A 56,137-nucleotide genomic window follows, 5' to 3' on the forward strand; every position below is an offset into this window, starting at 1 on the left:
GGCCAGCGGAGTCACCCGCAGGCCCCGCCCGGACCGCGCGGCGACCATGCGCGGAACGACGGCCACCCCCAGGCCGGCCCGCACGAACCCCAGCACGGCGTCCATCTCCCCGCCCTCCACCGCGAAGTCCGGCTCGAACCCGGCGGAGCGGCACGCGGCGACGGTCAGCTCCCGCAGGTCGTACCCGTGCCGGAACATCACGAGGCGCTCGCCCTCCAGATCGGCGATCTGCACCGTCCGCCGCCCGGCGCCCGGCGGGGACGCCTCCGGCGACGACACCACCACCAGGTCCTCCCGCAGCAGCTCCACCGTCGTCAGCGCCGGTGACGGCGCCGGCACCGGCAGCACGACGAGGGCGAGGTCGAGCGCCCCGCGGGCGAGATGCCGTACGAGGTCGTGCGAGCCGCCCTCCTCGATCAGCAGCTGGATCCCCGGATAGCGGTCGTGGAAGGCCCGCAGCACGTCCGGCAGCAGGCCCGTGCACAGGCTCGGCGTGGCCCCCAGCCGCACCCGCCCCCGCCGCAGCTGCACCAGCTCCTGCACCTCGTGGCGCGCCGTGTCCGCGTCGGCCAGGATCCGCCGGGCCAGCGGCAGCAGTGCCTCGCCCGCGTCGGTGAGGGTGATGTTGCCGCGCGCCCGCAGGAACAGGTCGGCCCCCAGCTCCCGCTCCAGGGCCTTGATCTGCTGCGACAGCGACGGCTGGGCGACATGGACGAGATCCGCGGCCCGGGTGAAGTGCCGGGTCTCGGCCACCGCCACGAAGTACTGGAGCTGCTGGAACTGCATGCTGCAAGCATAGGCCCGGACTATCGAATCAAGCCGGACCATGTCTTGGACTGATGAGCCCCCGCCCGCCTACGGTGCGTGACATGGCTCTGGCAACGCGGACGGACGGACGGCCGTCCATGGCGCGCACGATGTGGGACAGCACCGTCGGCAAGAAGACCGTGATGGCGGTCAGCGGGCTGATCATGCTGCTGTACCTGGTCGTCCACATGGTGGGCAACCTCAAGATCTTCTTCGGCCCCGACGAGATCAACCATTACGCCCACTGGCTGCGCACGGTCGGCGAGCCGTTCATGCACTACGAGTGGACCCTCTGGCTCGTCCGGATCGTCCTCGTCGTCGCGGTCGTCGCCCACGCCGTCTCCGCGTACCAGCTGAGCCGCCGCGACATCAAGGCGCGTCCCAGCAAGTACGTGCACAAGAAGCCGCGCGCCTCCTACGCGACGCGCACGATGCGCTGGGGCGGGATCATCCTCGCCCTGTTCATCGTCTGGCACATCCTCGACCTGACCACCGGCACCGTGCACCCCGGCGGCTACGAGCACCTGCACCCGTACCAGAACATCATCGACACCTTCTCCACCTGGTACGGCAACGTGATCTACATCGTCGCGGTGCTCGCCGTCGGCCTGCACGTCCGGCACGGCTTCTGGAGCGCCGCACAGACCCTCGGCGTCGGCAGCCGCACGCGCGACCGCGCGCTGAAGGCCACCGCCGACGTCCTCGCACTGCTCCTCACGGTCGGATTCCTCGCCGTGCCCGTGGGCGTCATGACCGGATTGGTGAGCTGAGATGAGTTACACCGAGTACGTGACCGGTGAGCCGGTCGCCGACACCAAGGCCCCCACCGGGCCGATCAACGAGCGCTGGGACAAGCGCCGCTTCGAGGCCAAGCTGGTCAACCCCGCCAACCGGCGCAAGCACACCGTGATCGTCGTCGGCACCGGCCTCGCCGGCGGCTCCGCCGGCGCCACGCTCGCCGAGCAGGGCTACCACGTCGTCCAGTTCTGCTACCAGGACTCCCCGCGCCGGGCCCACTCGATCGCCGCGCAGGGCGGCATCAACGCGGCGAAGAACTACCGCAACGACGGCGACTCCATCCACCGCCTGTTCTACGACACCGTCAAGGGCGGCGACTTCCGGGCCCGCGAGTCCAACGTGCACCGGCTCGCGCAGATCTCCGTCGAGATCATCGACCAGTGCGTGGCGCAGGGCGTGCCGTTCGCGCGGGAGTACGGCGGTCTGCTCGACACCCGCTCCTTCGGCGGCGTCCAGGTCTCGCGGACCTTCTACGCCCGCGGTCAGACGGGGCAGCAGCTGCTGCTCGGCGCCTACCAGGCGCTCAGCCGGCAGATCGCCGCCGGGAACGTCGAGATGCACCCCCGGACCGAGATGCTCGACCTGATCGTCGTCGACGGCCGGGCGCGCGGGATCGTGGCGCGGGACCTGATCACCGGGAAGATCGACACGTACTTCGCCGACGCGGTCGTGTTGGCCAGCGGCGGCTACGGAAACGTCTTCTACCTGTCGACCAACGCGATGAACTCCAACGCCACCGCCGTCTGGCGGGCGCACCGGCGTGGCGCGTACTTCGCCAACCCCTGTTTCACCCAGATCCACCCCACCTGCATCCCGCGTACCGGCGACCACCAGTCGAAGCTCACCCTCATGAGCGAGTCGCTGCGCAACGACGGCCGTATCTGGGTGCCGAAGGCCAAGGGCGACCAGCGGCCCGCGCACCAGATCCCCGAGGACGAGCGCGACTACTACCTGGAGCGGATCTACCCCTCCTTCGGCAACCTCGTCCCGCGCGACATCGCCTCGCGCGCCGCGAAGAACGTGTGCGACGAGGGGCGCGGTGTCGGACCCGGCGGGCAGGGCGTCTACCTGGACTTCGCGGACGCCATCAAGCGGATGGGCCGCAAGGCCGTCGAGGCCAAGTACGGCAACCTCTTCGACATGTACCAGCGGATCACCGACGAGGATCCGTACGAGGTGCCGATGCGGATCTACCCCGCCGTGCACTACACGATGGGCGGCCTGTGGGTCGACTACGACCTCCAGACGACCGTTCCGGGACTGTTCGCCATCGGCGAGGCCAACTTCTCCGACCACGGCGCGAACCGGCTCGGCGCCTCCGCGCTGATGCAGGGCCTGGCCGACGGCTACTTCGTGCTGCCGGCGACCATCAACGACTACCTGGCGCGCAACCCGCACCAGGACCCGGTCACCGACGAACACCCCGTGGTCCAGGAGGTGCTGGCCGAGACCCAGGACCGGATCAACCTGCTCCTCGCCGTCGACGGCGACCGCACGCCGGACTCCTTCCACCGCGAGGTCGGCGAGCTGATGTGGGAGTTCTGCGGCATGGCCCGCACGGACACCGGGCTGCGCAAGGCCCTGGAGCGCATTCCGCAGATCCGTGAGGAGTTCTGGCGGCGGATCAAGGTGCCGGGCACCGGCGAGGAGTTCAACCAGTCGCTGGAGAAGGCCAACCGGATCGTCGACTACCTGGAGCTCGCCGAGCTGATGTGCCTCGACGCGCTGCACCGCGCCGAGTCCTGCGGCGGCCACTTCCGAGAGGAGTCCCAGACCCCGGACGGGGAGGCCGCCCGCAGGGACGAGGAGTTCACCTACGCGGCCGCCTGGGAGTTCACCGACACCGGCGAGTCGCCTGTCCTGCACAAGGAAGACCTGGTCTTCGAGTACGTCCACCCCACCCAGCGGAGCTACGCATGAAGCTCACCCTGCGCGTCTGGCGCCAGCGGAACGCCGACGCCGACGGCGCCATGTCCACGTACGAGGTGGACGGCGTCTCGCCCGACATGTCCTTCCTGGAGATGCTCGACACGCTCAACGAGGACCTCATCCTCAAGGGCGAGGACCCGGTCGCCTTCGACCACGACTGCCGCGAGGGCATCTGCGGCGCCTGCTCGCTCGTCATCAACGGCGACGCGCACGGCCCGGAGCGCACCACCACCTGCCAGCTGCACATGCGGTCCTTCCGGGACGGCGACACGATCGACATCGAGCCGTGGCGGGCCGCCGCCTTCCCGGTGATCAAGGACCTGGTCGTGGACCGGACCGCGTTCGACCGGATCATCCAGGCCGGCGGCTACGTCACCGCCCCGACCGGCTCCGCGCCCGAGGCGCACGCCACACCCGTGCCGAAGCCGGACGCCGACTTCGCCTTCGAACACGCCGAGTGCATCGGCTGCGGCGCCTGCGTGGCCGCCTGCCCGAACGGCGCGGCGATGCTGTTCACCTCCGCCAAGGTCAATCACCTGAACGTGCTGCCGCAGGGCGCGCCGGAGCGCGAGACGCGCGTGCTGAACATGGTCGCGCAGATGGACGAGGAGGGCTTCGGCGGCTGCACCCTCACCGGCGAGTGTGCCACCGCCTGCCCCAAGGGCATCCCTCTGATGTCCATCACCGGCATGAACAAGGAGTGGCTGCGCGCCACCCGCAAGGCGGCCAGGAAGTAGTGCCGCACAGGTAGGAGAGACGTTCGCCGACAGGGTGCGGACGGGCGGGACCGGGAGTGGTGCTCATCCCCGGTCCCGTCTCGCTTTCCGGCCCACCCCTGGCATTCAGCATCCGCACATCCCCGCTCCGGGCGCAGGTAACGCACACGCCAACCGGCATCGGAAGAACTGTGGCGGCAGGCCGAACGACCCGGCCCGCCCACTGCCGTCGTCGAACCGGCCCGTGACCAGGAGTGTGCCATGACCGGCGTTTCCACCCTCGACCGTCCCCCGCAGCCAGCGGCACCCACCCGTTACACCGTCACCCTCGCCCGCGACGAGGACGACGTGCGGGCGGCGCAGAAGCTGCGGCACGACGTCTTCGCCGGCGAGATGGGCGCGATGCTGTCCTCCCCGCAGCCGGGCCTCGACATCGACTCCTTCGACGCGTACTGCGACCACCTGTTGGTCCGCGACACGCTCACCGGTGAGGTCGTCGGCACCTACCGGCTGCTGCCGCCCGAGCGCGCCTCGGTGGCGGGCCGGCTGTACTCCGAGGGGGAGTTCGACCTGACCCGCCTCGACCCGATCCGCCCGAACCTCGTCGAGGTCGGCCGCTCCTGCGTGCACCCGGACCACCGCGACGGCACCGTGATCGGCCTGATCTGGGCCGGGATAGCGCGCTACATGGTCGACCGCGGCCACGAGTGGCTGGCCGGCTGCTGCTCCATCCCGCTGGCCGACGGCGGCGCCGTCGCCGCCGCCACCTGGGACCGGGTCCAGGCCAAGAACCTCGCCCCCGAGGAGTACCGGGTACGGCCGCTGCTGCCGTGGTCCGCGGACGGCGTCGCCCGCCCCGCCGAGCGCACCGAGCTCCCGCCGCTGCTGCGCGGCTACGTGCGCCTCGGCGCCTGGGTGTGCGGCGAGCCCGCCCACGACGCCGACTTCGGCGTCGCCGACATGTACGTGCTGCTGTCGATGCGCCGGGTCAACCCGCGCTATCTGAAGCACTTCCTCTCGCTCGTCCCGGCCTGATGAGCGTCTGGCTGCCCAGCGCGCCCTGCACCCCCAGGGCGTGTGTGGAGCCCGCGGGGCGGGGGAGGGTCGCGCTGTGGGGCGTGCTGCGGTTCACCGCGGTGCTGGTGCTGCTGCTCGGCGGGATCACGCTGCTCCCGCTCGGCCGGCGCGTATCCGCCCCGTGGGTGCGCCGGTGGGCCCGGTCGATCGCGTGGGCGGCGGGCGTCCGGGTCCGCATCACGGGCTCCGCCGCGCCCACCGGTGGTCTGCTGCTGGTCGCCAACCACATCTCCTGGCTGGACATCCCGCTGCTCGCGTCGGTCCGCCCGGCCCGGATGATCGCCAAGACGGAGATACGGCAGTGGCCGGTCGCCGGCCCGCTGGCCGCGAGCGCCGGCGTCGTGTTCATCGAACGCGACCGTCTGCGCACCCTTCCGGCCACGGTCGCGCACATAGCCGAGCTGCTGCGGTCCGGGGCCGCGGTCGGCGTCTTCCCCGAGGGCAGCACCTGGTGCGGCCGGGCCCAGGGCACCTTCCGCCGGGCCGTCTTCCAGGCCGCGCTGGACGCCGGGGTGCCCGTCCAGCCGGTCCGCATCCACTACCGTCTCGCCGACGGTCACGCCAGCACGGCCCCGGCCTTCGTGGGCGAGGACTCCCTGCTGGCCTCGCTGTGGCGGGTGATGACGGCTCGCGGTCTGATCGCCGAGGTGGAGGTCCGGGAACCGATCCTCCCGGGCAGTCTTCCCGACCGCCGGGCACTGGCCCGCGCCGCCCAGCCCCGGGGCGACCCCGCAAGCGGGCTGGACGCACGCGGTCCTGGCGTCCTGACAGTCCGCACGAAGGCCCCCGGCGGCCGGAGCCCGTTCTTGCGGTCCGACGGCTGACGGCTCTGCTCTTGCCCGGCCGGGGTCTCGTGCCGTTCGTCCGGCTCCTGCGGCGCGGCGGCCGGCGGCTCTGCTTCTGCCCGGCCGCCGGCGGGTCGTCCTGGTCGGCGGGCCTTCTGCTGCCTCGCGGACCGACTTTTCCTCCCGTTCGATGGTCCGGGTCTGCTACTGGCCGCTGGGCAGGGCGCGGGCCAAGTAGGGTGCGGTCCGGCTGCGGTGCACCCCCGCCACCTCCCTCGGCGGTCCCGCCGCCACGACACGGCCGCCCGCCTCGCCGCCGCCGGGACCCAGGTCGATCACCCAGTCCGCGCCGGCGGCCACGGACATGTCGTGCTCGACGACGACCACGGTGTGCCCGGCGTCCACGAGACCGTGCAGCTGGCGCAGCAGGACCTTGACGTCGGCGGGGTGCAGCCCGGTCGTGGGCTCGTCGAGGAGGTAGAGGGTGTGGCCACGGCGGCCACGCTGCAACTCGCCCGCCAGCTTGATGCGCTGGGCCTCCCCGCCGGACAGCTCCGTCGCGGGCTGTCCGAGCCGCAGATAGCCGAGGCCCACGTCGAGCAGCGTGTCGAGACTGCGCGACACCACGGGGTTGTCCGCGAAGAACTCCGCGGCGGCCTCGACGGTCAGGTCCAGCACCTGTGCGATGTTCAGTCCCCGGTACGTCACCTGGAGGGTCTCGGGGTTGTACCGGGCCCCGCCGCAGTCCGGGCACGGCGTGTACGTGCTGGGCAGGAACAGCAGCTCGACGCTGACGAACCCCTCTCCCTGGCAGGTCTCGCAGCGTCCGCCCGCGACGTTAAAGGAGAACCGCCCGACGCCGTACCCCCCTTCGCGTGCCGCATCCGTCGCGGCGAAGGCCTTGCGGACGACGTCGAACAGGCCCGTGTACGTCGCCAGGTTGGAGCGCGGGGTGCGGCCGATCGGCCGCTGGTCGACCGAGACGAGGCGCCCCACGCCCGACGGCTCCCGCGTGATCTCGCCGATGAGCGTGGACTTCCCCGATCCCGACACCCCTGTCACCGCCGTGAACACCCCCAGCGGGAACTCCGCCGTCACCCCGTGCAGGTTGTGCCGCTTGACCGGCCCGACCTGCAACCACCCCCGGGGCGTACGCACTTCACGCACCGGCGCGGGGGAGTCGTCGAAGAGGAAACGGGCCGTCGCCGAGTCCGCCACCTCCGCGAGACCGGCGACCGGACCGCTGTACAGCACCTCGCCGCCGTGCTCCCCGGCGAGCGGGCCGACGTCCACGATCCAGTCGGCGTCCCGCACCACGTCGAGGTGGTGCTCCACCACGAACACCGAGTTCCCGGCCGACTTAAGCCGGCCCAGCACAGTGAGCAGGGCCTCCGTGTCCGCCGGGTGCAGCCCCGCCGACGGCTCGTCCAGGACGTACACCACGCCGAACAGCCCCGAGCGCAGCTGGGTCGCGAGGCGCAGTCGTTGCAGTTCGCCCGCCGAGAGGGTGGGGGTGGCGCGGTCGAGGCTGAGGTAACCGAGGCCGAGTTCGGCGACCGGGGCGATCCGGGCCTTGAGGTCGGCGGTGAGGAACCGGGCCGTCTCGCCGGTGGCGACGAGGGCGTCGGCCAGACGGGACAGCGGCATCGCGGCCAGCTCCGCGATCGTACGGCCCCCGAACGTCACCGCCAGCGCCTCGGGGCGCAGCCGGCTGCCGCCGCAGGCGGGGCACGGCGCGCCGGTCAGGAACCGCTCCGCCCTTGCCCGCAGCGCCGGGCTCCTGGAGTCGGAGAAGGTCTTCATGACGTAGCGCCGGGCGCTCATGTACGTGCCCTGGTACGGGCGCTGGATGCGGTCCGCGTCGCGCACCGGGTGGACGGTGACCACGGGCTGCTCGTCCGTGAACAGGACCCACTCCCGCTGCTCGGCGGGCAGTTCCCGCCACGGCCGGTCCACGTCGTACCCGAGGGCGTCGAGGATGTCGCGCAGGTTCTTGCCCTGCCAGGCGCCCGGCCACGCGGCGATCGCGCCCTCGCGGATCGACAGCGACGGGTCGGGGACCAGCAACTCCTCCGTCGTGCGGTGCACCTGGCCGAGCCCCTGGCACTGCGGGCACGCCCCGGCCGCCGTGTTGGGCGAGAAGGCGTCCGAGTCGAGCCGCTCGGCGCCCGGCGGGTGGTCACCGGCCCGGGAGAAGAGCATCCGCAGCGAGTTGGAGAGGTTCGTGACCGTGCCGACCGACGAGCGGGACGTCGGTGCCGAGCGGCGCTGCTCCAGGGAGACCGCCGGAGGCAGGCCGGTGATGTCACCGACCTTCGGCGCGCCGACCTGGTGGATCAGCCGGCGGGCGTACGGCGCGACCGACTCGAAGTAGCGCCGCTGGGCCTCCGCGTAGATCGTGCCGAACGCCAGTGACGACTTCCCGGAGCCGGACACGCCGGTGAACACGGTCACCATGTCGCGCGGGACGGCGACGTCGACGCCCTTGAGATTGTGCTCACGGGCGCCGCGCACCCGGACGTAGGGATCGTGGGGGTCGGACATGGGAACGCACTCCGGCCTTCGGCTCCGGCAAGGGACAAACTCCGCGATTCTATGCGACGCTGCCCGGTGACACCCAGTGACCGGCACGGGTGCGGCGCCTACGGCTCTGTGCGAGTTTGGAAAGCACGATGCCCGTCGACACCCGCGTGGAAGGTCCGTGACCATGACTAGTCCCGGTTTCGGTTTCGGACGCAGCCCCTTCGAGGAGTTCGACGAGCTGATGTCCCGGTTCTTCGGCGACGCGGCACCGGCCTCGTCCGCCCGGCGGATGCAGCGCGTCGACATCGGCAGCCTGCTGTCGGAACGGGCCCGTGAACTGGTTGCCCGGGCAAGGGACATCGCCGCCGTGGAGGGCAGCGAGGAACTCGACGCCCGGCACCTGCTCGCCGCGGCCACCGAGCACGACTCCACCCGGCGGCTGCTCACCGAGGCGGGCGCCGACCCCGACCGGCTGCGCGAGCGGCTCGGTGGCGCCACCGAGGGGGCCGAGAAGACCGAGCCCGGCACGCTCACCCCGGCCGCCAAGCGGGCGCTGCTCGACGCCTACCGGATATCCCGCGCCGAGGGCTCCTCGTACATCGGCCCCGAGCACCTGCTGCGCGCCCTCGCAGCCAACCCGGAGTCGACGGCCGGCGAGGCGCTCGCCGCCGGCGGCTGGGAGGGCGCCAGGCTGCCCAGCGAGGGACCGGGCGAGCGCAAGGGACCCAGCAACACGCCGACCATCGACGAGTACGGCCGTGACCTCACCGAGGACGCCCGCGCGGGCCGACTCGACCCCGTGATCGGCCGGGACGAGGAGGTCGAGCAGACCATCGAGGTGCTCTCCCGGCGCAGCAAGAACAACCCCGTCCTCATCGGCGACCCCGGCGTCGGCAAGACCGCCGTCGTCGAGGGCATCGCCCAGCGCATCGCCGCCGACGACGTCCCGAAGACGCTGGCCGGCAAGCGGCTGGTCTCGCTCGACCTGGCCGGGATGGTGGCCGGCACCAAGTACCGCGGCGAGTTCGAGGAGCGGCTCAAGAAGCTGCTCGAGGAGGTCGGCGAGCACGCCGACGAACTGGTGCTCTTCCTCGACGAGATGCACACCGTCGTCGGCGCAGGTGGCGGCGGCGAGGGCGCCCTGGACGCGGGCAACATGCTCAAGCCCGCCCTGGCCCGCGGCGAACTGCACCTCATCGGCGCCACCACGGTCGACGAGTACCGCAAGCACGTCGAGAAGGACGCCGCCCTGGAGCGCCGCTTCGCCCCGATCCTGGTCGGCGAGCCGTCGGTCGACGACACCGTGGAGATCCTGCGCGGCCTGCGCGACCGCTACGAGGCCCACCACCAGGTCCGGATCACCGACGAGGCGCTCGTCGCGGCCGCTGAGCTGTCCGACCGGTACATCACCTCCCGTTTCCTGCCCGACAAGGCGATCGACCTGATGGACCAGGCCGCCGCACGGGTCCGGCTGCGCGCCCGGACGCCGCTCGCGGACACCCGCGAGATCGAGGACCGGATCGCCGCCCTGAACCGGGAGAAGGACCAGGCCGTCGCCGACGAGGAGTACGAGCGGGCCAAGGAGCTGCGCGACCGGGTCAAGGAGGCCGAGGAGCGCCTCGGCGAGGCGGGCAAGGCCGAGGCGCAGACCCCCAAGGTCACCGCCGACGACATCGCCGAGGTCGTCTCCCGCACCACCGGTATTCCCGTCGCCGAACTCACCGAGGAGGAGCGGGAACGGCTGATGAAGCTGGAGGAGCACCTCCACGAGCGGGTCGTCGGCCAGGACGAGGCGATCACCGCGGTGGCGCGTGCCGTACGGCGGGCCCGGGCCGGCATGAGCGACCCGAACCGCCCCGTCGGCAGCTTCCTCTTCCTCGGCCCGACCGGCGTCGGCAAGACCGAACTGGCCCGTGCCCTCGCCGCCGCGCTGTTCGGCGACGAGCACCGGATGATCCGCCTCGACATGAGCGAGTTCCAGGAGCGGCACACCGTCTCCCGGCTGGTCGGCGCCCCGCCGGGATACGTCGGCCACGAGGAGGCGGGCCAGCTCACCGAGGCGGTGCGCAGGCAGCCGTACGCCGTGCTGCTGCTGGACGAGGTGGAGAAGGCGCACCCGGACGTGTTCAACACGCTGCTGCAGCTGCTGGACGACGGCCGGCTGACCGACGCCCAGGGCCGTACGGTGGACTTCAAGAACACGGTCGTGATCATGACGTCGAACATCGGCGCCGACCGGATCCTCGCCGCCGGTGTCGAGGACTACGCCACGGTGCGCGAGTCGGTGATGGACGTGCTCAACCGGCACTTCCGGCCCGAGTTCCTCAACCGCATCGACGAGATCATCGTCTTCCGCGGCCTGGACCGCACCCAGCTGCGCGAGATCGTGGAACTGCTGCTGGAGCACACCCGGCGCCGCCTGCACGCCCAGGACGTCACCCTGGAGGTCACCGAAGCCGCCGCGGACCTGCTGGCCGACCTCGGTCACCAGCCCGACTTCGGCGCCCGCCCGCTGCGCCGCACCATCCAGCGCGAGGTCGACGACCGCCTCGCCGACCTGCTGCTGTCCGGCGACCTGAAGCCGGGCGACCGGGCCCGGGTGGACGCCGTCGCCGGGGCGGTGGAGGTGCGGGCCGAGCAGCCGGCCGAACTATGAGCGGACGACCGCGGCCAGCCGCCGGTAGGAGTCCAGCAGCGCCTCGTGGTCGTACGTGCTGGTGGTGACGAGCACCTCGTCGGCGCCGGTCTCCTTCAGCACCGTCTCCAACTCGTGGGCGACCTGTTCCTCGGTGCCCGCGAGCTGGCCGGTGAGGCCGGAGTCGTAGAAACCGCGCTCCTTGTCCGTCATGGGCAGCCCCTCGACGCGCTCGGCGGGCGGCAGCGGCGGGAAGGTGCCGTGCGTGCGGGAGTACGCCATCGACCAGGCCTCGGGGATCAGCAGCCGCCGGGCGTCCTCGGGGGTCGCCGCCACGGCGACGGTGCCGGAGACGACGACGTAAGGCTTTCGCGCCCACTGCGACGGGCGGAAGTGCGTGCGGTAGTGGTCGATGCCGCGTCGCATCCTCTCCCGGTCGCGCAGGTCGCCGATGACCATCGGCAGGCCCGTGCGGGCCGCGATCGCGGCGCCCTCGCCGATCGCGAGCACGAAGGGCGGCACGCTCAGGCCCTCCGCGGGACGGGCGTGCACCCGCGTCGGGGAGGTGCCGCGGAACCAGCCGAGCAGTTCCTCCAACTGGGCCGCGAAGTCCTCGGCGTCGTCCTTGTCCCGGCCGAGCGCCCTGCGTACACCGTCGGTGAATCCCACCGAGCGTCCGAGCCCCATGTCGATCCGGCCCGGGAACAGGGACTCCAGCACGCCGAACTGCTCGGCGACGACCAGGGGCTGGTGGTTGGGCAGCATGACACCGCCGGTGCCCACCCGGATCGTCCGGGTCGCGCCGGCCACGGCGGCCGCCAGCACCGTCGGCGCGGATCCGGCGACGCCGGGCACGCCGTGGTGCTCCGACACCCAGAAGCGGTGGTAACCGAGTTCCTCCACTTCCCGCGCCAGCCGGACGGTGTCACGCAGCGCCTCCGGCGCCGTATGCCCCTCGCGGGTACGCGAGCGGTCCAGCACGGAGAAACGGGTCGAGGCGATCACGGAGGTCACACACCGTTCAACGTCCGACGGGGCCCGGCATTCCCGCCGCGGCGGCCGCGAAGGAGCCGGCAGGCGTACGGGCTCGCGCTCAATTCGTTGGCACGCGTGCACCGTGCCGCTCTACCGTAAGGCCACCACCTCGCACCTCCCGGTGCGCCGGCTACGGGTACTTCCTTCGAAAAGCAGCTCCGTCGCCGAACAGATCTCGGGAGGCGCGAGCGCCGGTGTGCCCGGTGCGCCGGTGACGCGTTCTTCGTGGTTCGACTCCATGCAGGCCCACCCGAGGGCCTGTCGCCCCTCGGGGGCGGCGCGTCGCCTCACTGGATCTCGGGCACCCCGGCCTCCTTCCGGCAGGCGGAGGACTTTCCGCCGGCGGATCGGCGAGGTCGGGCACGGGCCGCAGTCTGTCTAGGGTGGGGGTGTGACAGCTCGCGACCAACGCCCGATCGCCGTGTTCGACCTCGACAACACCCTCGCCGACACGGCCCACCGGCAGCGCTTCCTGGAGGGCAGGCCGCGGGACTGGGACGGCTTCTTCGCCGCCGCGCCAGCGGATCCGCCGCTCGCCGAGGGTGTCGCGATGGCGCGGGCGAGCGCTGAGGAGTGCGAGGTCGTGTATCTCACCGGGCGGCCCGAGCGGTGCCGGCAGGACACGCTCGACTGGCTCGCCGCCCAGGGACTGCCCGAGGGGCGGGTCCACATGCGGCGCGACGCCGACCGCAGGCCCGCCCGGCACACCAAGCTGGAGACGCTGCGCAGGCTCGCCCGGACCCGGGAGATCCGGATGCTCGTGGATGACGACGAACTGGTGTGCGAGGACGCGGAGCGGGCCGGGTTCGCCGTCGTACGGGCGCGCTGGGCGACCCCGTCCGCCGAGCTCAAGGTGGCGCAGGAGCGCGAGGGGCGGACCTGACAGGGCAGGGTCTCAGCCGGTCTCCTCCAGCCGGAAGCCGACCTTCATGCTCACCTGCCAGTGCGCGATCTCCCCGTTCTCCAGCTGGCCCCGCACTTCCGTCACCTCGAACCAGTCGAGATTGCGCAGGGTCTGCGAGGCACGCTCGATGCCGTTGCGGACGGCCTGTTCCATGCCCTCGGGTGAGGTGCCGACGAGGTCCGTGACCCGGTAGGTGTGGTTCGACATGCGGTTACTCCTCTCCGCGCGGTGACGAAGGCGTCAGATGTCTCCCGCGTCACTCCACCGTGCCCGAAGTGGCAGCGGAGCGCGAGGCGTCGGCCACCTTTCCGGAATCGCTTGACCTCCGCATTGGTCCATACCAAAATCCAGACACCCGTACGAGTCCCCACTCGTTCCCCCCACGTCGGGCCCCTTTCCCCTGTCCTCCAGACAGAACAGGACCGCCGTGAAGCTTCGACTCCTCGCCCTCGCCTGCGTCTCCGCGTCCCTCCTCGGCGGGTGCGCGCTCGTGCCGTCGAGCGGGGCCGAACGGCGCACGGTGACCGTCTGGCTGATGAAGGGCAGTGCCTCGGCGCAGTTCCTGGAACGGTTCACCGAGCAGTTCGAGCGCACGCACGAGGACCTCGACCTCGACATCCGCATCCAGGAGTGGACCGGCATCGGAGAGAAGGTGCAGGCGGCGCTTGAGGCCGAGACCCCGGACGGACCCGATGTCATCGAGGTCGGCAACACCCAGGTCCCGCAGTACGTCGACGGCGGCGGCCTGCTCGACCTGACGCTGGAGTCGCTGCGGGACTGGGGCATGCGCGACTGGCTGCCCGGCCTCGCCGAACCGGGCCGGCAGCGCTCGACGCAGTACGGCATCCCCTGGTACGCGGCCAACCGTGTCGTCATCTACCGCAAGGACCTGTTCGAGCAGGCCGGGATCGCCGGCCCGCCGAAGACGCGCGAGGACTGGCTCGCCGCCACCGAGAAGCTCAGCTCCGGCGGGAACCAGGGGATCTATCTGGCCGGACAGGACTGGTACACACTCTCCGGATTCATCTGGGACGAGGGCGGCGACCTCGCGAAGGAGAGCGGCGGCGTCTGGACCGGCACCCTGGACACCCCCGCCGCCCTGCGCGGCATGGACTTCTACCGCCGGCTCCAGGCGCTCGGCGGGGGACCGGTCGACGCGGACGAGGAACACCCGCCGCAGGCCGAGGAGTTCGCCAAGGGCAGGATCGCCCAGATCGTGGCCGTACCGGGCCAGGCCCGCGCCATCGTCCAGCAGAACCCCCGACTGGAAGGCGAGCTGGGCTTCTTCCCCGTCCCCGGCACGTCCGCCGGCAAGCCTGGCGCGGTCTTCACCGGCGGCTCCGACCTCGTGGTACCGAAGCGCACCGACCAGCGCGACGGCGCCGTCACCGTCGTCGAGGAACTCACCGGAGCCAAGTGGAACACCGAACTGGCCCGGGCCATGAACTACGTCCCCAACAAGACGACCCTCGCCGCGGCCGTCGCCGGCGAGGAGGGGGTCGCCGCCATGGCGGCGGGTGCCGCGCAGGGGCGGGCGACCCCCAGTACGCCCGAGTGGGCCGCCGTCGAGGCGGACAACCCGATCAAGGAGTACATGACCAGGGTGCTCACCGGCGCCGACCCGGCGACGGAGGCCCGCCGCGCCTCCCGTCGGATCACCGAGGCGCTGGCGGTCCCCCTCGGCTGATCAGCCGGCGGTGCTCAGCGACAGCGCGAAACGTCCCTCCCCGTCCGTCCACCAGTGGGACAACTCCAGTCCGACGGCGGCCAGTTCGGTGCGCACCCGCTCCTTGCGGAACTTCGCCGACACCTCGGTGCGCAGTTCCTCGCCCGCCGCGAAGTCGACGGCGAGGTCGAGGGAGGGGATCTTCACGGTCTGCGCGGTCAGGGAGCGCAGCCGCATCTCGATCCACTCGTTCCCCGCGTCCCACAGGGCCACGTGGGCGAAGGCGTCGGGGTCGAAGTCGGCGTCCAGCTCGCGGTTGACGACCGACAGGACGTTCTTGTTGAACGCGGCTGTCACGCCGGCCGCGTCGTCGTACGCCCTGACCAGCACCTGCTCGTCCTTGACCAGGTCGGTGCCGAGCAGCAGCGCGTCGCCGGGGGAGAGCAGGGAGCGGATCGAGGCGAGGAACGCCGCGCGCTCCTGCGGCAGCAGGTTGCCGATCGTGCCGCCGAGGAACGCCACCAACCGCGGACCCGGCGTGTCCGGCAACTTGAGCGCCACCGTGAAGTCGGCGATCAGCGCGTGCACGTCCAGGCCGGGCCGTTCCGCGACGAGCGCCTCACCGGCCTGGGTGAGGGCGCTGTCGCTGACGTCGACCGGGACGTACGTGTGCAGCCCGGTCAGCGCGTCGAGCAGGTGCCGGGTCTTCTCCGAGGAGCCGGAACCCAGCTCGACCAGGGTGCGGGCGCCGCTCGCCGCGGCGATCTCGGTGGCACGGTCGATGAGGATCTCCCGCTCGGCCCGGGTCGGGTAGTACTCCGGCAGTTCGGTGATCTGCTCGAAGAGCTCGCTGCCCCGGGCGTCGTAGAACCATTTCGGCGGCAGGGTCTTGGGCGAACTCGTCAGGCCCTTCAGGACGTCGGCGCGCAGTGCGGCCTCCGTGGCGTCCTCGGGCAGGGTGCGGGTGAGAAGGAACGGACTCACGTGCGGGGCTCCTTCGAGGGTGGGGCCGCCGAGGCGTCGCTCGGCTCCTTGAGCGGGGTGAGCTGTACATCGGTGCCGCCGGCCACCAGCAGGGTGTGGTCGGGCACCTCGTGCCAGCGGGGATCGTCGTCGTACGGTTCCGAGGCCACGACCGTGCCGCCGCCCGGCGGGCGGACGTACCAGAGGGTGTCGCCCCAGGCGGTCGCGGCGATGGACTCGCCGTCGGTCAGCAGCAGGTTCAGCCGGGAGCCCGGGGCCGCCGCCGCGACCTCGGGGACCGTGTCGGCCAGCGCCCGGCCCGGGTCGTCGCCGGCGCGCAGCCTGGCGAGGACGAGCGCCCACACGAGCGCGGAGTCGTTGCGTGCCTCCAGGGACAGCAGGTCCACGGGGGGCAGTCTCCGGGCCACTTCGGCGAGTGAGTGGGGCCAGCCCACGACCGCGCCGTTGTGGCTGAACAGCCAGGATCCCGCGGCGAACGGCGCCGCCGCGGCCTCCGCGTCGGCACCCGCAAGTGTCGCGTCCCGCACGGCGGCGAGCAGCGTCCGGGTGCGGACGACCCGGGCCAGATCGGCGAAGGACAGATCCGCCCAGATCGGTCCGGCCCGCCGGTAGCGGGCCGGCAGCGGATCGCCCTGCGCGTACCAGCCCACGCCGAAACCGTCGGCGTTGACGGTTCCGTACCGCTGCCGCCGGGGCGCCCAGGACTGCCGGTACAGGCCGAACGGGGGCTCCACCAGCAGCCTGCCGAGAAACTCCTCGGGCCCGGTGTACGCGAGGTGACGGCACATCAGACGTCCCCCGTGCGAGCCGTGCGGAAGCCGGAGAAGATCTGCCGCCGGATCGGAAGGTCCCAGTTGCGGAAGGTGCCCCGGCAGGCCACCTGGTCCACGGCGAAGGAACCTCCGCGCAGCACCTTGTGCTCCGGCCCGAAGAAGACCTCCGAGTACTCCTTGTACGGGAACGGCCTGAAGCCCGGGTACGGCTGGAAGTCGCTCGCCGTCCACTCCCACACGTCACCGATCAACTGCCGTACGCCCAGCGGTGACTCGCCCTCGGGGTGGCTTCCGGCCGGGGCCGGGCGCAGATGGCGCTGGCCGAGGTTGGCGTGCTCGGGCGTCGGGTCGGCGTCACCCCACGGGTAGCGCGTCGAGCGGCCGGTCGCCGGGTCGAACCGGGCGGCTTTCTCCCACTCGGTCTCGGTGGGCAGCCGGCGCCCGGCCCAGCGGGCGTACGCGTCCGCCTCGTACCAGCACACGTGCAGCACCGGCTCGTCGGACGGCACCACCTCGGTGACGCCGAAGCGGCGCCGCAGCCACTGACCGCCGTCCCGGTGCCAGAACAGCGGCGCCTTGATGGCGGTGCGGCGGATGTGCGCCCAGCCGGCCGCCGTCCACCAGCGGTCGTCGTCGTAGCCGCCGTCCTCGATGAACGCCTGGTAGGCGCCGTTCGTCACCGGCGTGGTGTCGATCCAGAACGACGCCACCTCACGCCGGTGCGCCGGCCGCTCGTTGTCCAGCGCCCAGGGCTCCGTGGAGGTGCCCATGGTGAACGGGCCGCCGGGCACCAGGACTTCGGCCGGCCCGGTGAACAGCGGCACGGGCTCGGGGTCGGGGGCGTGCAGGGCTTGAGGGCCCTTGCGGAGCTGATGGGTGATCAGCATGGTCTCGTCGTGCTGCTGTTCGTGCTGCGCGATCATGCCGAAGGCGAAGCCCGCCTCCGTGAGCCGGGTGCCGTGGAACGCGGTGCCGGCCAGCACGTCCAGGGCCCGGCCGCGCACCTCGGCCGCGTACCGGCGGGCCTCGCCAGGTGCCAGCAGCGGCAGCGTGGGCCGTTCCGCGCGCGGGTGCTCGAAGGCGTCGTACAGGCTGTCTATCTCGGGCCGTATCGCCTCCTGGCCGGCGACCGCGCGCAGCAGCCAGAGCTCTTCCTGGTTGCCGATGTGCGCGAGGTCCCACACCAGCGGGGACATCAGCGGCGAGTGCTGGGCGGTGAGGTCGGGCTCCTCGACACAGCTCGTGAGCAGCGTGGTGCGGTCCCGCGCGGCGACGAGCGACGCCAGGGCGCGGTCCCGGAAGGCCTCGCTGTCGATCTCGCTGTCCGTCTCGGTGCCGATGACGGGGTCGGTCATGTGCGCGGGTCCTTCCCTTGCCGGCGGCGGCCGTTGCCGCGCTGCCTGTCGAGCAGATCGTCGGCGGGGCAGCGGCCCCGGAGGACATAGCGGTCCCGGTAGGCGGCGACGGCGTCCGTCACCGCGGTGGACGCGCCGAGCCGCGGCAGCGCCCGCAGCGCCGCCGCGAAGCACGCGACGGCCACCTCGTGCAACTCCGGGTCGGCGAGCCCGTACCGGGCCGCGTCGAGCCACAGCGGGTTGTGCGGCGCCGGCAGGGCCCCGGTGCGTTCGGTCAGCGGTTTGACCGTGCGGTAGGCGGTCTCCGCGGCCTCCGGGTCGTCGAACAGCGCCGTCGTCACCGCGAGCGGCACGATCCACCCGTCCTCACCGGGCTGCGCGTCCATCATGCGCAGTTCGAGATGGCCGCGCGGCCGGACCGGCGGGAACAGCGTGGTGAGGTGATAGCCGAGGTCGTCCCAGGTCGGCGGCCTGGGCGCCCCCGATCTGGTCCATTCCCGGAAGGTCAGTCCGTCCGGCACGTGCCACGGGCCGTCGTCCTGCCGTACGCACATCACCTGGGAATCCAGCACGTGCCGGGCCCAGGCGCCGCGCGGCTCGGCGTCCAGGGCGGGCGCGCCCGCCCGGCCCGCGCCGATCTGGACCCAGCGCAGCTGCCGGGTGGACAGCCAGCCGGTGGGTTCGCGGCCGGCCAGCGGGGAGTTGGCGAACGCCGCCAGCAGGACCGCGCCCAGTTGGTGCGCCAGCCACCAGCGCCGTACATGGCCGAGCGGGCCGGGCTCCTCGTGCCCGGCGTCCAGGCACACCTGGACCGACGCCGAGGTGCACATCATGGCGCGACCGGCCGGGCCGGTGCGGTCGAGGAAGGTCTCCATCGCCTCGTAGCGCGGCTCCCGCAGGAATCTGCGGGGGGAGTGCCACGGGTCGTGGCCGATGCCGAGGAGGCCGAGATCGTGCTCGCGCAGTGCCGCGCGAACGGCGTCCAGATCGGCGGAGACGGTGTCCACGCACTCCATCAGGGAGGCGGCGGGCGGAGAACTCAGCTCCAGCTGGCCGCCGGGTTCGACGGTCAGCGCCGACCTCAGAGGGACGGTGCGCAGTGCGGCGTAGGCCGCTTCGAGTCGTTCGGGTGTCACGGGAAGCTGCGGGCCGCGCAGCTCGTGGACGAGCCATTCCACTTCGACGCCGACGGTGCGCGGCGGTCCGGTCTTGAAGCAGATGCCCCGGACCAGGGCCTCCACCTCGGGTTCGGTGACGGCTGTACGTGGCTCCGTACAGTCGCTCATTGAGTCGGACATGTCGGGATCCTCCTGAGATTCCACCATGCCGCCGGACCGCCGAACGGCAAGTCGGACCGGCACACTCGTCCCACCCAAGCCCCTCGTGTCGCCTCGCACAAGGGTGCACATCCGGACTTCCCGGACCGGATGCCCGCGCCTCGGGGCCGGGGGAAACTCTGTTGCACCGCAGGACCAGCATCGCTCACGATGCGTTCATGAGCACGACGGGGGAGATCGCGGGGCGCGCGGTCGTGGCGCCCACGGGGGTGGCGCCATGAGCGCGCGGCTGCGCGGCATCGCGCGGGAGACCGAGGAAATCGTGGTCGCGGGCGCCTATCAGCTGTCGAACGGGCGTACGGTTTCGATCGCGGCGGCGGTGGCGGCCGCACGCGACGGGACCCGGATGTACGGCCCTGAGCCGGTGCCGGTCGCGGCGGCGCCCGCGGTCGACACGATCGTCGAGGTCACCGGCGAGAGCAGCCTGGAGGCGGCCCGCCGGATCGGCGACGCGGCGGTGCTGAACTTCGCCTCGGCGCGCAATCCCGGCGGCGGCTTCCTGAACGGCGCCCAGGCCCAGGAGGAGGCACTGTGCCGCGCCTCCGCGCTGTACGCGTGCCTGCGGCGGGTCCCGGAGTTCTACGACCACCACCGCACCCACCGCGACCCGTTCTACACCGACCGTGTGATCCACTCACCGGCCGTCCCGGTCTTCCGCGACGACCGCGGCCGCCTGCTGGACGAGCCGAGCACGGCCGGTTTCCTCACGGCGGCCGCCCCCAACGCCGGGGTCGTGCGCCGTACGGCACCGGAGCGGGCGGCCGACCTGCCGCGCGCCCTCGCCGCGCGCGCCGAACGCGTCCTGGAGGTCGCGGCCCGCCACGGCTACCGGCGGCTGGTCCTGGGCGCCTGGGGCTGCGGGGTCTTCCAGAACGATCCGGCGCAGGTCGCCGGTGTCTTCCGGGACCTGCTGGGGCCGGACGGGCGATTCTCGGGGAGGTTCGCGCACGTGGTCTTCGGCGTGCTGGACCGCACACCTGGGGCGGTCACCCGCAGCGCCTTCGAGCGCACGTTCCCCGAACGTCAGCTCCAGCCGTAGCGCTCGCGCAGCCGGTGCCGGACCGAGTTGAAGCGCATCCGGTCCAGGGCACAGGCCTCCCGGCGCATGCCCTTCTCGTGCAGCCGCAGCACCCGGCCCACATCCACCCAGGAGTCACGCCCCGACCGGTCCCACGGCCCGTTCCCTATCGGCACCCACCGGGGCAAGCCCCGGCTCCCCTGGAGCGGCTTCGCCGCGCCCCCTGCTACGCCGTCGTGCCGCCTGCTGGACAACTGCACGGCCAGGAACGTGCCCGCGGCTTCCCGGGCCACCACCAGCACCGGGCGGTCCTTGCCCCGCCCGTCGTTCTCCTCGTAGGGCACCCACGTCCACACGATCTCCCCAGGGTCGGGGTCGCCGTCGTGCGCGGGCGAGTACTCGGTGCGCACCCGGCCCACCTCGCGCGGGTCGGCCTGGGTGGTGGCGGTGGGGCCGAAGCGGCCGGGGACGTTCTCGTCCGTGAAGGCAGTCACCGGGTCACGGTAACCGGCGACCGTGAAGCCTTGGCCGACGGGCGGGCGAACACCCCTGTGCCGCCGGGGGCTCCGAGGCCAGGGGCTCCGGCGGGCGCAGCTCGTGCCAGCGCAGTTCCGCCTCCAGTTGCGCGGCGAGCGAGACGAGCAGGGGTTCGCTGTGCGCGGGACCCAGCAACTGGGCACCGACCGGCAGACCGCCGGTGACGAAGCCCGCCGGGATGTTCACGCCGGGCCAGCCCAGCACGTTCCACGGCCAGGCGTAGGGGCAGGCGGCGATCATCGCGCGGTCGGTGGCCAGCCCGCCGAGCCGCAGCATGGCACCGATCCGGAGCGGGGGAGCGGCGGTGGTCGGCGTCAGGATCACGTCGTACGACGAGAAGAACGCGCCGATCCGGCGGTGCAGCGCCGCCTCCGCGCGCCGGGCGGCCCGCAGCGGCGCCCCGCCGAGCAGCCGGCCCAGCCGCGCGGCGTCCCGGGTGCGCGGGTCGAGCAGGGCGGCGTCGGGGGCCTCACGGACCCAGTCCGCGACACCGGCGGTGGCGCGGGGCACGAAGGTCAGCCCGATCTGCCCGTAGGGCGGGTCGGCCTCCTCGACCGTGTGGCCCGACGCGGCCAGTTTCCCGGCGAGTTCGACGACCCGGGCGCGGATCTCGGGGTGCAGCCGGGCGGGCACCGCGGTGAACGGCGGCTTCAGCGCGAGGGCGATGCGCAGCCGCCCGGGGTCACGGCCCACCGCCCCGGACACGTCGACCGTGGGCGGGCGGTGCGGATCCTGGTCGTGGTTGCCGCAGGCGGAGTCCAGCAGCAGGGCCGCGTCCGCGACGGTACGGGCCAAGGTGCCGTTGACCGTGATGCCGTGGAACGATTCGCCGCGCGGCCAGGTCGAGATGCGCCCACGCTGCGGCTTGATGCCGATCAGATGCGTCCAGGACGCCGGGATGCGCACCGAACCGGCGCCGTCCGAGCCGAGCGCCGCCGGCACCAGCCCCGCCGCGACCGCCGCCGCCGAGCCACCCGAGGAACCGCCCGGCGTGTGCTCGGTGTTCCACGGGTTGCGGGTCGCGCCGAACGCGGGTCCCTCGGTGAACGGCCACTGCCCGAGTTCGCAGGTGTTGGTCTTGCCGACGATCACCGCGCCGGCCGCGCGCAGCCGCCGTACCGCCTCGCAGTCCTCGGCGGCCGGGGCGAACGTGCCCGGACAGCCGAACGCGGTGGGCTCGCCGGCCACGTCCATGTCGTCCTTGACGGCGACGGGCACCCCGAGGAGCGGCCGTCGCGCCCCGACGGCCAGTTCGCGGTCAGCGGCCTCGGCCTCGGCGAGCGCCGCCTCGGTCCGCACGATCCGGAAGGCGTTGAGTGTGCCCTGCGTCGCCTCGATCCGGGCCAGGGCCGCCTCGACGAGCGCGCGCGAGGTGACCTCGCCGTCGGCGAGCGCGCGGGCGGTCTCCGCCAGACCGGCAAAAGGGTCGAGCGTCATGCGGGACACCTCCGGAGCGTGTGGACTACCGAACGGTAACGTCAGGAGGGCCGCGGGGGAACGGTGTTGGGGCAGAGGGGTGGGGGCGTGGACGGCCCGTGCCCCCGCAGTCCCGCGGGGGCACCGGCCGCTGTGGGGGGTCAGGCGTTCGGGTCGAAGGGGATTCCGGCGGGCATCGAGTGGGCGAGGGCGTACTGGAAGTCGCCGTCGTCGATCTTGATGGTGGCCGAGCCGAAGTCGGCGCTCAGCAGCTTGTCGCGGTATCCGGCCGGGTAGCCGTTCCAGCCGACGAGGCGCGGGAAGAACCAGCCGCCCGTGGCGTTCTCCGGCGGCTCGTCGTTGCCGCCCGCGAACCGGAAGCAATGGCTCCCGGCACCGTCCTTGTGGTACACGATCTTCGGGTGCGTGCCGTCGAAGCGGATCGACGAACGGGCGGCCACCTCATAGGTGTTGTGCTGGGACACCGACACGTACCGGGCCTCGTTGTCGTTGACCCACACCACCACGTGCTCCCAGTCGTGGGTGTGCCCGATGGCGGCAGGACCGAGGGTCACCTGGTCCTTCTCGAAGTAACTGGCGTACATCACCGCGCACCAGCCGTTGTTGCACTTGGCGCGCGAGTACGTGTTGGCGTTGGCCAGCTGGGCCTGGTCGTGGCAGCGGCCGTTGACGTCACCGCCCAGCTCGAGGCCGGGATTGAGGGTGCCGTCGGCGCCGATGGCGGCGGTGGCGTAGCAGCCGTCGCCGTCGTAGTCGTAGGCGGGGGAGAAGGTCTGTTCGAGCCCGTCGGCGTTCTGGGGCAGCAGTTGCAGAACGTTCGCGTGGGCACTCGCCGGGACGGCCACGAGCAGTGCCATCGCGCCGAGCGCGCCGAGGACGGCCCTGGCGAGGGGTCTTGCGATGCGCATCACACCTCCTTGGTCGGCGCTGCCGTCAGCAGTAGAGGTTGCCGCCGGGGGAGACCCCGAGGATGGAGGTGAACCGGTGGTAGGCGTCCACGCGGCTCTGCACCTGGGCCGGGTTCCTGCCGTCGCACTCCAGGGAGCCGTTGATGCTGCGGATCGTCTGGCCGAAGCCGGCGCCGTTGACCATGGCGTTGTGCGGGGTCATGGTGCCGGGGCCGGACTGGGTGTTCCAGTACCACAGGCCGGTCTTCCAGGCCACGGCCGGGTCGTTCTGCACCAGCCAGGGGTTGTTGAGCAGATCGATGCCGAGCGCGTCGCCCGCGGCCTTGTAGTTGAAGTTCCAGCTGAGCTGGATGGGACCGCGCCCGTAGTAGGCCGCCTGGCCGGCCGGGCAGCCGTACCACTGGCCCCAGTCGCAGTAGTGCGGGTAGTTGGCCTGGTTCTGCTCGACGATGTGGACGAGGCCGCCGGTCTCGTGGTTGACGTTGGCGAGGAAGGCGGCGGCCTCCTGCTTGCGCACGGTGTCGCTGCCGGTCTTGGCGAAACCGGGGTAGGCGCTCAAGGCCGCGGTGAGTCCGCTGTAGGTGTAGAACGCGTTCCGGCCCGGGAACATCTGGTTGAACTGGGCCTCGGAGACGACGAATCCGGACGGGTTGCCGCCTCCACCGCTGCCGGGCGCGTTCCACTTCTGGTTCGCGGCGCCGGTGCAGCTCCAGATCTGCAGCCGGGTGCCGTTGGCGCTGCTGTTCTCCCGGACGTCGAGGCACTTGTTCGCGGCCGGGTTGACGATGTCCCGCGCCGCGGTGACGACCCACTGCTGGTTGGCGCCCCCGGAGCAGTCCCACAGTTGGACCGCCGCACCGTCGGCGGTGCTGCGCTCGACGACGTCCAGGCACTTGCCGAGCGCACGGAGGGTTCCGTCACCCGGGTTGGACCAGACCTGGGCGCCGGTCCCGTTGCAGTCGTAGAGCTGTACGGCGGTGCCGTTGGCGCTGCCGGCGCCCGCCACGTCGACGCACTTTCCGGCGAGCCCGGTGATCGTGCCGTCGGCGGCCTGGGCGGGGGTCGCGGTGAACAGGGCGGTGACGACGGCGGAGAGGGCGACGAAGGCCGTGAACCGGCCGATCAGGCTCCGTCGGGTACCGGGACGTCTGAGGTGGGAGATGCGCATGCTGGACGACGCTCCTTGGGTGGGGGTTCGCGTCATCGCGCGCTCGGACGCCCTGCGGATGGTTCGTCAGGTGGCGAGGCAAGGGGCGACGTTCACCCTGGGGACGGCCGAGTGCGCGGACGGGGGAGGTATCGTCCGGTGAAACTAAAGGTATGGACCATCTTAGTCAAGGCGTGAAGTAAGGTCTGGCGTATAGGAGTTGAGCTGGGCGTAGGCTTTCGGAAACGCGAACGGCCGGCTCCGACCCCCGCTCATGCGGGTCGGAGCCGGCCGGGTTCGGGCCCGGTGATCAGGCGGCCTGCGGCACCGCCCGCCCGTGCACGCGCGCCACGACCTCCGTGAGCTGCGCGGCGACCTCGGCGTCGTCGGCCGGGTGGGTCTCGGCGAAACGGGTCACGGAGCCGGGGATGGAGAGCTTGATGTCCTCCAGCACCGTGGCGCCGGCGATGCCCAGCGCCTTGCGGGCCTCGTCCTGCGCCCAGACGCCGCCGTACTGACCGAATGCGGTGCCGACCACGGCGACCGGCTTGCCGCCCAGCGCGCCGGCGCCGTACGGGCGGGACAGCCAGTCGATGGCGTTCTTCAGCACGGCCGGAATGGTGCCGTTGTACTCCGGGGTGAACAGCAGCAGGGCGTCGGCCGAGCCGGCGGCCTCGCGAAGACGCGCGGCGGCGGCCGGGACCGTGCCCTCGACGTCGATGTCCTCGTTGTAGAAGGGGATCTCGGCCAGGCCCTCGTACAGCTGGACGTCGACACCCTCGGGAGCGAGCTTGACGGCCGCCTCGGCGAGCTGGCGGTTGTGCGAGCCGGCGCGGAGGCTGCCGACGAGGGCGAGGATGCGTACAGACATGGGGAACTCCATGGGGGATGCAGCGTGGGGTGAGTATCCGGACCGGGGTCCGCTTAAATCTCTATCACCCTAACCGGACCGCGGTCCAGTTTCTTCCCCGTGCTTTACGCTGTCTTCATGTCCGCCTCCCTGCCGCCGTTGCCGGAGTCCCGTGAGCCGCTGGGTGCCCCCGAGCTGCTGGAACTCGGCCCCTCCGTCGAGGAGCAGTGCCTGCGCGCGGACGCCGCGCGCAACCGCGCCCGGCTGCTGGAGGCCGCCGGCCTGCTGGTGGCGGAGCACGGCGCGGCGGCGCTGACCATGGAGGCGGTGGCCACGGCCGCGTCGGTGGGCAAAGGGACGGTCTTCCGCCGCTTCGGGGACCGGGTCGGCCTGCTGACGGCGCTCCTCGACCACTCCGAGAAGAAGTTCCAGGCCGCGTTCCTCGGCGGACCGCCACCGCTGGGGCCCGGCGCCCCGCCCGTGGAGCGGATGCGCGCGTTCGGCTGTGCCTCGCTGCGCCGGTCGGTGGAGGAGCTGGACCTGCAGCTCGCCGCCGAGGGGACCCCCGACCGCCGGCACAGCGCGGCGCCCCGGCAGTTGCTCCACCAGCACCTGGTCATGCTGGTGCGGCAGGTGGTGCCCGACGCGGACTGCGTCCTGCTCGCCCAGACGCTGATGAGCTACCTCGACCCGGCCGTGGTCCACCACCTGACCAAGCGCTGCGGCATGCCGCTGGAGCGGCTGGAGGCCGGGTGGGTCGACCTGGTGGCGCGCATCACGCGGACCGAGTGCCCGCCCGCCGGAGTCCTGACCGAGCAGCCCCGCGCCGCCGAGCAGTCCGGTACCGAACCGCCTTGCTGAGTCCCGGGCGGCCTGTTCGGCACGCCTGTGCTCGTTGAAGGCGGGAGCACGTTCCCCCGCCCGCCTCCCGTGCCGCCGCCTCTGCCAAGATGCGGTGCGTCATGGTGCAGATACCGAACACGCCCGCGTCCGCGCCGCCCGCGCGGCGCTCCGTGCCCACGAGCGCCGATGTGGCCCGCCTGGCCGGCGTCTCGCGTGCGACTGTCTCGTACGTCCTCAACAACACCAGCGCCGTACGGATCAGCGAGCCCACGCGCCGCCGGGTCCACGAGGCCGCGAAGGAACTCGGTTACGTCCCGCACGCGGCCGCCCGCAGCCTGCGCGCCGGGCACAGCCGGATGGTCCTGATGCCCTCCCCGGCCATCCCCGCAGGGCCGCTGTACGCGCGGTTCATCAACGAACTCCAGTGGGCCCTGAGCCGCCTCGACTACACGGTCGTCCAGTACGGCACGCTCGGCCCGCACGGTGAGGAAGCCGCCCGCGCCTGGGCCGAGTTGCGACCGGTCGCCGTGCTCGTGCCCGGCCAGGGCCTCGGCCCGCAGGGCGTCGCGGTGCTCAAGCGCTCCGGCGCCCGGGCGGTGGTCACCCTCGGCCCGGCGAGCGTCGAGGGCGCGCACGCCCTGCTCATGGACCACGCGGCCGTCGGCCAGGTGGCAGGGCGCCATCTCTACGAACGCGGAAGCCGTCGCATCGGCGTCGTGACGCCCGGGGAACCCGGCCTGGAGGCCTACTCCCGGCCGCGTCTGGACGGCGTACGGCAGGCACTGCACGGCACGGACGCCGTCGTCACCGAGCTGCCGCTCGCCTACGACGAGGAGGCCGCCGCACACCTCGCCGCGCGCTGGCGCGGGCTCGGCCTGGACGGGGTGTTCACGTACAACGACGAGTACGCGATGCTGCTGATGCGCGCCCTGCAGGACGAGGGCGTACGGATCCCCGAGGACACGGCGGTGATCGGCGCGGACGACCTGATGCTGGGCAGGCTGCTGAGGCCGCGCCTGAGCACCGTCCACCTCGAGCTGCCGTCCGGCCGGGAACTCGCGGAACTGGTCGACCGCGCGGTACGCGACCCGGGCGCCGCACCCGAGAGGCACGAAGTGCTGGGCGCCGCGGTGGTGCACCGCGACTCCAGCTGACACCCGGCTGCGGGGCCGCCACGTCCGGCACCGGCGCCCGCCGCGGCGGCAAGGCCGATCGGCGGGCCTTCAGCGGCGTGCGCCGGACGCCGGCAGGGCCGGACGTGGCACGGCATCCCTGCCAGGTGCCGGACCGGCTGGTGCCTACCCGGTTCCCTACTGGGCCTCGCCCTCCTGCGCCTGCTGCTCGGCGACCGCCTTGCGGACCTCGTCCATGTCCAGCTTGCGGGCCTGACCGATCACGTCCGTGAGGGCGGCCTCCGGCAGGGCGCCGGGCTGTGCGAACACCGCGACCCGGTCGCGCACGATCATCAGCGTCGGAATCGACTGGATGCCGAAGGCGGCGGCCAGCTCCGGCTGCGCCTCGGTGTCCACCTTGCCGAACACCAGGTCCGGGTTCTCCTCCGCGGCCTTCTCGTACACCGGGGCGAACTGACGGCACGGCCCGCACCAGGACGCCCAGAAGTCGATCAGGACGAACTCGTTGTCCGTGACCGTCTGGTCGAAGTTGTCCTTGGTGAGCTCAACTGTCTGGCTCATGGCGTGATCCCTACTTCCTGGTGTGGGGGCGAAGCCGTCGGCAGAACACGGTCGGACCGCCGGGTATTCCGGGCGTCCGATCGATCATGTAACGGCGCGCGTACCCATGTGGCCGACGCGCCACACCACCCATCAGACTGACCACCATGACGGAAAAGCAATCCATCGCCTACGACGTCGTTGTGCTCGGTGCCGGACCGGTGGGGGAGAACGTCGCCGACCGCACCCGCGCGGCCGGTCTGACCACGGCGGTCGTGGAGAGCGAACTGGTCGGCGGCGAGTGCTCTTACTGGGCCTGCATGCCCAGCAAGGCCCTGCTGCGCCCGGTCACCGCACGCGCGGACGCCCGCCGGGTGCCGGGGCTGAGCCAGCTGGTGCAGGGGGACCTCGACGTGACCGCGGTGCTCGCCCACCGCGACTACTACACCTCCCACTGGAAGGACGACGGCCAGGTCGCATGGCTCGACGGCATCGGGGCCGACCTGTACCGGGGCCATGGCCGCCTCGCCGGACCGCGTACGGTCGTCGTCACCGGACCCGACGGCGAGGAGAGCACCCTCACGGCACGCCACGCCGTCGCCGTCTGCACCGGCAGCCGCGCCCAGCTGCCCGGCCTGCCCGGACTCGCCGACGTCAGGCCCTGGACCAGCCGGGAGGCGACCAGCTCCCAGGAGGTGCCCGGGCGGCTCATCGTCGTGGGCGGTGGCGTGGTTGCCACCGAGATGGCCACCGTCTGGCAGGCCCTCGGCTCCCGCGTGACCGTCCTGGTGCGGGGCAAGGGCCTGCTGAACCGGATGGAGCCCTTCGCCGGTGAAATGGTCGCCGAGGCCCTCACCGAGGCCGGCGCGGACATCCGTACCGGCACCTCGGTCGAGTCGGTGACCCGGGGAAACGGCACGGTCGTGGCCGTCACCGACCGCGGTGACCGCATCGAGGCCGACGAGATCCTCTTCGCCACCGGGCGCGCCCCGCGCACCGACGACATCGGCCTCGACACCGTGGGCCTGGAGCCGGGCTCCTGGCTGCCGGTCGACGACAGCCTCCAGGTGCCCGGCACCGACTGGCTGTACGGCGTCGGCGACGTCAACCACCGTGCGCTGCTGACCCACCAGGGCAAGTACCAGGCGAGGATCGCGGGCGCCGCCATCGCCGCCCGGGCCTCCGGCGAGCGGACCCTGGATTCCGGCCCCTGGGGCGCGCACGCCGCCACCGCCGACCACGCGGCCGTACCGCAGGTCGTCTTCGCCGACCCGGAGGCGGCGTCCGCCGGGCTCACCCTGGCGGAGGCCGAGCGGGCGGGCCACCGCGTCCGCGCCGTCGACGTCGAACTCTCCTCGGTCGCCGGAGCGGGCCTGTACGCCGACGGTTACCGCGGGCGCGCCCGGATGGTCGTCGACGTGGAGCGCGAAATCCTGCGAGGGGTGACCTTCGTGGGCCCGGCCGTGGCTGAACTGATCCACTCGGCCGCCATCGCCATCGCCGGTGAGGTGCCGCTGAGCAGGCTGTGGCACGCGGTGCCGTCGTACCCGACGATCAGCGAGGTGTGGCTGCGGCTGCTGGAGAGCTACCGGGACAACTGAGCGGGACGCTTCACTCCGGCAGTGCGAAGCCCAGCTCCCGCGCCGCCTCCTCAGGCGTCGGCTGCGCCCAGCGCTGAGCCACCGTCCCGTTCGCGGACAGGGAGCGCAGCTCGGCGCGGTCGACGTAGAGCACGCCGTCCAGGTGGTCCGTCTCGTGCTGCACGATCCGGGCGGGCCACCCGGTGAACACCTCGTCCACGGCGCTGCCGTGCTCGTCCGAGCAGGTCAGCCGTACCCGGGTGGGCCGGGCCACCACCGCCTGCCAGCCGGGCAGGCTCAGACAGCCCTCGAAGAACCCGGCACGCGCCGCGCCGGCCGGCTCGTACGACGGATTCACCAGCACCCGGAACGGCAGCGGCACCCGCCCCCGCGCCAGCCGCACCTCCTCCGGCACCGGAGCCGGGTCCTCGATCACCGCGATCCGCAGCGGTACGCCGACCTGCGGTGCCGCCAGACCGACGCCCGGGGCCGCGTGCATGGTGACGCGCAGGGCCTCGACGAACCGGGCCAGCGTCGCGGGCTCCAGCTGGCCCTCGAACGGCTCGGCGGGCTGCCGCAGCACGGGATCGCCGGCCGCGACGATCGGCAACGGGCCGCCTGCGGCGAGGAGTTGCTCGACATGCTCGGCGAGCGGCACACGGTCACGGGGTGCAGACATTGGGCCAGGATGCCATGACTCTCTGTCGTGTGACGCAGGCCACTGAAATCTCCGGGAACTCCCTGCGCCCCCGCCCCGACTACTGCACCACTACGGCCGAGAATCGTCCCCCGCTCCCCGGAGACCCCATGACCACAGCTCCCCCGACCAGCACGGACGCGCCCCCGCAACCCGCCGCGCCACCGCCGAGACCGAGCCCGTGGGCGCCATTGCGCCCGCTCGTGCTGCGCCTGCACTTCTACGCCGGGCTCCTCGTCGCCCCGTTCCTGCTCGTCGCGGCCACTACCGGTTTCCTGTACGCCGGTTCGTTCCAGGCCGAGAAGATCGTGTACGCCGACGAGATGACCGTCCCCGAGGCCGGCGGCAGCGAACTGCCCGTGTCCGCGCAGGTGGCCGCCGCCCGCGAGGCGCATCCCGAGGGAACGGTTTCGGCCGTGCGGCCCGCGCCGGGGGACGACGCCACGACCCGCGTCATGCTCTCCGGGGTGCCCGGCGTCGACGAGGACCACACGCTCGCCGTGTTCGTCGACCCGTACACGGGGAAGGTGCGGGGGGCCCTGGAGCAGTACGGCTCCACCGGGGCGCTGCCGTTGCGCACCTGGATCGACGAGTTCCACCGTGACCTCCACCTCGGCGACGGCGGACGCCTCTACAGCGAACTCGCCGCGAGCTGGCTGTGGGTGATCGCGGGCGGCGGCCTGGTGCTGTGGTTCTCCCGCCGCCGTGCCCGGCGCAAGGTGCGCGGCACCACCGGTCGGCGCCGCACCCTCGGCCTGCACGGCACGATCGGTGTCTGGGCCGGGATCGGCTTCTTCTTCCTGTCCGCGACCGGCCTGACCTGGTCGACGTACGCGGGCGCGAACATCGACGAACTGCGCACCTCCCTCGGCCACTCCACGCCGTCCGTGTCGGCCTCGGCGGGCGGCGACCACGGGGGCCACGGCGCCGCCGCGGGGTCCGGGGGTTCCGGCGAGCACGGTGTCGGCCTCGACAAGGTGCTGGCCACCGCCCGGGCGCAGGGGCTGGGCGACCCCGTCGAGATCGTGCCGCCGGCCAACGCGGGCTCGGCGTACGTCGTGAAGCAGGTGGAGCGTGGCTGGCCCGGGAAGCAGGACTCGGTCGCCGTCGACCCGGCCACCGGCGAGGTCACCGACGTGTTGCGGTTCGCCGACTATCCGCTGCTGGCGAAGCTGACCCGGTGGGGCATCGACCTGCACACCGGCGTGCTGTTCGGGGTGGTGAACCAGCTGGCCCTCATGCTGCTCGCGCTGTCCCTGGTCGTGCTGATCGTGCTCGGCTACCGCATGTGGTGGCAGCGGGGCCGCGGATCCGCCTTCGGCCGGCCGATCCCGCGGGGCGCCTGGGCGCAGGTGCCGCCGCAGATCCTGGTCCCGCTGCTGGCCGTGGTCGCCGTCGTGGGCTACTTCGTGCCGCTGCTCGGCATACCGCTGGCCGCCTTCCTCCTGGTGGACGTGATCCTGGGCGAGATCGCGCACCGGCGGGGGCGGCGGACGTACGGCACCGGGGGAGGGGCGGCCGAGGAAGCGGCCGCCGGATGAGCGCCGGCCCGGCCTCTCGAGGAGAGGCCGGGCCGAAATCGCCGTCAGGGTGAGTGCGCCGGTCAGACGCGCTCCTCGAAGTCACCGGCGAGCGCGGCGGCGATCCGCAGATGCGGCTCCGCCTCCGTCTGCCGGCCCTGGCGTTCGAGCGTACGGCCCAGCATCAGCCGGGCGTACTGCTCCACCGGGTCGCGCTCCACGATGGTGCGCAACTCGTCTTCAGCGCGGCGCAGTTGGGCCGAGTGGTAGTAGGCGCGGGCCAGCAGCAGCCGCGGTCCCGTCTGCTCGGGCACCTCCTCGACCAACCCGTCCAGGACGCGTGCCGCCGCCGTGTACTCCTTGGCGTCGAAGAACATCCGCGCGCGGTCCCAGCGCTCGGCCGCCGTTCCGTGGTCGTAGTACGTCGTGTCCACTCCTGACCTCCTCCGAGCGGCTCAACCGACCCGAGTGGTTGAATATTCCACCATCTGAAATGCCTCAGGTCGGGCCCTCGCGAGGGGCGGGGGCCGGGGAGTCGCCTCGCCGGAACGCCACGAGCGCGGCGTCGTCGCCGAGGTTTCCGCCGCCGGTGTAGTGCAGCAGGTCGGCGCGGAGGAAGGAGACGAGCGACTGCGGGTCGCCGCCGGGCCAGGTGCGGATGCGGTCGGGCAGGGGGTAGAACGCGCCGGTCCGATCCCGCGCCTCCAGGACGCCGTCGGTGCACAGCAGCACGACGTCGTCCGGCCCCAAGGGGAAGGATCCGGTGCGGCCGGACGCGGTCGCCAGGCCGAGACCGAGCGGCGGGGCCGGATCGGGCAGCGCCGGTTCCACGGGGTGGCCGTCGCGGATGACCAGCGGCGGGGGGTGACCGCAGGAGAGGCAGCTGATCGGGCCGGCGTCGTCGGGCACGTCGAGCAGCAGTGCGGTGACGAAGTCCTCCCCGGCCGCGCGGTCGTGCGTCACGGGCGTCGCGGCGAGCGCGCCGTCCAGGGCCGCGGCGAGCGTGGACAGATCGGGCTCGCGGTGGGCCGTGGCGTGGAACGCCCCCAGGACGAGGGCGGCCTCACCGACGGCGTCCAGGCCCTTGCCGCGCACGTCGCCGATCATGAGCCGGGTGCTGTGCGGTCTGCGGGCGGCGGCGTACAGGTCGCCGCCGATGACCGCCTCGGCCTCGGCCGCGAGGTAGACGGACGCGATGTGCAGCGGGCCGGTACGTTCGGGCAGCGGGCGCAGCACCGCCTTCTGCGCGGTCAGGGCCAGCGAGCGTGCGTGGCGGTAGTGCCGTGCGTACTGGTCGCGCAGGTAGGCGAAGAAGACCACGAGGGCGGAGACGGCCGCCAGCGCGAGGGTGGCCACGCTCTGGTTGAGGGCGGGCGGCCCCTCAGTCATGTCGACGGCGACCTCCGCGCCCAGGGCCAGAGCGGCGACAGCGGCGGTGAGCCGGGCGCCGGCGAAGGAGGCCGTGATCGCCGGCGCCACGACCAGGAAGGGACTGAGCCGGACCTGCGGCGGTGTCAGCACATCCACGAGGGTGATGACCGCGATCAGTACCAGCGGCACGGCAACCCAGAACGGCCGCCGCCCGTCGCGCGCGCTCAGGAGATCGAAACTCATGAGTCAGCAATACTCGCCCCGCGTGCGCCGGGCCCAGGTGGTACGCGTGTCGGCACCCGTATGGCGGGCAGAGCACCGCGAAGTGATGTCGCGGACCCACCGGTAGCGCCGGCGAGGACTCAGGCGCCGGCTGTCAGGAACTCGATGAGCGCGGCGTTCACCTCGGCCGGGCGTTCCTGCTGGGTCCAGTGGCCGCAGCCCGTCAGCTTGAGGGGCTCGCGCCGCAGACCGGGCATCAGGGCGGGGAGCTTCGCGATGAGTTCGGGCGTGCCGGGGAAGGCGGGGACGACGTCGCGGTCGCCGTAGATGTAAAGGGAGGGAGGGGTGACGACGGCGCCGTCCCAGGGGGCCGTCAGTTCGCAGTTGCGGTCCAGGTTGCGGTTCCAGTTGAGCGCTCCGGTGAAGCCGCCGGAGAAGCTCTCGGCGAGCGCGTCGAGATCGTCCTCGGTGAACCACTCGGGCAGTGTCCCGGGGTCCGGCATGGTCGCCAGCCAGCCCGCCTCGGGGTCGACCAGCGGCTGCTCGACCGCGCCGGGGGCCTCGCCGGAAGCCCAGCAAATGAACTTCCGCAGGGCGGTGCGGGTGTCCGCGGCGAACTCGGCGTCGACGTCGTCGGGGTGGTCGCTGCGGCCGTAGCCACGCTGGTCAGGGGCGACCACCCGGAAGCCCGCGGCGGCCAGGGGGGGCGAACTGCCGGGGCCAGGAGTGCCAGGACTCCGGGAAGCCGTGCAGGAGCACCACCAGGGGGCCTTCGCCTTCCTCGGCGATGTGCAGCCGGACCCCGTTCACGTCGACCATGCGATGCTCCACCATGCGCCCGAGGGTACGCGTCGTGATCTTCGCCGCGGTGCCGGGCGCGCGGCGCGACGGGGCGGTCCCGACCGCGCCGAGGCCGGGACCTTCAGAACACGCGGATCGGGATCTCGGCCGGGTCGGCGAGCAGTTCGGCGATCTCGTCGTCCAGCCGGACCAGTGTGACGGAGGCGCCGGCCATGTCGAGCGAGGTGCAGTACTCGCCCACGTAGCTGCGCGCGATCTCGATGCCTCGCCCGGTCAGCTGCTCGTGGGCCCGCCCGTACACCAGGTAGAGCTCGCCGATCGGGGTGCCGCCGAGGCCGTTGACCATCAGGGCGACACGGTCGCCGGAGGAGTACGGGAGGTCGTCCACCACCGCGCTGACGAGCTCGCCCACCATCGCGTCGGCCGGCTGGAGCTTCTCCCGCCTCCGGCCCGGCTCACCGTGGATGCCCACACCCATCTCCACCGCGTCGTCCGGCAGGTCGAACAGCGGGGAGCCCTTCGCGGGCGGCGTGCACGCGGTGAGCGCCATGCCCATGGTTCTGGTGACGGAGTTGACCTTCGCCCCGATCCGGTGCACCTCGTCGAGGTCCGCGCCGCGTTCGGCGGCCGCGCCGACGGCCTTCATCACGAAGAAGTTGCCGGCCACCCCGCGCCGTCCCACGGTGTAGGTCGAGTCCTCCACGGCCACGTCGTCGTCGATGAAGAGGGTACGGACCGTCACGCCTTCGGCCTGGGAGAGCTCCTCGGCCATCTCGAAGGCCATCCGGTCCCCGGTGTAGTTGTTGACCAGCAGCAGAACGCCCTTCGGGGAGGCGACGAGCTTGACCGTCTCGTAGACGAAGTCGGCCGGCGGCGCCGCGAACACGTCGCCGGGGCAGGCCGCGTCGAGCATCCCCCTGCCGACGGTCATCACATGTGCCGGCTCGTGACCGGACCCGGAGCCCTGCACGAGGGAGACCTTGTTCTCCTGCGGGGCGTCGGCGCGCATGATCAGGTTGTACTCGGGGACGTATTTCAGGGTGTCGGGGTTGGCGAGGGCGAGCCCCTCCAGCATCTGTGCGACATAGTCCTTGGGGTCGTTCACGAACTTCTTCATCCCGCAACTCCTTCGTGGTGCCGGTGCCCGCCGCTGAGGCCCGATTCGGGGAGCGGCCCGCTGCCCGCCGTCAGTCGCGTGCCTCCCACTCGGCGGCGACGCGCTCCGCCATCACCGCGACCGCCACCGCGCCCGGATCCGGCGAGCCGATACTGCGCTCCCCGGTGTAGCTCTGACGGCCACGCCGGGCCTGCATGGAGGTGGTGGCGTCGGCCGCGGCGCGGGCGGTCTCGGCGGCCAGCCGGGCCAGTTCTGCCGCCTCGGTTCCCGGTCCGCCGTCCGCCAACCGCTGTTCCAGGGCGTCGGTCATCGGTATCAGCGCGTCCAGCAACGTCTTGTCGCCGAGGTCGGACTTGCCCCGCGCCTTGATCCCCTCGGCCGCGGCTCGCAGCATGGCCACGGCGTCCGCGGCCGCCGGTTCCGGCCGGTCCTTCACGGCCCCCGAAGCCCGCAGGAAGGCTGTGCCCCAGAGCGGCCCCGACGTACCGCCGACCCGCTTGGAGATCACCAGGGCGACCTTCTTCAGGAATTCGGCCGGCGAGTCCGATGTCAGGGTGTCCCAGTCGGCGAGCACGATCTCGAAGCCGCGCGCGAGCGAGTACCCGAAGTCCCCGTCACCCGCGACGGCGTCGAGGTCTCCGAATTCCTTCTCGTTGTCGACCGCCGTCCGGGCAATGGTCCGGACCACGAAGGCGAGGTCGTCGACGGGTGTCGATGGCGATGACATGACTCTCCTGACTGCCGCGGTGTCAGTGCGAAGGAGGAGGCGGACCGGGCGGCGCCAAGTCCGGCGGCCCAGCTCCCGACGGACCCGACGCGGTGGGGTCGCCGCCGTCGGGGAGCAGGGCGGCCAGGTCCGCGAGCTCCATCCACGGCCCCGGGCGCACGCCCAGCGGATCGCTCAGCACGCTGGTGACGGTCTCCTGCGGGGGCGGATCGCCCAGCGAGGTGACCACCAGGCGGGCCCCGGTGAAGTCCTCCTCCTCGGTGTAGGCGCTGGTGGTGACGGCGCAGGCCAGCCCCGCGCCGAGCGCGGACAGCATGCCGTTGCGGCTGTCCTCGATCGCGACGACGCGCGCCGGATCGAGGTCCAACCGGCGCACGGTGACTGCGTAGATGTCGGGTGCGGGCTTCTTCCGCTGGACCAGGTCACCGGCGAACACGCCGAAGTGGGTGGCCAGTTCGGGTCCCATGGCGAGTTCGAGCACGCTGCGGACGGACACCTCCGCGGAGGTGGAGGCGACCGCGAGCGTCCACCCGGCCGCGTGGGCCTGCTCGGCGACCCGCCGTACGCCGGGTCTGGGCGGGATGTCTCCGCTGCGGATGATCCCGGTGTAGATCTCGGTCTTGCGCCGGTGCCAGGCGGCGACCTGTTCCTCAAGTGCGGCCGGGTCGGCGGGCAGACCGGCGGCGGCGACGAACTCGGGGGTCAGCAGTGTGCGCATCCGCTCCTTGCCGCCACCGACCTTCACCTTCTGCGCGTACTCCGCGTCGCTCCACCGCACGGGCAGACCGAACTCCTCGAAGGTCGCGTTGAAGGCGGGCAGGTGGCCGTCGCGTTCGGTGTCGGCGAGCACCCCGTCGCAGTCGAAGACGAGCGCGGGCATGGCCTCAGCCCGCCCGCCCGGCGCTGCCGAAGAGCCGCATCAGGGAACCGGTCAACTCGATGACATCCTGACGTACGGCCCGGAACAGCGACGGCGGATCCCACTTCTGCCGCTCCGCCGCCGTTTCCAGGAAGGCCAGATTCGACTTCATGTACGTCTCCTTGAGGGCGGTCGAGATGTTGACCTTCGCGCACCCCCGGGAGATCAGGTCGCGGAACTGCTCGTCGGACAGTCCGCTGCCGCCGTGCAGGGCGATCGGTACCGGATGGGCCGCCACCAGGTCGGAGACGCGCTGGGCGTCGAGCACCGGCGCCTGCTTGTACGACCCGTGGGCGTTCCCGATCGCCGGTGCGAAGACGTCGACCCGCGTGGTCCGCAGGAACTCCAGCGCGACCGCGAGGTCCTGCCGCGCGGCGGCGACGTCACTGCCGACGCCGTCCTCCACACCGGTGATCGATTCGATCTCGCCCTCGACCGCGGCCCCGTACGTACGAGCCTCCGCGACGACCTCGACGGTCTGCCGCATGTTCTCCTCGACGGGCAGGCTGGAGGCGTCGAAGAGCACCGAGTTCCACCCCCGTCGCAGGCACTCGGTGATGACCTCGCGCTCCGGACAGTGATCGAGGTGCAGGGTGACAGGCACCTCGATACCGGCGGTCATCGAGGTCCACATCGCGAAGAGCACGTCGCTGCCGATCGACCTGACCGTCTTCACGGAGGTCTGCACGATCAGCGGCGACGCGTTCTCCACGGCGGCCGCGAGCACGGCCTCCAGCGTGAGGTCGTTGAAGATGTTGATGGCCGGCACGGCGTAGCGCTCTTCGAAAGGCCCGGAGAGGATCTCGGTCAGCGGTTCCACACCCACGGCGCCTCCACGTGTCCGCCCCTTCCCCCTCCATTCGACGCCCGCGCATCACACCCCGCCACTCGTAGGCCGTGCCAGGTCCTTCGGGCGGACACCCACGGTGTCGGGGTGAACACCGTGCGCCGCCACGATCCGGACGACGAACTCGGCGGTCCACACTCTGACAGCTTCTTCACACCGACACACCACACGTCGGCGGCACAGCTGCGCCCGCCACTTCCCCAGGTTCAGGCCTCTTTGTGGTGACTGGGGCGGGCTGACCCGGCAGGGTTCTGCGTGGTGATCCAGTTGGCCAGGAACGTCAGGGCCTCGGCGGAGCCGGAGCCGGGTTCAGCGGTGTACACCAGAAGCGACTGGTCGCTCCCACCCCTGACGTCCAGCACCTGGAAGTCCAGGTCGAGCTCGCCCGCGATCCGGTGATGGAACTTCTTGCGTCCCTGCCGCTGGGCCCGTACACGGTGGCCGGACCACCAGGAGCCGAAGTCGTCGTCCTTCAGGGACAACTCCCCGACGAGCTGGGCGAGCTCGGGGTCGTCCGGATACCGCGCGGCGTCCATCCGCAGGTAAGCGACGCATTCCTGCGCGACCTTCGCCCAGTTCTCGTACATGCCCCGAACCTGGGGATGCAGGAACGTCAGCCATATGTGGTTGCGCTGGCGTTGCGGCAGCTCGGCGAAGTCGGTGAACAACGCCGCTCCCAGCTCGTTCCAGGCGAGGATGTCCATACGTCGTCCGAGGACCAGGGCAGGAACATTGACCAGGCTCTCCAAGAGCACGCGGGTGCCCCGGGAGACCTGCTGCCCGCGCGTGCCGGACGGCCGGAACCTCTCGGGGACGGTGGCGTCCTCCGCGGCGACACGCAGCAGGTATTCCTTCTCGTCCGCCTGCAGACGCAGCGCTTCGGCCAACGCCAGGAGAATCGTCGGGGAAGCGGACTTCACGCGGCCCTGTTCGAGACGCACGATGTAGTCCACGCTGATTCCGGCGAGAGAAGCCAGTTCCTCCCGGCGCAGGCCCGGTACGCGCCGGCGGCCGACGGCGGGCAGGCCCACGTCCTCGGTGTGGATCCGCGCCCGGCACGCACGTAGGTAGTCGCCCAGCTGGGTCATGTGACACTCCTCATCGATCAGTTGGACCGCGTACTTCGACGGCGGGCGGATCAGCCGCGCGCCGCGACGTCGTCGTGGTCCGTCGAGAGCGCCAAGGACCGCCAGGCGCGCGCCTCCTGGGCCAGCTGCGCGACCTTCTGGTCCATCGCGTCCGCGCAGTCACTGCCGAGCTGCGCGCGCAGCGGCGGCTCGTCGGCGTCGACGATCGTGAGGATCGCTGTGGCGCCCTTCACCGGGTCGCCCGGCTGGGCATGGTTGAGGCCCGGCACAGCTCCGCGCACGGCGCCGGCCGTGGCCTCGTAGTCACTGATGACCCGCTCCTCGACGTGGAGGCTGGTGCCGTCCAGGAAATCGGTGCGGAAGTATCCGGGCTCGACGACGGTGACCTTGAGACCCAGCGGTGAGACTTCCTGGTGCAGTGCCTCGGACAGGCCCTCGACGGCGAACTTCGTGGAGCAGTAGACGCCGAATCCGGCCACGCCGTTGAATCCCCCGATGGAGCTCAGGTTGACGACGTGGCCACGCCCCTGCCGCCGCATCACGGGGAGCACGGCCCGGGTCACGTTGAGAAGGCCGAAGACGTTCGTGTCGAACACGGCGCGAGCGGCGGCGTCGGACGTCTCCTCCACGGCACCCAGCACGCCGCGACCCGCGTTGTTGACCAGCACGTCGATTCCGCCGAAGACGTCCGTGGCGGCCTGCACGGCCGAGGCCGCCTGCGCTTCGTCCGTGACGTCCAGGGGGACCGCCAGCAGACGATCTCCGTGACCGGCCAGCGCCTGCTCCACCCCCTCCGGCCGCCGGGCGGTGGCCACGACCCGGTCGCCCCGCTCCAGTGCCTGGCGTGCGAGTTCGAGGCCGAACCCGCGGGACGCGCCGGTGATGAACCAAACAGTCATGAAGCTCTCCGTCACAAGTAGCTGTGATTCGCGTAGGTCAATCGTCTGCCACCCGTCGGTGACCAGCCAGGGAAGGATGTGCATAGGCTTACGGGCCCGTGCCTGAGGTCCCTCCTCTGGATCTGGGACCCCTGCTGGGGGCGATGAGGCAGAGGCCGGATCCGGCGCCCGTCATGGCTGCTCCGCCGAAGAGCACACCGGCTTCGGCGTCGGCGTTCTCCAGCACAGACGGGCCCAGGCCCGCGACGAGCAGCGCGCACCCGGACCGGGAAGCCGACCGATCGCTCACGCGCTGGAGGACCGGAGCCGACAGCGCGCGGTCCTGCATGCAACAGGGTGGACGTCATCTCGACACCGGTGAAGCAGGTAGCTGCATCCGAGGACGCACAGTGAGCCGATGAGGTGCCGGCGCTGCTGGCACAGCCCGTAGACGGCCGGCGGAGCGCTGCTCGCCAGGCGAGGAGAGGGCAGGAGCGCGGCGACCGCTGGTGCGGGGACGTTTCCGCCGCCGTGCCGGGGGTCATGGGCGATCCCTTCGCTCCGCTCGCCGACCGGGGAAAATGGGAACGCAGTACCGGCATCCGGCGACATCCGGATCACGCCCCCTGCACCTGGGCAGTGTGATCACCGGAACACACCACGGTGTCACACTGCCACCGGCCCGGCGCACGGGGGACCGAGGGCGGACATGGGGCGCGGGCCCGACTGTACGGGGGATCAGGCGGGCCCGCTTACGCACCACGGTACTGGCGGAGAACCGAACACACTGCATGTCGGCGAGGAGTGGGGACGATCGGGAAGACCACACTTCCCCAATGGTCAGCGACCGAGGATCGGGACTGCTGTCAGAGGATGCCGAGCCGAGCGCCGTGGCCCACGGCATGGGCACGGTTACGGAGGCCGAGCCGGACGTTCAGGGAGTGGAGCGCGTTCTTGATGGTGCGCTCCGAGTAGCCGAGTTTTTCGGCGATCTCCTCGGTCGTCCATCCTTCCGCCAGAAGCCTGACGATATCGATCTCACGCTCGGTGAAACCGACCGGCGAGGCCCCTGTCCCCTGCAGCACCCGCAGGTCTTCGATCAGGTTGCGCACGAGCGCCGCCGGAAGACGGGCGTTGCCCGCCCAACCGTCCAGGACCGCGGCGAGGATCTGCTGCATCCCCGTCTGCCGGCGGGGCAGGAAGCCCACCAGCCGATGGCCGATCACGTCCTTGAGCTGACGCTCCGTGATGCTGTTGGCGACCAGGACGATCCGCATCTGCGCATTGGCCGACCCCTGCGCCTCACTTCGGATCTCGGCGAGGGTGGTGGAGGTGACATCGGTGTCGAGGACGACCAGCATGTCCGCCCGCGCGCTGTCTTCGCGCTCCAGGACGTCGACCTGAGGGCGGGAGCGGAGGTAGGCGACCACACCTTGTTGTGTGAGGGGGTCGCCGGCCAGGACGGCGACGGTCGGCGACCGTGTGATGCGCCGATGGGGGAGCGGGGTGCCGTCGGTACCCTCGTCGCACAAGCCGCGCGAGCTGGCCCGGGGCAGGGCATGTGGTTGCATGGAAGGTCTTCGCCACTCTCAGGAGCTGGGGCTGCGATCGGCCGGTCGAGGCGAGAGGGCCCTGATCACCTTCGACAGTGTGCCTCGCCGACACCGGCCTCGTCCACACGAGTCGCGGCCCCACCGGCCGGCACAGCGGGGAAGGTCGACACCGACTCCATATGTCATGTGTTCACGCGCCGTCCTTCACCTGCCTGCCACCGGAACCCACCGTCGACGGCGGATTGCATGTCACCGGTCGCGTCGGAGGTCTCTTCATCCTCTGTTCACGAAGCTGTCGTTCGCACGACCGACAAGCGAACCCCTGGGCCGTGAACGTGAGTCGGTCATGACGTCGCATCCGCGACGAGTGGTCATTCATCGAAAGGCGCCGCATCCCAGATGTGGACATCCTCTGGGCGGTCGCTCCTGAAGCGCACGCCCTTTTCCTGGCCCCGCGGCCGCAGACTCGCCGCGGCCGCACTCGCCCTCAGTTCCCTCGCCGTTGTTCCGCCCGTCGCGCACGGTGCCGAAGCCGCGTCCCGGATCAGCGCGTTCGACGCGGTCGATCCGTTCATCGGAACCCGGCTCGACGCCTCGCAGAACAAGGGCAACAGCGCCTACGGCAACACCTGGCCCGGGGCGACCGTTCCCTTCGGCATGGTGCAGTCGAGCCCCGTCACCTACCGGACCTCCGACCGCGACCAGAAGGGCGGGTACGAGTACACCGCCGACAAGCTCCGCGGTTTCGGCATGACGCGCCTGTCCGGCACCGGCTGCGAGGGCCGCTTCAGCGGCTTCGACTTCCCGCTGCTGCCGTACACCGGGGCGCTGCCGAACGGCGCCCTGCCGACCAGCCCGGCAAGCGACATCACCGACTACTACCTCGGCTTCGACCATGCCCGCGAGGAAGCGGAACCCGGCTACTACTCCGTGACGACTGACAACGATGTCACGACGGAGCTGACCGCCGACACCCGCACGGCGGTCAGCAGCTTCGACTTCCCCGAGGCCGACAGCTCCACCCTGATCCTCGACGTCGCCGGCTCCAACAACCGGGTCTTCGGCAGCGAGGTGACCGTCAAGAACGGCAACACCGTCGAGGGCTGGGTCGAGGCCGCCGCCATCTGCGACGAGGGCGGGCGCTACCGCGCCTACTTCTCCGCCACGTTCGACAAGCCGATCCGCTCGTACGGCACCTGGGAGGGCGGCGACGTCACCCCCGGCTCCGCCACCGCGCGCGCCGCCGAGGCCAAGCACGGCGCCGGCGCCTACCTCGTCTTCGACAAGGGCGCCAAGGTCACTTCCACGGTCGGCCTCAGCTACGTCGGCATCGCAGGCGCCGCCGAGAACGCCGCCCACGAGGTCTCCTCACGCGACGACTTCGACGACGTCCGCGAGGACGCCGAGGAAACGTGGCGCGACGCCCTGGACACCGTCCGGGTCGACGGCGGCACCGAAGAGGAGCGGACCAAGTTCTACACCGCCCTGTACCACGCGCTGCTGCACCCCAACACGTTCGACGACGTCAACGGTGACTACCAGGGGTACGACGGCAAGGTCCACAAGGTCGACAAGGGACGTCACCACTACGTCACCTACGCCGGCTGGGACTCCTACCGCAGCCAGGCGCAGCTCGTCGCGCTGCTCTTCCCGAAGGTCGGCAGCGACGTCAACCAGTCGATCACCGACATGGTGACGCAGAGCGGGAAGTGGCCCAACTGGCCGCACCTGAACCAGCTCCAGCAGAAGATGAGCGGCGACTCGCTCCAGTCCCTGCTGTCCTCCGTCGACGCCTTCGGCAGCACCGACTACGACCGCCGCGCCGCCCTGGAGTCGATGAAGGCCACCCAGACGCTGCCCGCCGACCGCACGCTGCGCCGCCACGGGTACCAGTACATGAGTGTCGGCTTCATCGAGAACCGCAAGGCGGACGCGGCCACCTCCAAGACGCTCGAGTACGCGGTCAACGACTTCGGCATCGCCCAGCTCGCCAAGCGTCTCGGCGACAGGACGGCGTACGACCGCTACATGGCCCGCGCGCAGAACTGGCAGAACGTCTTCGACGAGACCAGCCGCCACATCCGCCCCCGGGACCGCAACGGCTTCGACCGGGGCTTCGAGCTGGGAGAGCGCGGCGACCAGTTCGAGCAGGCCACCGGCTGGCAGTACGGCTGGATGGTCCCGCACAACCTCGGCACCCTGATCGAGAAGCGCGGCGGCCAGGAGATCTCCACGACCGCCCTGGACGAGCACCTCAGCGCCCTCGACGCCGGTGTCTACAACACCCGCGGCGCCTACCTCAGCAATCAGCCGAGCTTCGGCGCTCCGTACGTCTACCACTGGCTCCGTCAGCCGAACAAGGCCCGTGAGGCCCTGAACCGGGCCGCCACGCAGATGTACGACACGACGCCCTCGGGTCTGCCGGGCAACGACGACCTCGGGTCGCTCAGCTCCTGGTACGTATGGGCGAACGTCGGCCTCTACCCGGCCGTCCCCGGCACCGCCGACCTGGTCGTCAGCGGCCCGCGGTTCGACCGCGTCGTCATCGACAGCGCCGACAGCCGGCGCCGCATCGAGATCGAGGCCGACGGCGCGTCCACGCGGCCGTACGTCACCGGTATGAAGGTCGACGGGCGCTCCACCACCCGCTCGTGGCTGGACGAGGACTTCGCCCGCGAGGGCGGCGACATCCGCCTGACCATGTCGACGCGCCAGGGCACCTGGGGCGCCCGGGCGTCGGACGTTCCCCCGTCGTACACCGACGGCAGCGACGCGCGGAACAACGTGGGCACCACGCCGGACGGCGCCGGCAACACCGGTTCGCTGGACGTGAGCGACAACTCCCTTTCCCGCGACCGCCTGGCCGCCGCCGGTGCCGCCCCCGGCGCCCGCATCCCGCACGGCGACACCGGCGTCACCTTCACCTGGCCGAGGGCCGAACCGGGACAGCCCGACAACTGGATCCCGCACGGCCAGCGGGTCGACATGGGTGACGTCCGGGCGACCGGCATCTCCTTCCTGGGCCTGGCCACCAACGGGCCCTCCCAGGGCACCGCGGTCGTCGAGTACACCGACGGCTCCGCCCAGGAGGTCGGCGTCCAGTTCACCGACTGGACCCCGGGCACCAACTACCAGTTCGGCAACACCCCGCTGGTGACCACCGTCGGCCGCAACCGCGCCGCCGGTGGCAACGACACCGTCGAGACGAAGGTCTTCGGCACCGTTCCCCGGCTGCTCGACCCGTCCAAGCGCGTCGCCTCGGTCGTCCTGCCCCGGAGCACGGACCGCGGCATCATGCACGTCTTCGACGTCGCGCTGACCACCAAGCAGGGACTGGAGGTCCCTGGCACCACCCCCGAGCGGATCGTGCTCACCCCGACCGGTACGCCGCACTCCTCGCAGGCCGTCACCTGGCGCACCGGCGCCGGAGTGACCGCGGGCGAGGTGCGGTTCCGCAAGACCGGCGACCGCACCTGGCGTACCGCTGAGGCCCGCGCCAACGAGGAACTCGTCAGCGCGGGCGTCCCGACCCGCACGCATTCCGCCACGATGAGCGGCCTGCGGCCGGGCACCGCGTACGAGTACCAGGTCGGCACGGACAAGTGGTTCGGCCCGGCCCACACCTTCACCACGGCGGAGCGCCCCGGTGAGGACTTCACCTTCCTGTACTTCGGCGACGCCCAGAACGACCTGGCGTCGCGGTGGGCCCCGGTGGTGAAGCAGGCCTACGAGCGGTACCCGGACGCAGTCGGCAGCGTCAACGCCGGGGACCTGATCAACTCCAGCGGCAACGACAGCGAGTGGCGCGACTGGTTCGGTGCCATGGACGGCTACAGCCAGACCAGCAACGTCATCGCCGCCCCGGGCAACCACGAGTACTCCGGCGACACCTTCCTGCGCACCTGGAAGTCGACGTTCGAGTTCCCGGACAACGGTCCGCGAGCGGACGGGGCCGCCGGCACCACCCCCGCCGAGCGCCGGCGCGCGGTCTACGAGGCCCACATGGCCGAGGTGATCGCGGAGACCGCGTACTACACCGACTACCAGGGCGTCAGGTTCATCACCCTCAACGCCAGCACCGGGGACGCCCGTTCGATGATGACGCCGCCCTGGCTGCCCGCGTGCAGCCAGGACTGCCCCGATCCGGAGAAGCTGTGGCTCGAACTCCAGGGGCGCTGGCTGGACCATGTCCTGGAGAACAACCCCAACAAGTGGGCGGTGGCGGTCTTCCACCAGCCGGTGTTCTCGGCCGCCGAGGGCCGGGACGAGAAGCCGGTCCGCGACGCGTGGCTGCCGGTCTTCCAGCGCAACGACATCGACCTGGTGCTCATGGGGCACGACCACGTGTACTCCCGCGGGTACGTCGACTCGGACGCCACCAGCACTCCGGGCATGACCACGGGACCGGTCTACACCGTCGCGGTCTCCGGCCCTAAGTACTACGAGTTGGCCCCTGAGGGCGAGAGCGTGTGGAAGCGCAACGGCGCGACCGAGGTCGCGCGTGCCGGACACACCTCGACCTTCCAGGGCATCAAGGTCACCAGGAACCAACTGCGCTACGAGGCCGTCGTGGCCGCGAAGTGGGACGACCGGTCGACCACCGACAAGGAGGTGGGCGAGGTGCTGGACGCCTTCACCATCACCAAGTACGACGACGGAACCAAGTACGTGACGGAGGACGGGGTGGCCGTGCCCGGGCGGCCACGCTCCACACACTGACCAGGTGCTCGTCGCTCGATGAGTCCAGTGGCCCGCCGGACGCCCCAGCGGCGTCCGGCGGGCCGCTCGCTCGCTCGACGGCGCCCGCACCACGGCCCCGTACTCACCCCCGCCGCCGACCAGGACGGGCCGCCGTATGCTCGTCGCGGGGAGAGACTCAGGAGCAGGGAGCACACATGTCAGCGCCAGGACCGACGGCGAACAGCATCGAAACGGTGACGGCGTTGCTTCAGGCGGAGCTGGTCCAGCTGGAGGAGCAGCAAGAAGAGCTCTACATGCAGCAGCGGTCGGTGCAGGCGCAACTGGCAGTCGTCTCGAGCCACATGGAATCCATCCGGGGAGCCCTGGCCGCACTGCACACCCTTCCGTCGGCCGTGCCGGCTCGGGTCGACGGTGCACCTGCCGAAGGTACGCCCACGGAAGGTGCGCCCGCCGGGGGTGCGGGGACGGGAAGCGAACGCGCGGCGAAGACGGGCCACTCGGTGCCCGATCTGCAGGGCCGCGGCTTCACGGAACAAGTGATCGCCGTGCTCGCCAGCGAACCCGGTGCTGTCCTGCGGGCCCGTGATGTCGCCGAAGTTCTTGGCCGCGACGGGACCGCGGGCAGCATCAACGCCGTTCGCAGCACCCTCGACCGCCTCGTCGCCACCTCCCGGGCGCACCGGGTCGGACGAGGCCTCTACCAGGCTCCGGCTCCCGGGCGCCGCTGACGGAGGCTTCCACGGACTCGGCGGAGCCGAAGTGCCGTTCACGTCCACCTAAGCGACCGGGACCCATCCCGGGCCCCGGGCGCCGGAACGCCGCATGCTCCACCGCGCGAGCGGCATCAGGGCCTCCACCAGTTCCTGGCCTGCCGGTGCCAGCCGGTAGTGGATCTGCACGGGCGTCGAGGGGATGACGGTGCGCTCGATGAGGCCCTCGGCCTCCAGCTCCTTGAGCCGCTGGGAGAGCAGGCGATCGGAGATCCCGCTGATCAGCGCGCGGTACTCGCCGAAGCGCCGGGCGCCCCGGCCGGCGGCGTGCAGTACCGAGCCCGTCCAGCGGCGTCCGACGAGTTCGAGGGTGCCCTCGAAACTCGGGCAGGTGTCGTCATGAATGGAATCCACTTACAAAAGATTAGCACCTTACTCGACGTTTTGCCGAGTGAGTGGTTCCACGCATCGTGGACGCATGACCGACTACGAACGCCCGCTCTCCTTCGGCGTGAGTCTCGACCCCGCCGCCGAGACGTGGCCGCGGACCCTGCGGCTCGCGCGGACGGCGGAGCACCGCGGCCTGGACCTCCTCGCCGTCCAGGACCACCCGTACCAGCCGGGCCACCTCGACGCCTGGACCCTGATCTCGCACCTGTCCGCCTTCACGGACCGCATCTCGTTCCTCACCGACGTCGCCGACCTGCAGCTGCGGCCGCCGGTGATGCTCGCCAAGGCCGCCACGTCCTTGAGTGTGCTCACCGGCGGACGTGTGCGGCTCGGCGTCGGCGGGGGCGGCATCCCCGACGCCATCGCCTCCATGGGTGGGCCGGCCCGACGGGGCCACGACATGGTGGCGTTCGCCGAGGAGTCGCTGGGGCTGCTGCGGAAGGCCCTGAACGGGGACGCCGTGCGGCTGCACAGCCCGTATCACAGCATCGGCGGGTACCAGGCAGGACCGGTGCCCCCCAGGCCCGTCGAACTCTGGCTCGGAGCGCAGAAGCGCCGCATGCTCACCCTGGCCGGTCAGCAGGCGGACGGCTGGATCTCACCTCTGAACATCTACGTCCCTCCGCGCGAGGTGCCCGCACGCCAGCGGATCATCGACGAGGCGGCAGCCGGAGCCGGCCGCGATCCGAGGACCCTGCGGCGCGTCTACAACGTGATCGGTGTGATCGGCAGCCACGGCGGTGCTCCCGGCCTCGTCGGTGACGTGCCTCGCTGGGTGGACACCCTCACCGAGTGGACCGTCGAGCTCGGGTTCGACACGTTCGTCCTCTGGCCGGCCGCCGACCCCGAGCAGCAGCTCGCCCGCTTCGCCGACGAGGTCGTGCCGGCGGTGCGCGAGAGCGTGGCGAAGATCAGGGGCGGGCGATGAGCCGAGGTGTCGGCGACGCGCCGACGGAACTCGCGGGCAAGATCGTCACGCCCGGCGACGGGCGCTACCAGCGGGTCCGCTCCACCTACACGACGGTCGGCCGGCCGGCCGTCGTGGTCCTGCCCGAATCCGCGCGGGACATCGCGGCGGCGCTGCGGTTCGCGCGGGACAGAGGGTTTCCGGTCGCGGTCCGCAGTGGCGGTCACGGTCTGGCAGGCACCGGCACGAACGACGACGGGCTCGTCATCGACCTGAGAGCGCTGAACCGTGTCGACGTCCTCGATCGCCGCACCCGACTGGTCCGGGTCGAGGCGGGCGCACGCTGGGCCCAGGTCGCCCAGGCGCTCGCCCCGCACGGGCTCGCCATCAGTTCCGGCGACCACGGGAACGTCGGTGTCGGCGGCATCGCGACCGGCGGTGGTGTCGGCTGGCTGGTACGGAAGTACGGGCTCACCATCGACCACATTCGCGCGGTCGAGGTCGTCCTGGCCGACGGGACGATCGTCCGCGCCGATGCCCACAACGAGCCCGACCTGCTGTGGGTCATGCGGGGAGCCGGTGCGGGCGCCGGCGTCGCGGTCGCCTTCGAGATCGAGGCCATGGACCTCCGTGACGTCGGCCATGCGCAGCTGGTCACGGCGGTGGATCCGACTGGGGAGACGCTGCGGCGCTGGGCCGACGTCATGGCCCGGGCACCGCGCGAGCTGTCGACGGAGGTCAGGCTGGCGTCGCAGAACGACGGCTCCACCGTGGCCGTCATCACGGCCGTCGTGGCCTCGGACAGCCCGTCTGTCATCCGCAAGGCGCTCGAACCCCTTCTGAAGGTCGGTGACGTGATGGGGCAGCAGGCCCACCTCGTCTCCTACACCGACCTGGTGTCACCCCTCCACCTCCACGAGAACACCGGGCAGATGCCGGCCAGAACCACCAACGGACTTCTCACCGAGATGTCCGCGGGCGCCGCAAGCGCCCTGGTGAAGGCGTCGGCGGCCCGGGATCCGATCCTCGTGCAGATGCGGTCGCTCGGCGGCGCGACCCACGTTCCGGATTCCGCCGCCACCGCGTTCGCGCATCGCCATCAGAACGTCCTCGTCATCGGCGCGGGGTTCCCACCGGACGCGCGAGGCACCTTGCGCACCGGCTGGGCGCCGCTCGCCCCGTTCATGGACGGCGCCTACGTCAACTTCGAGAGCGCCCCCGACGAGACGGCGTTCGCCCATTTCTACCCGGGACCGACCGGCGCCCGCGTGGCCGACCTGTGGAAGCGGTACGACCCGGAGGGCGTCCTGCGCCCCTGGTCGCGGGCCTGACGCGGGCGACAACCTTGCGGCGAGCCTGATCTGGAGGGGTGCCTCATGTTATGCTGGGCGCATGACCGAGCGAACCGTCTCCCACGCGCAAGAGGCTCAGGCCAAGCCGCGACGCCGTGACGCCCAGCGCAATCGCGACGCGATCGTGGCGGTGGCGCGCGTGGCCTTCGCGGAGCAGGGTCTGGAGGCGTCCCTGGAGGGCGTCGCCCGCGAGGCCGGCGTCGCGATCGGAACGCTCTACCGGCATTTCCCGACCCGGCTCGCCCTGGTCGAGGAGCTCTTCGCCGAGAAGTTCACCTATCTCCTGGACACCGCCGAAGAGGCGGCCGCCATGGATGACGCCTGGGAAGGGTTCTGCTCCTACCTGGAGCGGTTCTGCGAACTGCAGGCGTGCGACCGCGCGTTCAACGCCATGGCCGCCGCCCGGCTGCCGGTGAACACCCGCAGCGGGCAGCTCAACGAGCGCGTCAGGGAGATGGGGATCAGGATCCTTCACAGGGCCCAGCAGCAGGGTGTCGTGCGTGCCGACGTCACCCCGGAGGACATCGCCTTCGTCGCCTGGTCCCTGGAAGGCATCATCCAGGCCACGCGCACCGTCGCCCCCAGCGCCTGGCGCCGTCACCTCTACTTGATGCTGGACGCCTTCCGCGCAGGCTGCGCCCACGAGTTGCCCGAGCCGCCGCTCAGCCCTCAGCAGGTCCGACAGACCATCGAAGCGCTCGAGTGCTGCGTGGCGGACGACTGCTGAGGGGGCCGACCGCCGGGGAGGCGGGACATGCGGCGCGACGACGGCCGCGGGATGCTCAGCTGTCCGCCAGAAGGTGCGCCAGTTCGGCGTCCATGTCGAACTGCTCGGACTCGGCCCCCAGCGGCACCATGGACCGCGTCCTGCTCAGAAAGGACTTCATGTCCGGCAGGGGAGCCTCGAGCAGGGCCGAACCCGCGGGCGAGTCGAGCGCGATGTACACCACGTCGCGCCCGGGGCCGATCGCCGCCGGCCACACCCGGACGTCGCCCTGACCGGCGTGGCGCGTCAGACCCTCGGCGATCACATCACGACTGAAGACCCACTCCACCGAACCGCTGCCGTCCGCGGCGCCGAAGGTGGCCGTGAGGGCATAGGGATCGTGGGCGGCGTAGTGCAGCCGCATCCGGACAGGAACGGATTCGGTGAAGGACCGCACCAACCGCACGGGCAGGTCAATCTCTGTGGTTCTGATCGATTCCATGATTCCATCCGATGTACCCCCGCGTGAGAGGGAGAACGCAGCAGGCGGTACGGAGCCGCCCCCCGCATCGGTTGCGTCTCCGTACCGCGATTCCTGAACCTGGCGGCCTCAGCGCGCGAAGGCGAGCACCTGGTCCACGTACCAGCGGTCCACCTCGCCGTGGCGCGACGGCGTCACATCGATCCAGCGGCCGTCCACCAGCTGGTGGAGGCGGTGACCGTCCCAGCGGTACTGCACGTGGTGGTGCCGGTCCCGCGCGTCGTCACGGTGGTCGTGGTCGTAGCGCCAGGCCCGGTAGTGGTCACGGTGGTCGTCGTCCGAGTACCGGGCGCGGTGCCCGTCGCGTCCGTCGTCGCGCTCCTGGTACGCCCCTCGGTCGTGGCCGGTGTCCGGGGTCGCCGCCGATGCCGTGCCTCCGGCTCCGAGGATCGCCCCGGCCGCGACCGCCACGGACGCGGCGGCGATCGGCAGTCGCTTGATGAGCTTCTTCATGGTCGTCTCCCTGTGTTTCGCTGAACCGGAGGGGGTCCTCACGTTCTCTCGCGGCCCAGCGTACCTGAGGGCACCCTCATGTTCCTTCGTGTGCGAGGTGAAGCCGCTCACAGGCGGTGCAGGACTAGGGCGGAGAGCTCGCGCAGGGTGCCGGCGGGTGCCGCCCCCCTCACACGAAGCGGACGTCGCTGAGGTCGATCCAGACCATGAGCTGGCCCGGCACGGGACGGCCGTCGGGGGCGCGGCGGTGCGCCCGGCGCAGTACTGCCCTCGACAGCCGGGGACACCTAGGCTGGAGGTGTGGGCCGCGGTGTCGTGACGCTGTTCCTGTGCGGGGACGTGATGCTCGGGCGCGGCGTGGACCAGATCCTCGCGCACCCCGGCGATCCCAGGCTGCGGGAGGGGTACGTCATGGACGCCCGCGACTACGTGGCGCTGGCCGAGGCGGTCAGCGGTCCGATCCCCGTGCCGGTCGGCCCGGCATGGCCGTGGGGCGAGGCGCTGCCCGTGCTGGACGAGGCCGCGCCGGACGTCCGGATCGTGAACCTGGAGACGGCCGTGACGAGCGGTGGCTCCTTCGCGCCCGGCAAACAGGTGCACTACCGGATGCACCCGGCCAACCTGCCCGCGCTCACCGTCGCCCGCCCCGACGTCTGCGTGCTGGCCAACAACCACGTCCTGGACTTCGGCCGCGCCGGCCTGGAGGAGACCTTGGACGCGCTCGACGGCGCCGGTCTGCGGACGGTCGGCGCAGGTCGCGACGCCGACGGTGCGCGGGCCCCCGCCGTGGTCCCGCTCCGCGCCGGCGGCCGCGTCCTTGTCCTCGCCCTCGGTACCCGCTCCAGCGGCATCCCGCCCGGCTGGGCGGCGACCGGGGACGCACAGCCCGGCGTCGCGTACGCCGCGGGTCCCTCGCCAGGTGCGGCGGAGGACGTCGTGCGGCGCGTACGACGGGTCAAGCGGGCCGGTGACCTCGTGGTCGTCTCCGTGCACTGGGGCTCGAACTGGGGCTATCTCGTCCCCCGCGACCAGGTCCGCTTCGCGCACGCCCTGGTGGACGGCGGTGTCGACCTCGTCCACGGCCACTCCTCGCATCACCCCCGCCCGCTTGAGGTCTACCGGGACCGGCTGATCCTCTACGGCTGCGGCGACTTCGTCGACGACTACGAGGGCATCCCCGGCAACGAGGAGTACCGCGACGACCTCCGCCTCGCCCACCTCGCCACGCTGGAGGCGGACACCGGGCGCCTGACCGGCCTGCGGATGGTGCCGCTGCGGGCCCGGCGGATGCGGCTGGAGGCCGCGCCCGAGCGTGACCGCAGGTGGCTGTGCGGCATCCTCGACCGGATCAGCGCGGGCGTCCACGTGGATCCGGCGCCCGACGGGACGCTGACGCTGTCGCGATGAACCCCCGCCGGCGGTCGCGCGTCGTGCGGCACGTGAGTTCTGGTCCCTCCGCGGTTACTCGGACCTCATGGCTGGCATCGACATCAGAAGTAGCGCATTCGACGACCACTCCTTCATCGCGCGCCACTACGCGTACGAGGGGGAGAACGTCTCGCCCCCGCTGGCGTGGAGCGGCGTCCCGGACGACGCGACGGAGCTGGTGCTGCTGTGCGAGGACCCGGACGCCCCGTCGGGCACGTTCGCGCACTGGATCGTGGTCGGCATCGATCCCCGCAGCGAGGGTGTCCACGCGGGGGAGGTCCCGCCCGGCGGCACCGAACTCGTCAATGGCTACGGCGAACGGGGCTGGGGCGGCCCGCATCCGCCGCCGGGCGACGACGCCCACCACTATTTCTTCCGGCTCTACGCCCTGTCGGAACCCTGCGCGCTCCCCGACGCGCCGAACGCCGCACAGGTGCGCGAGACAGTCGGTGAACGCGAGGTGGCCGACGGCACGCTGGTGGGCCTCTACCGGCGCTGATTCCGGGCCCGCCGCACGGGCCGCCTCACGGGACTCGAGGGCGCCGGGCCGCGTATCGGGGCAGGTCGGAACGGGTAGCGGGAGTGCTCGGTAGCCAGGGTCACCCACCGGGTCTGCGTCCAGCAGGCCCAGGCAGTGCTCGGCGCGCTCGCCGGTACCGGCGAGGCGGTCCAGGCGCCGGTCACCACCTTCGGGAACGGCATCGACTCGGTGGTGGACGCGATCCTCGACGCCCACCGCCTGCGGCAGCACCAGAGCTGGGCCGGCCTCGACCGCGCCGAGCGCCTCGAACTCTTCCGCGGCCTCGACGAGCATGGAGTGTTCGCGGTCCGCCGCGCGGTCGAGCACGTCGCCACGCGCCTCGGGATCTCCCGTGCCTCCGCCTACAGCTGCCTCTCCCAGGCCCGTGCCACGACCGACCCCGCTGCCGAAGGAGCCCGCCCGTGACGACCTCCATCCCGCCCGTCACCCTCGACGACGTCCGGGACGCCGCCGCGCGGCTGAAGGGCGTCGCCCACCGCACGCCGGTCCTGCGCTCCCGCACTCTCGACGCCCTGGTCGGCGGCGAAGTGCTCCTGAAGTGCGAGAACTTCCAGCGGGTCGGCGCCTTCAAGTTCCGCGGCGCCTACAACACCGCCTCGCGGCTCACGCCCGGGCAACTGGCCCGGGGCATCGCCACGTACTCCTCCGGCAACCACGCCCAGGCCGTCGCCCTCGCCGCCCGCGAACTGGGCACCACCGCGGTGATCGTGATGCCCGACGACGCCCCGGCCTCGAAACGGGCCGCAACCGAGGGATACGGCGCCGAGATCGTCACGTACGACCGCTACGCCGGCGACCGGGTCGCCCTCGCCGAGGTCCTGGCCGCGGAGCGGGGCCTGACCGTCATCCCGCCGTACGAGCATCCGCACGTGATCGCCGGGCAGGGTACCGCGGCGCTCGAACTCCTGGAAGAGGTGGGGGAGCTGGACGCGCTGATCACTCCGGTCGGCGGTGGCGGGCTGATCGCCGGCAGTGCCACTGCGGCCAAGGGGCTGCATCCCGATGTCCGGGTGATCGGTGTCGAGCCGGAGGCCGGCGACGACACCAAGCGGTCGCTGGAGGCGGGCCGGCGCGTCAGCATCCCGGTGCCGCACACCATCGCCGACGGACAGGCGCTGCACACGCCGGGCGAGCTGACCTTCTCCGTCAACCGGCGGCTCGTCGAGGGCATCACGCTGGTCTCCGACGACGAGATCCGGGCCGCGATGCGGTTCGCCTTCGAGCGGCTGAAGATCGTCGTCGAGCCCAGCGGCGCCACCCCGCTCGCCGCCCTGCTCTCCGGCCGCGTCGAGCGCCTGCCACGCCGGATCGGTGTGATCGTCTCCGGCGGCAACATCGACGCCGACCGCTTCACCCGCCTCTGCGGGGACGCCGGCTGAGCGCTGGGTGGCGGGCCCGGGCCGGGCGGGCGGACCATGAGACAGAGGGCCCGACTGTCGCCGCTGCCGCTCACGAACTCCCGGAGCGGGCGGCGCGGACCGGTGCCCCGGCCGGAAAGGAGGAGCGGTCATGCTAGAGGTGAAGACGCTCGACAAACCGGACGAGCGGCGCGACTTCCCGCGCGGTCACCTGGAAGCGGTCCACCTCTCGGGGCTGGACTTCGCGGTGGCCACGTTCGAGCCGGGCTGGCACTGGACGGAGTCCGTCGCGCCCCTCGCGGGCACCGACTCCTGCCAGATCCACCACAACGGCTATGTCCTCCAGGGCAGGATGCGGCTGCGCATGGACGACGGCGCCGAGCAGGAGGTCGGCCCCGGTGACGTCTTCGTCTGCACTCCCGGGCACGACGCCTGGGTCGTCGGGGACGAGCAGGTCATCGTCTACGACTTCGCGGGCTCCATGGCCCGGGATTACGCCAAGGGGGAGTAGGGCGAGGGGCGTACGGACGACTCCGTGCGCCCGCCGCACCGGCCCTCAGACCACCACGACTATCTTCGCGCGGGCGTGCTCCTCCTCCAGGTGCCGTATGGCCCGGGGTGCCTCGCTCAGCGGATAGGTGCGCTCCACGACCGGGGTGACCTGCCCCGACTCGACGAGGTCCCGTAGCGCCGCGAGATTCTCCTTGCTCGCCCGCGCCGGGAGTTCGAGCAGTCGCTGGCCGACGAAGGGCGCCAGCATGCGCCGCCTGAGGAACAGCCCCATCGGGCCGAGGAGGCTGCCGCCCTCGTAGAAGCCGCCGCCGGACAGGACGAGCGTGCCGTCCGGGGTCAGGGCGCGCCGGAATTCGCCCAGGGACCGGTTGCCCACCAGGTCCAGCACGACGTCGTAGCGCCGCCCCGCGCGCGTGAAGTCCTCCTGTGTGTAGTCGACGACGTGGTCCGCGCCGAGCGAGCGGACCAGGTCCGCGTTCCGCGTGCTGCACACGCCGGTGACCTCCGCGCCGTACGCCTTGGCGATCTGCACGGCGAACGTGCCCACCCCGCCCGACGCGCCGTTGACCAGTACGGTCCCGCCCGCCCGCACTCCGGCGACGTCGCGCAGGCCGACAAGCGCGGTGTTCGCGGCCAGCGGCATCGCGGCCGCCTCCTCGAAGGTGAGGCGGCCCGGCTTCCGGTCCACCGCGCCGTCCGCGACACACACGAACTCCGCGAACGCCCCGTCGGCCTCGCCGTACACCTCGTCGCCGGGCGCCAGTGCCTCGACCGCGGCGCCGACGGCTTCCACCACACCGGCGAAGTCCCGGCCGCGGACGGCCGCCTTCGGTCTGCGGAGCCCGAACGCCGCGCGGGCGATCTTCGGATCGCCGTGCATGTAGTGCCAGTCGTAGGCGTTGACCGAGGCCGCGCGCACCCGCACCAGCACCTCGCCCGCCGCGGGCACCGGCCGCGCGACCTCCCGGAACTCCAGCGTGTCCCATCCGCCGTACCGGTTCTGAACCACTGCCTTCATGGGTGTCCCCCTCCGTTGCGGCGAGCGTAGGGAAGGACGGGCGCAGCGCACATCAGGGTCGAACCCCGATTCACCCCGGAAGGGCCCACGACTTGCCCTGGGAAACCGATCGGTTTACAGTCTGAGGAGGCGAGGAAAACCGATCGGTTTCCCCCACCTTCCTGGCGCCGAGACAGTAAGGACAGACCCATGACCACCCTCGAAGGCTCCGTCGCCCTCGTCACCGGCGGCAGCCGCGGCATCGGTAAGGCGCTGGTGGCGGCCCTGTACGAGCGCGGCGCGAAAAAGGTGTACGCCACCGCCCGCGACCCCCGTACGATCACGCACCCCGACGCCGTACCACTCGCGCTGGAGGTGAGCGATCCCGCGTCCGTCGCGGCCGCGGCCGCACAGGCGCAGGAC

51 protein-coding genes and 2 pseudogenes (1 of these 53 cut by a window edge) are annotated in these 56,137 nt (G+C 71.8%); 24 read left to right on the forward strand and 29 right to left on the reverse strand.

Annotated features, from left to right (window positions below):
• A partial coding sequence (locus AB0O67_RS11190) for a LysR family transcriptional regulator (protein ID WP_365448564.1) occupies positions 1-786 on the reverse strand: 786 nt, incomplete at its 3' end.
• A 119-nt stretch (positions 787-905) separates the two neighbouring features.
• On the opposite strand from AB0O67_RS11190, the gene AB0O67_RS11195 reads away from it, so the two are divergent.
• The 5 genes from AB0O67_RS11195 (at position 906) to AB0O67_RS11215 (ending at position 6,151) form a co-directional block, all read left to right on the forward strand.
• Positions 906-1,577 carry a succinate dehydrogenase gene (locus AB0O67_RS11195; RefSeq protein WP_365448675.1) on the forward strand — a complete coding sequence of 224 codons (672 nt, stop codon included), beginning with the start codon at positions 906-908 and terminating at the stop codon, positions 1,575-1,577.
• Between the two features lies 1 nt (position 1,578).
• Positions 1,579-3,525: a fumarate reductase/succinate dehydrogenase flavoprotein subunit gene (locus AB0O67_RS11200; RefSeq protein WP_365448566.1), complete on the forward strand. Its 1,947-nt coding sequence runs from the start codon at positions 1,579-1,581 to the stop codon at positions 3,523-3,525.
• Entirely contained in the window at positions 3,522-4,271 is a 750-nt protein-coding gene (locus tag AB0O67_RS11205; RefSeq protein ID WP_365448568.1) for a succinate dehydrogenase/fumarate reductase iron-sulfur subunit, read from the forward strand. Before AB0O67_RS11200 ends, AB0O67_RS11205 begins: the two co-directional genes overlap by 4 nt.
• Before the next feature lie 240 nt (positions 4,272-4,511).
• Positions 4,512-5,285: a GNAT family N-acyltransferase gene (locus AB0O67_RS11210; RefSeq protein ID WP_365448570.1), complete on the forward strand. Its 774-nt coding sequence runs from the start codon at positions 4,512-4,514 to the stop codon at positions 5,283-5,285.
• A complete protein-coding gene (locus tag AB0O67_RS11215) occupies positions 5,285-6,151 on the forward strand; it encodes a lysophospholipid acyltransferase family protein (RefSeq protein ID WP_365448572.1) in 867 nt (288 codons plus the stop codon). Before AB0O67_RS11210 ends, AB0O67_RS11215 begins: the two co-directional genes overlap by 1 nt.
• 165 nt (positions 6,152-6,316) lie before the next feature.
• Here the strand turns inward: AB0O67_RS11215 and AB0O67_RS11220 are convergent, their stop codons facing one another.
• Positions 6,317-8,656, reverse strand: coding sequence for an excinuclease ABC subunit UvrA (locus tag AB0O67_RS11220; protein ID WP_365448574.1), 2,340 nt, complete (start codon positions 8,654-8,656; stop codon positions 6,317-6,319).
• A 163-nt stretch (positions 8,657-8,819) separates the two neighbouring features.
• Between AB0O67_RS11220 and AB0O67_RS11225 the strand changes: the two genes are divergently transcribed.
• Complete coding sequence (locus AB0O67_RS11225; RefSeq protein ID WP_365448576.1) at positions 8,820-11,291, forward strand: ATP-dependent Clp protease ATP-binding subunit; 2,472 nt, start codon at positions 8,820-8,822, stop codon at positions 11,289-11,291.
• Here the strand turns inward: AB0O67_RS11225 and AB0O67_RS11230 are convergent.
• Positions 11,286-12,284: an LLM class flavin-dependent oxidoreductase gene (locus tag AB0O67_RS11230; RefSeq protein WP_365448578.1), complete on the reverse strand. Its 999-nt coding sequence runs from the start codon at positions 12,282-12,284 to the stop codon at positions 11,286-11,288. The two genes, AB0O67_RS11225 and AB0O67_RS11230, sit on opposite strands and share 6 nt — an antisense overlap.
• Positions 12,285-12,696: 412 nt before the next feature.
• Between AB0O67_RS11230 and AB0O67_RS11235 the strand changes: the two genes are divergently transcribed.
• Positions 12,697-13,188 (forward strand): hypothetical protein, encoded by a 492-nt coding sequence (locus tag AB0O67_RS11235; protein ID WP_365448580.1) that lies wholly within the window; start codon positions 12,697-12,699, stop codon positions 13,186-13,188.
• 12 nt (positions 13,189-13,200) lie between these two features.
• Here the strand turns inward: AB0O67_RS11235 and AB0O67_RS11240 are convergent, their stop codons facing one another.
• A complete protein-coding gene (locus AB0O67_RS11240) occupies positions 13,201-13,416 on the reverse strand; it encodes a dodecin (RefSeq protein ID WP_365448582.1) in 216 nt (71 codons plus the stop codon).
• A gap of 220 nt (positions 13,417-13,636) precedes the next feature.
• Here AB0O67_RS11240 and AB0O67_RS11245 point away from each other — a divergent pair, with 220 nt between their 5' ends.
• Entirely contained in the window at positions 13,637-14,896 is a 1,260-nt protein-coding gene (locus AB0O67_RS11245) for an extracellular solute-binding protein (protein WP_365448584.1), read from the forward strand.
• Here the strand turns inward: AB0O67_RS11245 and egtD are convergent, their stop codons facing one another.
• From egtD to egtA, 4 genes are read right to left on the reverse strand one after another with little or no spacing between them, the layout of a single operon-like run.
• A complete protein-coding gene (gene egtD, locus AB0O67_RS11250) occupies positions 14,897-15,859 on the reverse strand; it encodes an L-histidine N(alpha)-methyltransferase (RefSeq protein ID WP_365448586.1) in 963 nt (320 codons plus the stop codon). It lies immediately after the preceding gene.
• Positions 15,856-16,647: an ergothioneine biosynthesis protein EgtC gene (gene egtC, locus AB0O67_RS11255; RefSeq protein ID WP_365448588.1), complete on the reverse strand. Its 792-nt coding sequence runs from the start codon at positions 16,645-16,647 to the stop codon at positions 15,856-15,858. The genes egtD and egtC overlap by 4 nt, the downstream gene beginning before the upstream one ends.
• Positions 16,647-17,987 (reverse strand): ergothioneine biosynthesis protein EgtB, encoded by a 1,341-nt coding sequence (gene egtB / locus AB0O67_RS11260; protein ID WP_365448590.1) that lies wholly within the window; start codon positions 17,985-17,987, stop codon positions 16,647-16,649. The genes egtC and egtB overlap by 1 nt, the downstream gene beginning before the upstream one ends.
• Positions 17,984-19,285: an ergothioneine biosynthesis glutamate--cysteine ligase EgtA gene (egtA, locus tag AB0O67_RS11265; RefSeq protein ID WP_365448592.1), complete on the reverse strand. Its 1,302-nt coding sequence runs from the start codon at positions 19,283-19,285 to the stop codon at positions 17,984-17,986. The genes egtB and egtA overlap by 4 nt, the downstream gene beginning before the upstream one ends.
• 256 nt (positions 19,286-19,541) lie before the next feature.
• On the opposite strand from egtA, the gene AB0O67_RS11270 reads away from it, so the two are divergent.
• On the forward strand, positions 19,542-20,363 hold the full coding sequence (locus tag AB0O67_RS11270) for a TIGR02452 family protein (protein ID WP_365448594.1): 822 nt from the start codon (positions 19,542-19,544) through the stop codon (positions 20,361-20,363).
• Here AB0O67_RS11270 and AB0O67_RS11275 read toward each other — a convergent pair.
• The 5 genes from AB0O67_RS11275 to AB0O67_RS11295 all read right to left on the reverse strand — a co-directional run bounded on the left by AB0O67_RS11275 (position 20,348) and on the right by AB0O67_RS11295 (position 25,242).
• Positions 20,348-20,836 carry a type II toxin-antitoxin system PemK/MazF family toxin gene (locus tag AB0O67_RS11275; protein ID WP_365448596.1) on the reverse strand — a complete coding sequence of 163 codons (489 nt, stop codon included), beginning with the start codon at positions 20,834-20,836 and terminating at the stop codon, positions 20,348-20,350. The two genes, AB0O67_RS11270 and AB0O67_RS11275, sit on opposite strands and share 16 nt — an antisense overlap.
• Before the next feature lie 4 nt (positions 20,837-20,840).
• Positions 20,841-22,316: an amidase gene (locus AB0O67_RS11280; protein WP_365448598.1), complete on the reverse strand. Its 1,476-nt coding sequence runs from the start codon at positions 22,314-22,316 to the stop codon at positions 20,841-20,843.
• A gap of 140 nt (positions 22,317-22,456) precedes the next feature.
• On the reverse strand, positions 22,457-23,224 hold the full coding sequence (locus tag AB0O67_RS11285) for an NPP1 family protein (RefSeq protein WP_365448600.1): 768 nt from the start codon (positions 23,222-23,224) through the stop codon (positions 22,457-22,459).
• 25 nt (positions 23,225-23,249) lie between these two features.
• Positions 23,250-24,392, reverse strand: a complete 1,143-nt coding sequence (locus AB0O67_RS11290; RefSeq protein ID WP_365448602.1) for a glycoside hydrolase family 19 protein — start codon at positions 24,390-24,392, stop codon at positions 23,250-23,252.
• Positions 24,393-24,681: 289 nt separating this feature from the next.
• On the reverse strand, positions 24,682-25,242 hold the full coding sequence (locus AB0O67_RS11295; RefSeq protein ID WP_365448603.1) for an NAD(P)H-dependent oxidoreductase: 561 nt from the start codon (positions 25,240-25,242) through the stop codon (positions 24,682-24,684).
• A gap of 117 nt (positions 25,243-25,359) precedes the next feature.
• Here AB0O67_RS11295 and AB0O67_RS11300 point away from each other — a divergent pair, with 117 nt between their 5' ends.
• A complete protein-coding gene (locus AB0O67_RS11300) occupies positions 25,360-26,082 on the forward strand; it encodes a TetR/AcrR family transcriptional regulator (RefSeq protein WP_365448605.1) in 723 nt (240 codons plus the stop codon).
• Between the two features lie 89 nt (positions 26,083-26,171).
• Positions 26,172-27,218, forward strand: coding sequence for a LacI family DNA-binding transcriptional regulator (locus tag AB0O67_RS11305; protein ID WP_365448607.1), 1,047 nt, complete (start codon positions 26,172-26,174; stop codon positions 27,216-27,218).
• A 156-nt stretch (positions 27,219-27,374) separates the two neighbouring features.
• Here AB0O67_RS11305 and trxA read toward each other — a convergent pair whose 3' ends face one another.
• The gene (gene trxA, locus AB0O67_RS11310; RefSeq protein WP_365448609.1) at positions 27,375-27,758 is read right to left on the reverse strand and encodes a thioredoxin; all 384 of its coding nucleotides are present in this window, start codon (positions 27,756-27,758) and stop codon (positions 27,375-27,377) included.
• A 146-nt stretch (positions 27,759-27,904) separates the two neighbouring features.
• Here trxA and AB0O67_RS11315 point away from each other — a divergent pair, with 146 nt between their 5' ends.
• Entirely contained in the window at positions 27,905-29,338 is a 1,434-nt protein-coding gene (locus AB0O67_RS11315; protein ID WP_365448611.1) for an NAD(P)/FAD-dependent oxidoreductase, read from the forward strand.
• Between the two features lie 10 nt (positions 29,339-29,348).
• On the opposite strand, the gene AB0O67_RS11320 is transcribed toward AB0O67_RS11315, so the two are convergent.
• On the reverse strand, positions 29,349-29,996 hold the full coding sequence (locus AB0O67_RS11320; RefSeq protein ID WP_365448613.1) for a peptide deformylase: 648 nt from the start codon (positions 29,994-29,996) through the stop codon (positions 29,349-29,351).
• A 128-nt stretch (positions 29,997-30,124) separates the two neighbouring features.
• Between AB0O67_RS11320 and AB0O67_RS11325 the strand changes: the two genes are divergently transcribed.
• Entirely contained in the window at positions 30,125-31,555 is a 1,431-nt protein-coding gene (locus tag AB0O67_RS11325) for a PepSY domain-containing protein (protein ID WP_365448615.1), read from the forward strand.
• Between the two features lie 62 nt (positions 31,556-31,617).
• On the opposite strand, the gene AB0O67_RS11330 is transcribed toward AB0O67_RS11325, so the two are convergent.
• From AB0O67_RS11330 to AB0O67_RS11375, 10 genes and pseudogenes are all read right to left on the reverse strand, one after another.
• A complete protein-coding gene (locus tag AB0O67_RS11330) occupies positions 31,618-31,968 on the reverse strand; it encodes a tetratricopeptide repeat protein (RefSeq protein WP_365448617.1) in 351 nt (116 codons plus the stop codon).
• A gap of 64 nt (positions 31,969-32,032) precedes the next feature.
• The gene (locus tag AB0O67_RS11335) at positions 32,033-33,148 is read right to left on the reverse strand and encodes a PP2C family protein-serine/threonine phosphatase (RefSeq protein ID WP_365448619.1); all 1,116 of its coding nucleotides are present in this window, start codon (positions 33,146-33,148) and stop codon (positions 32,033-32,035) included.
• A gap of 119 nt (positions 33,149-33,267) precedes the next feature.
• Positions 33,268-33,946, reverse strand: a pseudogene (locus tag AB0O67_RS11340) (alpha/beta hydrolase).
• 103 nt (positions 33,947-34,049) lie between these two features.
• Positions 34,050-35,045 carry a dihydroxyacetone kinase subunit DhaK gene (dhaK, locus tag AB0O67_RS11345; protein ID WP_365448621.1) on the reverse strand — a complete coding sequence of 332 codons (996 nt, stop codon included), beginning with the start codon at positions 35,043-35,045 and terminating at the stop codon, positions 34,050-34,052.
• A gap of 70 nt (positions 35,046-35,115) precedes the next feature.
• Complete coding sequence (gene dhaL, locus AB0O67_RS11350; RefSeq protein ID WP_365448623.1) at positions 35,116-35,772, reverse strand: dihydroxyacetone kinase subunit DhaL; 657 nt, start codon at positions 35,770-35,772, stop codon at positions 35,116-35,118.
• A gap of 22 nt (positions 35,773-35,794) precedes the next feature.
• Positions 35,795-36,652 carry an HAD-IA family hydrolase gene (locus AB0O67_RS11355; RefSeq protein WP_365448625.1) on the reverse strand — a complete coding sequence of 286 codons (858 nt, stop codon included), beginning with the start codon at positions 36,650-36,652 and terminating at the stop codon, positions 35,795-35,797.
• Between the two features lie 4 nt (positions 36,653-36,656).
• Complete coding sequence (locus AB0O67_RS11360; RefSeq protein WP_365448627.1) at positions 36,657-37,517, reverse strand: class II fructose-bisphosphate aldolase; 861 nt, start codon at positions 37,515-37,517, stop codon at positions 36,657-36,659.
• Positions 37,518-37,744: 227 nt separating this feature from the next.
• Positions 37,745-38,626, reverse strand: a complete 882-nt coding sequence (locus tag AB0O67_RS11365; RefSeq protein ID WP_365448629.1) for a helix-turn-helix transcriptional regulator — start codon at positions 38,624-38,626, stop codon at positions 37,745-37,747.
• Positions 38,627-38,676: 50 nt separating this feature from the next.
• The gene (locus tag AB0O67_RS11370; RefSeq protein WP_365448631.1) at positions 38,677-39,525 is read right to left on the reverse strand and encodes an oxidoreductase; all 849 of its coding nucleotides are present in this window, start codon (positions 39,523-39,525) and stop codon (positions 38,677-38,679) included.
• Positions 39,526-40,370: 845 nt separating this feature from the next.
• Complete coding sequence (locus AB0O67_RS11375; RefSeq protein ID WP_365448633.1) at positions 40,371-41,075, reverse strand: response regulator transcription factor; 705 nt, start codon at positions 41,073-41,075, stop codon at positions 40,371-40,373.
• 381 nt (positions 41,076-41,456) lie between these two features.
• Here AB0O67_RS11375 and AB0O67_RS11380 point away from each other — a divergent pair, with 381 nt between their 5' ends.
• Together AB0O67_RS11380 and AB0O67_RS11385 are read left to right on the forward strand one after the other, a co-directional pair.
• Positions 41,457-45,776: a GH92 family glycosyl hydrolase gene (locus AB0O67_RS11380; protein WP_365448635.1), complete on the forward strand. Its 4,320-nt coding sequence runs from the start codon at positions 41,457-41,459 to the stop codon at positions 45,774-45,776.
• A gap of 176 nt (positions 45,777-45,952) precedes the next feature.
• Entirely contained in the window at positions 45,953-46,486 is a 534-nt protein-coding gene (locus AB0O67_RS11385; protein WP_365448637.1) for a hypothetical protein, read from the forward strand.
• Between the two features lie 48 nt (positions 46,487-46,534).
• Here the strand turns inward: AB0O67_RS11385 and AB0O67_RS11390 are convergent, their stop codons facing one another.
• Complete coding sequence (locus AB0O67_RS11390; RefSeq protein WP_365448639.1) at positions 46,535-46,882, reverse strand: helix-turn-helix domain-containing protein; 348 nt, start codon at positions 46,880-46,882, stop codon at positions 46,535-46,537.
• Positions 46,883-46,946: 64 nt separating this feature from the next.
• Between AB0O67_RS11390 and AB0O67_RS11395 the strand changes: the two genes are divergently transcribed.
• From AB0O67_RS11395 to AB0O67_RS11405, 3 genes are all read left to right on the forward strand, one after another.
• Complete coding sequence (locus AB0O67_RS11395) at positions 46,947-47,846, forward strand: LLM class flavin-dependent oxidoreductase (protein WP_365448641.1); 900 nt, start codon at positions 46,947-46,949, stop codon at positions 47,844-47,846.
• A complete protein-coding gene (locus AB0O67_RS11400) occupies positions 47,843-49,156 on the forward strand; it encodes an FAD-dependent oxidoreductase (protein ID WP_365448643.1) in 1,314 nt (437 codons plus the stop codon). Before AB0O67_RS11395 ends, AB0O67_RS11400 begins: the two co-directional genes overlap by 4 nt.
• A 61-nt stretch (positions 49,157-49,217) precedes the next feature.
• The gene (locus AB0O67_RS11405) at positions 49,218-49,904 is read left to right on the forward strand and encodes a helix-turn-helix domain-containing protein (RefSeq protein ID WP_365448645.1); all 687 of its coding nucleotides are present in this window, start codon (positions 49,218-49,220) and stop codon (positions 49,902-49,904) included.
• Positions 49,905-49,959: 55 nt separating this feature from the next.
• Here the strand turns inward: AB0O67_RS11405 and AB0O67_RS11410 are convergent, their stop codons facing one another.
• Together AB0O67_RS11410 and AB0O67_RS11415 are read right to left on the reverse strand one after the other, a co-directional pair.
• Positions 49,960-50,385, reverse strand: coding sequence for an SsgA family sporulation/cell division regulator (locus AB0O67_RS11410; protein ID WP_365448647.1), 426 nt, complete (start codon positions 50,383-50,385; stop codon positions 49,960-49,962).
• A gap of 108 nt (positions 50,386-50,493) precedes the next feature.
• Complete coding sequence (locus AB0O67_RS11415) at positions 50,494-50,877, reverse strand: hypothetical protein (protein ID WP_365448649.1); 384 nt, start codon at positions 50,875-50,877, stop codon at positions 50,494-50,496.
• A 300-nt stretch (positions 50,878-51,177) separates the two neighbouring features.
• Here AB0O67_RS11415 and AB0O67_RS11420 point away from each other — a divergent pair, with 300 nt between their 5' ends.
• The 5 genes and pseudogenes from AB0O67_RS11420 to AB0O67_RS11440 all read left to right on the forward strand — a co-directional run bounded on the left by AB0O67_RS11420 (position 51,178) and on the right by AB0O67_RS11440 (position 54,715).
• On the forward strand, positions 51,178-52,284 hold the full coding sequence (locus AB0O67_RS11420) for a CapA family protein (RefSeq protein WP_365448651.1): 1,107 nt from the start codon (positions 51,178-51,180) through the stop codon (positions 52,282-52,284).
• 67 nt (positions 52,285-52,351) lie between these two features.
• The gene (locus AB0O67_RS11425) at positions 52,352-52,804 is read left to right on the forward strand and encodes a YbhB/YbcL family Raf kinase inhibitor-like protein (protein WP_365448653.1); all 453 of its coding nucleotides are present in this window, start codon (positions 52,352-52,354) and stop codon (positions 52,802-52,804) included.
• Between the two features lie 117 nt (positions 52,805-52,921).
• A pseudogene (locus AB0O67_RS11430) lies at positions 52,922-53,251 on the forward strand (helix-turn-helix domain-containing protein); the annotation flags it as partial.
• Positions 53,248-54,225 carry a pyridoxal-phosphate dependent enzyme gene (locus tag AB0O67_RS11435; protein ID WP_365448655.1) on the forward strand — a complete coding sequence of 326 codons (978 nt, stop codon included), beginning with the start codon at positions 53,248-53,250 and terminating at the stop codon, positions 54,223-54,225. The pseudogene AB0O67_RS11430 and the gene AB0O67_RS11435, both read left to right, overlap by 4 nt.
• A gap of 130 nt (positions 54,226-54,355) precedes the next feature.
• A complete protein-coding gene (locus tag AB0O67_RS11440; RefSeq protein ID WP_365448657.1) occupies positions 54,356-54,715 on the forward strand; it encodes a cupin domain-containing protein in 360 nt (119 codons plus the stop codon).
• A gap of 45 nt (positions 54,716-54,760) precedes the next feature.
• On the opposite strand, the gene AB0O67_RS11445 is transcribed toward AB0O67_RS11440, so the two are convergent.
• On the reverse strand, positions 54,761-55,735 hold the full coding sequence (locus AB0O67_RS11445) for an NAD(P)-dependent alcohol dehydrogenase (protein ID WP_365448659.1): 975 nt from the start codon (positions 55,733-55,735) through the stop codon (positions 54,761-54,763).
• A gap of 189 nt (positions 55,736-55,924) precedes the next feature.
• On the opposite strand from AB0O67_RS11445, the gene AB0O67_RS11450 reads away from it, so the two are divergent.
• Positions 55,925-56,137, forward strand: the 5' end (the start) of a protein-coding gene (locus AB0O67_RS11450) for an SDR family oxidoreductase (RefSeq protein WP_365448661.1). It continues 489 nt past the right edge of the window; 213 of the gene's 702 nt are visible here — the first part of the coding sequence; its start codon is at positions 55,925-55,927; its stop codon lies off the right edge, out of view.

The sequence above is a fragment of the Streptomyces sp. NPDC086077 genome, assembly GCF_040686175.1.
Classification (GTDB): Bacteria; Actinomycetota; Actinomycetes; order Streptomycetales; family Streptomycetaceae; genus Streptomyces.

Excerpts from the sequence above, each read along its gene's own strand:
- AB0O67_RS11195 (WP_365448675.1), top strand. The coding sequence starts at position 906 with ATGGCGCGCACGATGTGGGACAGCACCGTCGGCAAGAAGACCGTGATG.
- AB0O67_RS11200 (WP_365448566.1), top strand. The coding sequence starts at position 1,579 with ATGAGTTACACCGAGTACGTGACCGGTGAGCCGGTCGCCGACACCAAG.
- AB0O67_RS11205 (WP_365448568.1), top strand. The coding sequence starts at position 3,522 with ATGAAGCTCACCCTGCGCGTCTGGCGCCAGCGGAACGCCGACGCCGAC.
- AB0O67_RS11210 (WP_365448570.1), top strand. The coding sequence starts at position 4,512 with ATGACCGGCGTTTCCACCCTCGACCGTCCCCCGCAGCCAGCGGCACCC.
- AB0O67_RS11215 (WP_365448572.1), top strand. The coding sequence starts at position 5,285 with ATGAGCGTCTGGCTGCCCAGCGCGCCCTGCACCCCCAGGGCGTGTGTG.
- AB0O67_RS11220 (WP_365448574.1), bottom strand. The coding sequence starts at position 8,656 with ATGTCCGACCCCCACGATCCCTACGTCCGGGTGCGCGGCGCCCGTGAG.
- AB0O67_RS11225 (WP_365448576.1), top strand. The coding sequence starts at position 8,820 with ATGACTAGTCCCGGTTTCGGTTTCGGACGCAGCCCCTTCGAGGAGTTC.
- AB0O67_RS11240 (WP_365448582.1), bottom strand. The coding sequence starts at position 13,416 with ATGTCGAACCACACCTACCGGGTCACGGACCTCGTCGGCACCTCACCC.
- egtC (WP_365448588.1), bottom strand. The coding sequence starts at position 16,647 with ATGTGCCGTCACCTCGCGTACACCGGGCCCGAGGAGTTTCTCGGCAGG.
- egtB (WP_365448590.1), bottom strand. The coding sequence starts at position 17,987 with ATGACCGACCCCGTCATCGGCACCGAGACGGACAGCGAGATCGACAGC.
- egtA (WP_365448592.1), bottom strand. The coding sequence starts at position 19,285 with ATGTCCGACTCAATGAGCGACTGTACGGAGCCACGTACAGCCGTCACC.
- AB0O67_RS11270 (WP_365448594.1), top strand. The coding sequence starts at position 19,542 with ATGAGCGCGCGGCTGCGCGGCATCGCGCGGGAGACCGAGGAAATCGTG.
- AB0O67_RS11280 (WP_365448598.1), bottom strand. The coding sequence starts at position 22,316 with ATGACGCTCGACCCTTTTGCCGGTCTGGCGGAGACCGCCCGCGCGCTC.
- AB0O67_RS11285 (WP_365448600.1), bottom strand. The coding sequence starts at position 23,224 with ATGCGCATCGCAAGACCCCTCGCCAGGGCCGTCCTCGGCGCGCTCGGC.
- AB0O67_RS11290 (WP_365448602.1), bottom strand. The coding sequence starts at position 24,392 with ATGCGCATCTCCCACCTCAGACGTCCCGGTACCCGACGGAGCCTGATC.
- AB0O67_RS11295 (WP_365448603.1), bottom strand. The coding sequence starts at position 25,242 with ATGTCTGTACGCATCCTCGCCCTCGTCGGCAGCCTCCGCGCCGGCTCG.
- AB0O67_RS11300 (WP_365448605.1), top strand. The coding sequence starts at position 25,360 with ATGTCCGCCTCCCTGCCGCCGTTGCCGGAGTCCCGTGAGCCGCTGGGT.
- AB0O67_RS11305 (WP_365448607.1), top strand. The coding sequence starts at position 26,172 with ATGCGGTGCGTCATGGTGCAGATACCGAACACGCCCGCGTCCGCGCCG.
- trxA (WP_365448609.1), bottom strand. The coding sequence starts at position 27,758 with ATGAGCCAGACAGTTGAGCTCACCAAGGACAACTTCGACCAGACGGTC.
- AB0O67_RS11315 (WP_365448611.1), top strand. The coding sequence starts at position 27,905 with ATGACGGAAAAGCAATCCATCGCCTACGACGTCGTTGTGCTCGGTGCC.
- AB0O67_RS11320 (WP_365448613.1), bottom strand. The coding sequence starts at position 29,996 with ATGTCTGCACCCCGTGACCGTGTGCCGCTCGCCGAGCATGTCGAGCAA.
- AB0O67_RS11325 (WP_365448615.1), top strand. The coding sequence starts at position 30,125 with ATGACCACAGCTCCCCCGACCAGCACGGACGCGCCCCCGCAACCCGCC.
- AB0O67_RS11335 (WP_365448619.1), bottom strand. The coding sequence starts at position 33,148 with ATGAGTTTCGATCTCCTGAGCGCGCGCGACGGGCGGCGGCCGTTCTGG.
- dhaK (WP_365448621.1), bottom strand. The coding sequence starts at position 35,045 with ATGAAGAAGTTCGTGAACGACCCCAAGGACTATGTCGCACAGATGCTG.
- dhaL (WP_365448623.1), bottom strand. The coding sequence starts at position 35,772 with ATGTCATCGCCATCGACACCCGTCGACGACCTCGCCTTCGTGGTCCGG.
- AB0O67_RS11355 (WP_365448625.1), bottom strand. The coding sequence starts at position 36,652 with ATGCCCGCGCTCGTCTTCGACTGCGACGGGGTGCTCGCCGACACCGAA.
- AB0O67_RS11365 (WP_365448629.1), bottom strand. The coding sequence starts at position 38,626 with ATGACCCAGCTGGGCGACTACCTACGTGCGTGCCGGGCGCGGATCCAC.
- AB0O67_RS11370 (WP_365448631.1), bottom strand. The coding sequence starts at position 39,525 with ATGACTGTTTGGTTCATCACCGGCGCGTCCCGCGGGTTCGGCCTCGAA.
- AB0O67_RS11375 (WP_365448633.1), bottom strand. The coding sequence starts at position 41,075 with ATGCAACCACATGCCCTGCCCCGGGCCAGCTCGCGCGGCTTGTGCGAC.
- AB0O67_RS11380 (WP_365448635.1), top strand. The coding sequence starts at position 41,457 with ATGTGGACATCCTCTGGGCGGTCGCTCCTGAAGCGCACGCCCTTTTCC.
- AB0O67_RS11385 (WP_365448637.1), top strand. The coding sequence starts at position 45,953 with ATGTCAGCGCCAGGACCGACGGCGAACAGCATCGAAACGGTGACGGCG.
- AB0O67_RS11395 (WP_365448641.1), top strand. The coding sequence starts at position 46,947 with ATGACCGACTACGAACGCCCGCTCTCCTTCGGCGTGAGTCTCGACCCC.
- AB0O67_RS11400 (WP_365448643.1), top strand. The coding sequence starts at position 47,843 with ATGAGCCGAGGTGTCGGCGACGCGCCGACGGAACTCGCGGGCAAGATC.
- AB0O67_RS11405 (WP_365448645.1), top strand. The coding sequence starts at position 49,218 with ATGACCGAGCGAACCGTCTCCCACGCGCAAGAGGCTCAGGCCAAGCCG.
- AB0O67_RS11410 (WP_365448647.1), bottom strand. The coding sequence starts at position 50,385 with ATGGAATCGATCAGAACCACAGAGATTGACCTGCCCGTGCGGTTGGTG.
- AB0O67_RS11415 (WP_365448649.1), bottom strand. The coding sequence starts at position 50,877 with ATGAAGAAGCTCATCAAGCGACTGCCGATCGCCGCCGCGTCCGTGGCG.
- AB0O67_RS11425 (WP_365448653.1), top strand. The coding sequence starts at position 52,352 with ATGGCTGGCATCGACATCAGAAGTAGCGCATTCGACGACCACTCCTTC.
- AB0O67_RS11440 (WP_365448657.1), top strand. The coding sequence starts at position 54,356 with ATGCTAGAGGTGAAGACGCTCGACAAACCGGACGAGCGGCGCGACTTC.
- AB0O67_RS11445 (WP_365448659.1), bottom strand. The coding sequence starts at position 55,735 with ATGAAGGCAGTGGTTCAGAACCGGTACGGCGGATGGGACACGCTGGAG.